This window comes from Streptomyces sp. NPDC057623 (assembly GCF_042800355.1).
GTDB lineage: Bacteria > Actinomycetota > Actinomycetes > Streptomycetales > Streptomycetaceae > Streptomyces.
The window spans coordinates 1-55,006 of record NZ_JBHVGZ010000037.1 but is presented as its reverse complement, the minus strand read 5'-3'; the positions used below and the strand labels follow the sequence as shown (position 1 = coordinate 55,006).

The 55,006-nt window shown below is 71.8% G+C and carries 54 protein-coding genes (1 of these 54 cut by a window edge); 28 read left to right on the top strand and 26 right to left on the bottom strand.

Annotated elements, in window-relative coordinates:
* Positions 1–1,048, top strand: partial view of an LCP family protein gene (locus ACFU95_RS30800; protein ID WP_383833965.1) — the 3' portion only. It extends 407 nt beyond the left edge of the window; the window shows 1,048 of its 1,455 coding nt (coding positions 408–1,455); its start codon lies off the left edge, out of view; the stop codon is at positions 1,046–1,048.
* A gap of 239 nt (positions 1,049–1,287) precedes the next feature.
* On the top strand, positions 1,288–1,650 hold the full coding sequence (locus ACFU95_RS30795; RefSeq protein WP_383833962.1) for a four-helix bundle copper-binding protein: 363 nt from the start codon (positions 1,288–1,290) through the stop codon (positions 1,648–1,650).
* A gap of 62 nt (positions 1,651–1,712) precedes the next feature.
* Here the strand turns inward: ACFU95_RS30795 and ACFU95_RS30790 are convergent, their stop codons facing one another.
* Entirely contained in the window at positions 1,713–2,996 is a 1,284-nt protein-coding gene (locus tag ACFU95_RS30790; protein WP_383833959.1) for an LCP family protein, read from the bottom strand.
* Between the two features lie 119 nt (positions 2,997–3,115).
* On the opposite strand from ACFU95_RS30790, the gene ACFU95_RS30785 reads away from it, so the two are divergent.
* Positions 3,116–3,673, top strand: coding sequence for an acyl-CoA thioesterase (locus ACFU95_RS30785; RefSeq protein WP_383833956.1), 558 nt, complete (start codon positions 3,116–3,118; stop codon positions 3,671–3,673).
* 130 nt (positions 3,674–3,803) lie between these two features.
* On the opposite strand, the gene ACFU95_RS30780 is transcribed toward ACFU95_RS30785, so the two are convergent.
* Positions 3,804–4,961: an acyl-CoA dehydrogenase family protein gene (locus ACFU95_RS30780; RefSeq protein WP_383833953.1), complete on the bottom strand. Its 1,158-nt coding sequence runs from the start codon at positions 4,959–4,961 to the stop codon at positions 3,804–3,806.
* Between the two features lie 190 nt (positions 4,962–5,151).
* Here ACFU95_RS30780 and ACFU95_RS30775 point away from each other — a divergent pair, with 190 nt between their 5' ends.
* The 6 genes from ACFU95_RS30775 (at position 5,152) to ACFU95_RS30750 (ending at position 11,252) form a co-directional block, all read left to right on the top strand.
* Positions 5,152–6,495: a UDP-glucose dehydrogenase family protein gene (locus ACFU95_RS30775; protein ID WP_383833950.1), complete on the top strand. Its 1,344-nt coding sequence runs from the start codon at positions 5,152–5,154 to the stop codon at positions 6,493–6,495.
* 367 nt (positions 6,496–6,862) lie between these two features.
* On the top strand, positions 6,863–7,489 hold the full coding sequence (locus tag ACFU95_RS30770; RefSeq protein ID WP_383833947.1) for a hypothetical protein: 627 nt from the start codon (positions 6,863–6,865) through the stop codon (positions 7,487–7,489).
* The gene (locus tag ACFU95_RS30765) at positions 7,486–8,802 is read left to right on the top strand and encodes a copper resistance CopC/CopD family protein (protein ID WP_383833944.1); all 1,317 of its coding nucleotides are present in this window, start codon (positions 7,486–7,488) and stop codon (positions 8,800–8,802) included. Before ACFU95_RS30770 ends, ACFU95_RS30765 begins: the two co-directional genes overlap by 4 nt.
* A gap of 27 nt (positions 8,803–8,829) precedes the next feature.
* Entirely contained in the window at positions 8,830–9,891 is a 1,062-nt protein-coding gene (locus ACFU95_RS30760; protein WP_383833941.1) for a plastocyanin/azurin family copper-binding protein, read from the top strand.
* A 117-nt stretch (positions 9,892–10,008) separates the two neighbouring features.
* Positions 10,009–10,512 carry a hypothetical protein gene (locus ACFU95_RS30755; RefSeq protein ID WP_383833938.1) on the top strand — a complete coding sequence of 168 codons (504 nt, stop codon included), beginning with the start codon at positions 10,009–10,011 and terminating at the stop codon, positions 10,510–10,512.
* Positions 10,509–11,252 carry a plastocyanin/azurin family copper-binding protein gene (locus ACFU95_RS30750; RefSeq protein ID WP_383833935.1) on the top strand — a complete coding sequence of 248 codons (744 nt, stop codon included), beginning with the start codon at positions 10,509–10,511 and terminating at the stop codon, positions 11,250–11,252. Before ACFU95_RS30755 ends, ACFU95_RS30750 begins: the two co-directional genes overlap by 4 nt.
* A 31-nt stretch (positions 11,253–11,283) precedes the next feature.
* On the opposite strand, the gene ACFU95_RS30745 is transcribed toward ACFU95_RS30750, so the two are convergent.
* Positions 11,284–11,784: a CGNR zinc finger domain-containing protein gene (locus ACFU95_RS30745; protein ID WP_383833932.1), complete on the bottom strand. Its 501-nt coding sequence runs from the start codon at positions 11,782–11,784 to the stop codon at positions 11,284–11,286.
* Positions 11,785–11,919: 135 nt separating this feature from the next.
* On the opposite strand from ACFU95_RS30745, the gene ACFU95_RS30740 reads away from it, so the two are divergent.
* Together ACFU95_RS30740 and ACFU95_RS30735 are read left to right on the top strand one after the other, a co-directional pair.
* Positions 11,920–12,279, top strand: a complete 360-nt coding sequence (locus ACFU95_RS30740) for a VOC family protein (protein WP_383833930.1) — start codon at positions 11,920–11,922, stop codon at positions 12,277–12,279.
* Positions 12,280–12,323: 44 nt separating this feature from the next.
* A complete protein-coding gene (locus tag ACFU95_RS30735; RefSeq protein WP_383833927.1) occupies positions 12,324–12,710 on the top strand; it encodes a VOC family protein in 387 nt (128 codons plus the stop codon).
* A 21-nt stretch (positions 12,711–12,731) separates the two neighbouring features.
* Here ACFU95_RS30735 and ACFU95_RS30730 read toward each other — a convergent pair whose 3' ends face one another.
* Positions 12,732–13,859: a dipeptidase gene (locus ACFU95_RS30730; RefSeq protein ID WP_383833924.1), complete on the bottom strand. Its 1,128-nt coding sequence runs from the start codon at positions 13,857–13,859 to the stop codon at positions 12,732–12,734.
* Positions 13,860–14,007: 148 nt separating this feature from the next.
* A complete protein-coding gene (locus ACFU95_RS30725; RefSeq protein ID WP_383833921.1) occupies positions 14,008–14,367 on the bottom strand; it encodes a MerR family transcriptional regulator in 360 nt (119 codons plus the stop codon).
* Between the two features lie 64 nt (positions 14,368–14,431).
* Between ACFU95_RS30725 and ACFU95_RS30720 the strand changes: the two genes are divergently transcribed.
* The gene (locus tag ACFU95_RS30720) at positions 14,432–15,586 is read left to right on the top strand and encodes an alkene reductase (RefSeq protein ID WP_383833918.1); all 1,155 of its coding nucleotides are present in this window, start codon (positions 14,432–14,434) and stop codon (positions 15,584–15,586) included.
* Here the strand turns inward: ACFU95_RS30720 and ACFU95_RS30715 are convergent.
* From ACFU95_RS30715 to ACFU95_RS30705, 3 genes are read right to left on the bottom strand one after another with little or no spacing between them, the layout of a single operon-like run.
* Positions 15,535–16,719: a dipeptidase gene (locus tag ACFU95_RS30715; protein WP_383834036.1), complete on the bottom strand. Its 1,185-nt coding sequence runs from the start codon at positions 16,717–16,719 to the stop codon at positions 15,535–15,537. The two genes, ACFU95_RS30720 and ACFU95_RS30715, sit on opposite strands and share 52 nt — an antisense overlap.
* 5 nt (positions 16,720–16,724) lie before the next feature.
* Positions 16,725–17,252: a 5-(carboxyamino)imidazole ribonucleotide mutase gene (gene purE, locus ACFU95_RS30710; protein WP_383833915.1), complete on the bottom strand. Its 528-nt coding sequence runs from the start codon at positions 17,250–17,252 to the stop codon at positions 16,725–16,727.
* Positions 17,249–18,388: a 5-(carboxyamino)imidazole ribonucleotide synthase gene (locus ACFU95_RS30705; RefSeq protein WP_383833912.1), complete on the bottom strand. Its 1,140-nt coding sequence runs from the start codon at positions 18,386–18,388 to the stop codon at positions 17,249–17,251. Before ACFU95_RS30705 ends, purE begins: the two co-directional genes overlap by 4 nt.
* 208 nt (positions 18,389–18,596) lie before the next feature.
* On the opposite strand from ACFU95_RS30705, the gene ACFU95_RS30700 reads away from it, so the two are divergent.
* Complete coding sequence (locus ACFU95_RS30700; protein WP_383833909.1) at positions 18,597–19,157, top strand: GtrA family protein; 561 nt, start codon at positions 18,597–18,599, stop codon at positions 19,155–19,157.
* A gap of 87 nt (positions 19,158–19,244) precedes the next feature.
* Here the strand turns inward: ACFU95_RS30700 and ACFU95_RS30695 are convergent, their stop codons facing one another.
* The gene (locus ACFU95_RS30695; protein WP_383833906.1) at positions 19,245–20,516 is read right to left on the bottom strand and encodes an ATP-binding protein; all 1,272 of its coding nucleotides are present in this window, start codon (positions 20,514–20,516) and stop codon (positions 19,245–19,247) included.
* A gap of 61 nt (positions 20,517–20,577) precedes the next feature.
* A complete protein-coding gene (locus tag ACFU95_RS30690) occupies positions 20,578–21,258 on the bottom strand; it encodes a response regulator transcription factor (RefSeq protein WP_062722436.1) in 681 nt (226 codons plus the stop codon).
* 491 nt (positions 21,259–21,749) lie between these two features.
* Between ACFU95_RS30690 and ACFU95_RS30685 the strand changes: the two genes are divergently transcribed.
* Positions 21,750–23,255, top strand: coding sequence for a peptide MFS transporter (locus tag ACFU95_RS30685; protein ID WP_383833903.1), 1,506 nt, complete (start codon positions 21,750–21,752; stop codon positions 23,253–23,255).
* Between the two features lie 96 nt (positions 23,256–23,351).
* Here the strand turns inward: ACFU95_RS30685 and ACFU95_RS30680 are convergent, their stop codons facing one another.
* The 7 genes from ACFU95_RS30680 to ACFU95_RS30650 all read right to left on the bottom strand — a co-directional run bounded on the left by ACFU95_RS30680 (position 23,352) and on the right by ACFU95_RS30650 (position 30,368).
* Positions 23,352–24,659, bottom strand: coding sequence for a hypothetical protein (locus tag ACFU95_RS30680; protein WP_383834033.1), 1,308 nt, complete (start codon positions 24,657–24,659; stop codon positions 23,352–23,354).
* A 62-nt stretch (positions 24,660–24,721) separates the two neighbouring features.
* On the bottom strand, positions 24,722–25,777 hold the full coding sequence (locus tag ACFU95_RS30675) for a hypothetical protein (protein WP_383833900.1): 1,056 nt from the start codon (positions 25,775–25,777) through the stop codon (positions 24,722–24,724).
* Between the two features lie 14 nt (positions 25,778–25,791).
* Entirely contained in the window at positions 25,792–26,628 is an 837-nt protein-coding gene (locus ACFU95_RS30670; protein WP_383833897.1) for a hypothetical protein, read from the bottom strand.
* 29 nt (positions 26,629–26,657) lie between these two features.
* On the bottom strand, positions 26,658–27,344 hold the full coding sequence (locus ACFU95_RS30665) for an LPXTG cell wall anchor domain-containing protein (RefSeq protein WP_383833894.1): 687 nt from the start codon (positions 27,342–27,344) through the stop codon (positions 26,658–26,660).
* Positions 27,345–27,513: 169 nt separating this feature from the next.
* Complete coding sequence (serS, locus tag ACFU95_RS30660) at positions 27,514–28,782, bottom strand: serine--tRNA ligase (RefSeq protein WP_383833890.1); 1,269 nt, start codon at positions 28,780–28,782, stop codon at positions 27,514–27,516.
* A 354-nt stretch (positions 28,783–29,136) separates the two neighbouring features.
* Positions 29,137–29,742 (bottom strand): ATP-binding protein, encoded by a 606-nt coding sequence (locus tag ACFU95_RS30655; RefSeq protein ID WP_383833887.1) that lies wholly within the window; start codon positions 29,740–29,742, stop codon positions 29,137–29,139.
* A gap of 239 nt (positions 29,743–29,981) precedes the next feature.
* The gene (locus tag ACFU95_RS30650) at positions 29,982–30,368 is read right to left on the bottom strand and encodes an STAS domain-containing protein (protein ID WP_383833884.1); all 387 of its coding nucleotides are present in this window, start codon (positions 30,366–30,368) and stop codon (positions 29,982–29,984) included.
* A 239-nt stretch (positions 30,369–30,607) separates the two neighbouring features.
* Between ACFU95_RS30650 and ACFU95_RS30645 the strand changes: the two genes are divergently transcribed.
* Both ACFU95_RS30645 and ACFU95_RS30640 read left to right on the top strand, forming a co-directional pair.
* Complete coding sequence (locus ACFU95_RS30645; protein WP_383833881.1) at positions 30,608–31,561, top strand: RNA polymerase sigma factor SigF; 954 nt, start codon at positions 30,608–30,610, stop codon at positions 31,559–31,561.
* A gap of 261 nt (positions 31,562–31,822) precedes the next feature.
* Positions 31,823–33,391 (top strand): ricin-type beta-trefoil lectin domain protein, encoded by a 1,569-nt coding sequence (locus tag ACFU95_RS30640; protein WP_383833878.1) that lies wholly within the window; start codon positions 31,823–31,825, stop codon positions 33,389–33,391.
* A 24-nt stretch (positions 33,392–33,415) separates the two neighbouring features.
* Here the strand turns inward: ACFU95_RS30640 and hutI are convergent, their stop codons facing one another.
* From hutI to hutU, 4 genes are all read right to left on the bottom strand, one after another.
* A complete protein-coding gene (gene hutI, locus ACFU95_RS30635; RefSeq protein ID WP_383833875.1) occupies positions 33,416–34,747 on the bottom strand; it encodes an imidazolonepropionase in 1,332 nt (443 codons plus the stop codon).
* Complete coding sequence (locus ACFU95_RS30630; protein WP_383833872.1) at positions 34,744–36,093, bottom strand: formimidoylglutamate deiminase; 1,350 nt, start codon at positions 36,091–36,093, stop codon at positions 34,744–34,746. Before ACFU95_RS30630 ends, hutI begins: the two co-directional genes overlap by 4 nt.
* A complete protein-coding gene (locus ACFU95_RS30625; protein WP_383833869.1) occupies positions 36,090–37,298 on the bottom strand; it encodes an allantoate amidohydrolase in 1,209 nt (402 codons plus the stop codon). The genes ACFU95_RS30630 and ACFU95_RS30625 overlap by 4 nt, the downstream gene beginning before the upstream one ends.
* Before the next feature lie 188 nt (positions 37,299–37,486).
* Positions 37,487–39,223, bottom strand: coding sequence for a urocanate hydratase (gene hutU / locus ACFU95_RS30620; RefSeq protein ID WP_383833866.1), 1,737 nt, complete (start codon positions 39,221–39,223; stop codon positions 37,487–37,489).
* A 128-nt stretch (positions 39,224–39,351) separates the two neighbouring features.
* On the opposite strand from hutU, the gene ACFU95_RS30615 reads away from it, so the two are divergent.
* From ACFU95_RS30615 to ACFU95_RS30595, 5 genes are all read left to right on the top strand, one after another.
* On the top strand, positions 39,352–40,776 hold the full coding sequence (locus ACFU95_RS30615) for a diaminopimelate decarboxylase (protein ID WP_383833863.1): 1,425 nt from the start codon (positions 39,352–39,354) through the stop codon (positions 40,774–40,776).
* Positions 40,777–40,958: 182 nt separating this feature from the next.
* Entirely contained in the window at positions 40,959–41,351 is a 393-nt protein-coding gene (locus ACFU95_RS30610; RefSeq protein ID WP_048583153.1) for a hypothetical protein, read from the top strand.
* On the top strand, positions 41,348–42,139 hold the full coding sequence (locus ACFU95_RS30605; protein ID WP_383833860.1) for a transcriptional regulator: 792 nt from the start codon (positions 41,348–41,350) through the stop codon (positions 42,137–42,139). The genes ACFU95_RS30610 and ACFU95_RS30605 overlap by 4 nt, the downstream gene beginning before the upstream one ends.
* A 115-nt stretch (positions 42,140–42,254) precedes the next feature.
* Positions 42,255–42,755 (top strand): roadblock/LC7 domain-containing protein, encoded by a 501-nt coding sequence (locus ACFU95_RS30600; protein WP_383833858.1) that lies wholly within the window; start codon positions 42,255–42,257, stop codon positions 42,753–42,755.
* 14 nt (positions 42,756–42,769) lie between these two features.
* Complete coding sequence (locus tag ACFU95_RS30595) at positions 42,770–43,144, top strand: hypothetical protein (RefSeq protein ID WP_383833855.1); 375 nt, start codon at positions 42,770–42,772, stop codon at positions 43,142–43,144.
* 24 nt (positions 43,145–43,168) lie between these two features.
* On the opposite strand, the gene ACFU95_RS30590 is transcribed toward ACFU95_RS30595, so the two are convergent.
* The 3 genes from ACFU95_RS30590 to ACFU95_RS30580 form a co-directional block, all read right to left on the bottom strand.
* Positions 43,169–43,756 (bottom strand): hypothetical protein, encoded by a 588-nt coding sequence (locus ACFU95_RS30590; protein ID WP_383833852.1) that lies wholly within the window; start codon positions 43,754–43,756, stop codon positions 43,169–43,171.
* A 122-nt stretch (positions 43,757–43,878) separates the two neighbouring features.
* Positions 43,879–44,739, bottom strand: coding sequence for a MurR/RpiR family transcriptional regulator (locus ACFU95_RS30585; RefSeq protein WP_383833849.1), 861 nt, complete (start codon positions 44,737–44,739; stop codon positions 43,879–43,881).
* The gene (locus ACFU95_RS30580; RefSeq protein ID WP_383833845.1) at positions 44,736–46,253 is read right to left on the bottom strand and encodes an aromatic amino acid ammonia-lyase; all 1,518 of its coding nucleotides are present in this window, start codon (positions 46,251–46,253) and stop codon (positions 44,736–44,738) included. Before ACFU95_RS30580 ends, ACFU95_RS30585 begins: the two co-directional genes overlap by 4 nt.
* Positions 46,254–46,394: 141 nt before the next feature.
* Here ACFU95_RS30580 and ACFU95_RS30575 point away from each other — a divergent pair, with 141 nt between their 5' ends.
* From ACFU95_RS30575 to ACFU95_RS30555, 5 genes are all read left to right on the top strand, one after another.
* Positions 46,395–47,429: an ABC transporter ATP-binding protein gene (locus tag ACFU95_RS30575; RefSeq protein WP_383833842.1), complete on the top strand. Its 1,035-nt coding sequence runs from the start codon at positions 46,395–46,397 to the stop codon at positions 47,427–47,429.
* On the top strand, positions 47,426–48,067 hold the full coding sequence (locus ACFU95_RS30570) for an ABC transporter permease (RefSeq protein ID WP_383833839.1): 642 nt from the start codon (positions 47,426–47,428) through the stop codon (positions 48,065–48,067). The genes ACFU95_RS30575 and ACFU95_RS30570 overlap by 4 nt, the downstream gene beginning before the upstream one ends.
* Before the next feature lies 1 nt (position 48,068).
* Entirely contained in the window at positions 48,069–48,731 is a 663-nt protein-coding gene (locus ACFU95_RS30565; protein ID WP_383833836.1) for an ABC transporter permease, read from the top strand.
* A 22-nt stretch (positions 48,732–48,753) separates the two neighbouring features.
* Positions 48,754–49,686 (top strand): ABC transporter substrate-binding protein, encoded by a 933-nt coding sequence (locus ACFU95_RS30560; protein ID WP_383833833.1) that lies wholly within the window; start codon positions 48,754–48,756, stop codon positions 49,684–49,686.
* Between the two features lie 71 nt (positions 49,687–49,757).
* Complete coding sequence (locus ACFU95_RS30555) at positions 49,758–50,198, top strand: hypothetical protein (RefSeq protein WP_383833830.1); 441 nt, start codon at positions 49,758–49,760, stop codon at positions 50,196–50,198.
* Positions 50,199–50,220: 22 nt separating this feature from the next.
* Here the strand turns inward: ACFU95_RS30555 and ACFU95_RS30550 are convergent, their stop codons facing one another.
* Positions 50,221–50,982 carry an SDR family oxidoreductase gene (locus ACFU95_RS30550; RefSeq protein ID WP_383833827.1) on the bottom strand — a complete coding sequence of 254 codons (762 nt, stop codon included), beginning with the start codon at positions 50,980–50,982 and terminating at the stop codon, positions 50,221–50,223.
* Positions 50,983–51,145: 163 nt separating this feature from the next.
* Here ACFU95_RS30550 and ACFU95_RS30545 point away from each other — a divergent pair, with 163 nt between their 5' ends.
* Complete coding sequence (locus ACFU95_RS30545) at positions 51,146–51,976, top strand: helix-turn-helix transcriptional regulator (RefSeq protein ID WP_383833825.1); 831 nt, start codon at positions 51,146–51,148, stop codon at positions 51,974–51,976.
* 355 nt (positions 51,977–52,331) lie between these two features.
* Here ACFU95_RS30545 and ACFU95_RS30540 read toward each other — a convergent pair whose 3' ends face one another.
* The gene (locus ACFU95_RS30540; protein WP_383833823.1) at positions 52,332–53,720 is read right to left on the bottom strand and encodes a cystathionine beta-synthase; all 1,389 of its coding nucleotides are present in this window, start codon (positions 53,718–53,720) and stop codon (positions 52,332–52,334) included.
* Positions 53,721–53,879: 159 nt separating this feature from the next.
* Here ACFU95_RS30540 and ACFU95_RS30535 point away from each other — a divergent pair, with 159 nt between their 5' ends.
* Positions 53,880–54,905 carry an SGNH/GDSL hydrolase family protein gene (locus tag ACFU95_RS30535; RefSeq protein ID WP_383833820.1) on the top strand — a complete coding sequence of 342 codons (1,026 nt, stop codon included), beginning with the start codon at positions 53,880–53,882 and terminating at the stop codon, positions 54,903–54,905.
* Positions 54,906–55,006: the final 101 nt, after the last annotated feature.

Here is a 55,006-nt window from a genome sequence, read left to right as displayed (position 1 = left end):
GCCGCGCGACTCGTACGCCGAGGTGCCCGCCGGTGAGGGGCGCAAGGCCCATCCCATCAAGATCAACGCGGCGTACGCGGAGGGCGGTCCGAACCTCACCGTGCGCACGGTCGAGCACATGACCCACGTCAAGATCGACCACTATCTGGAGGTCGACTTCACCAGCTTCATGAAGACGGTGGACGTGGTCGGCGGCGTGCAGATCTGCACCGCCGAGCCCCTGAAGGACTCCTACACCGGGCTGGACCTGCCGGCCGGCCGGCACCGGCTGATGGGCGGCGAGGCGTTGCAGTACGTCCGCGCGCGGCATGTCGACAGCGACGCCGACCTGGGCCGGGTGCACCGCCAGCAGCGGTTCATGGCGGCGCTGATCGAGCGGGCGACGTCGTCCGGGATCCTGCTGAACCCGATGCGGTTCCGGGACGTGACGCGCTCCGTGCTGGGCTCGGTGCGGGCCGACAAGGGCTTCGGCACGGGCGAGCTGCTCGACCTCGGGCGGGCGATGCGGAACTTCTCGCCGTCGTCGTCGGAGTTCACGACCGTGCCGATCGGGCAGCTCGGCTACACCGTCAAGGGCATCGGCTCCACGGTGAAGTGGGACACCGCCCAGGCCGAACGCCTCTTCCGGGCCCTGCGCGAGGACAAGCCGCTGTCCGCGCACCGGCCGAAGCGCAAGGCGGTCCCGGTGGAGGTCGCCCCGCAGCAGATCCACGTCCAGGTGGAGAACGGCACGAGGGAGAACGACCTGGGCAAGCGCGTCGACGCGGCACTGGCGGCGACCGGGTTCCGCACGACGGAGCGCCCGGTGACCGCGACGGCCCGCGCGGTGAAGCGCACGGTCGTCGCCCACGACCCCGGCTGGGACCGCTCGGCGAAGTCACTGGCGGCCGCGCTGCCGGGCAGCGAACTGCGGCCGGTGAAGGGGCTGGGGCCGACGCTCAAGGTGATCGTGGGGTCGGACTTCAAGAAGGTCCGGAAGGTACGGGCGGAGGACCCGACGCAGGGGCAGTCCATCGTGGTGCGGGGGGACGAGGCGGGGTGCTCGTAGCAGGCACGCCCCGGACCCGAGGCGCCCGAGGCACCGGAGTCGGCTGAATCGCGGAATGGGCGGCGGCCATAACCTCAATGGCCCCCTGCGGCGGCCTCCGACGGAATGCCGGGCACGTTGGCTCGTGCGGCATCTGGTGTGAATTGTTCGTGTCCGCCCGATGGCGCGGCGCGATGGGCGGGCGTAGGACGGAAGGGCACGGGGCCCGCTCCCGGGCTCCCGCACCCCCAGGAGGAGCCATGACCCAGCCCGGAACCATGTCTGCCATGAGCAAGGAGATGCAGGACTGCGTCGACGCGTGCATGACCTGCCACGGCATCTGCGAGGAGACCATGAGCTCCTGCATGCAGATGGGCGGCCAGGCCCAGATGCAGATCATGCGGGCGCTCATGGACTGCGCCGAGACGACCCGCATGTGCGCGGACATGATGATGCGCCGCTCGCCCATGTCGCCCGAGATGTGCGCGATGTGCGCCAAGGCCTGCGAGATGTGCGCCGAGGCGTGTATGTCCATGCCGGACGATCCGCAGATGATGCGTTGCGCCGAGGCGTGTCGCCGCTGCGCGAGCACCTGTCGCGCGATGGCGGGCGCCACGATGTGACGACCGCCTGACGCAGTCGAGGGCACCCGGAACCCGGGTGCCCTCGATGCTCTGGTCGGTGCTCAGTTGCTGGAGACGGTCACCGTCTCGTCGTTCTTCAGCTGCTCCACCAGTGTCTTCACCTTCGCGGTGTCCCACTGGAGGTTGCCGTTCGCGGAGTTGCCCGAGATCGGCATGTTCATCGACTTGCCCTCGCCGCCGCTGACGCCCTTCATCGCCCAGAACATGGACGCCAGGTCCCACAGGCCCATGTCCTTGTCGACGATCAGCGAGTCCAGTCCGGCGCCCATGGTCGGGTACAGCTTGAAGGGGTTGAGGACCGTGCCCGGGGTCGCGACCTGGTTGGCCAGGGCGGACAGGAACTTCTGCTGGTTCTTCGTACGGTCCAGGTCGGAGCCGGCCAGCGCGTACCGGGTGCGGACGAAGGCGAGGGCCTCCTCGCCGTTCAGGGTCTGCTTGCCCTTCTTGAAGTCCGCGCCGGACTTGGAGTCCTTGATGTCCTGCGGGATGTCGATCTCGACGCCGCCGACCGAGTCCACGATGTTCGCGAAGCCCGCGAAGCCGATCTCGACGTAGTGGTCGATGTGCAGCCCGGTGTTGGACTCCACGGTGCGGACCAGCAGTTCGGGGCCGTCCTCGGCGTACGCGGCGTTCAGCTTCACCTGCCGGCCCGTGCCCTGGTACGTCTTGCCGGAATCGGAGCCCACGAACGTCGGTATCTCCACGTTCGAGTCACGCGGCAGCGAGATCAGCGTCGGGCCGTTGCTGCCCGTGTGCAGGATCATCATCGAGTCCGTGCGCTTGCCCTCGGCGGACCCGGTGTGCAGTTCCTTCTTCTCCTCGGCCGACATGCCCTCACGGCTGTCGGAGCCGACGATCAGGTAGTTCGTGCCCTCGCCCGCCTCCGGCCGGTCGATGACCTTGGACAGGTCGACCTCGCGGTTGAGCTTGCCGTCGGCCCAGAAGTAGGTGGCGACGCTCGTCACGACCAGCAGCGTCACGACCGTGATCGAGGTGACCTTGATCCGGCGCCGCCAGTTCGGCGCGGGACGCGGCTCGCGCGTCCCTCTGCCGCCGGGGCCGTCCGGGCCGCCGGAGCCGCCGTAGACCTGCCCGGTGTTGTAGCCGCTGTCGTACCCGTCGTCGTCGCCGTAGCCGCCGTGGCCCTGGCCGTTCACGTACGACGGCTGCTGCGGCACCCCGCCGTAGCCCTGGCCGGGCGGGGCCGCCGGGCCACGGCGGACCTGCCGCATCACGCGCGCGCCCTCGGGCTGTGCGCTCGAGCTGCCGCGTCCGTAGCGGTTGCCGCGATTGTCGTCGGACCATCCACCGGGCCAGTCATTCATGCGCCCCAGTGTGCAGGGCAGGGCCGGGTGCCTTACAAGGTTCGGGGGAAAATAGAGGCACGGCTGTTGCGAAGCCAACACAAAGTCCGCGAATGTCGGGTCGGCATAAGGTGGAGGCCATGACAGACCAGGTCACCGCCGCGCAGTCGGGCACTCCGGAGATCCCGGGCAAGCCGACCTCCGCGTCCCGCACCACCCTCAGCCACATCATGACCCACAACGACACCAACCTTCTGGGGACGGTGCACGGCGGGGTGATCATGAAACTCGTCGACGACGCGGCGGGCGCGGTGGCCGGCCGGCACAGCGGCGGTCCCGCCGTCACCGCGTCCATGGACGAGATGGCCTTCCTGGAGCCGGTCCGCGTCGGCGACCTCGTCCATGTGAAGGCCCAGGTCAACTGGACCGGCCGGACCTCGATGGAGGTCGGCGTACGGGTCCTGGCCGAGCGCTGGAACGAATCGGCCCCGCCCACCCAGGTCGGCTCGGCCTACCTGGTCTTCGCGGCGGTGGACGCCGACGGCAAGCCGCGCCGGGTCCCGCCGGTGATAGCGGAGTCCGAGCGCGACAGGCGACGCAACCAGGAGGCCCAGATCCGCCGGACGCACCGGCTGGCGCGGCGGCGGGCGATCGTGGAGCTGCGGGAGAAGCGGGCGGCGGAGGGGTTCGAGGACTGAGCCCCGGAGACCTCGGGGATCTCGGGGATCTCGGGGAGTACGCCCTCCGACGACGAAGCCCCGGCCCGGCCTGCACGGCCGGACCGGGGCTTTCGCCGATCCGATCACCTTCGTCGCGGCAGGACGCGCGTTACGGCAGGTTCCGCGCCATCACGATCCGCTGGACCTGGTTCGTGCCCTCGTAGATCTGCGTGATCTTGGCGTCGCGCATCATCCGCTCCACCGGGTAGTCACGGGTGTAGCCGTATCCGCCGAGGAGCTGGACGGCGTCCGTGGTGACCTCCATGGCCACGTCCGAGGCGAAGCACTTGGCGGCGGCGCCCAGGTAGGTGAGGTCGGCGTCGACGCGCTGCGAGGCGGCCGCCGCCTGGTACGTCAGGGCGCGGGCGGCCGAGATCTTCATGGACATGTCGGCGAGCATGAACTGGATGCCCTGGAAGTCGGCGATCGCCTTGCCGAACTGCTTGCGCTCCTGGACGTAGCCCTTGGCGTAGTCCAGCGCTCCCTGGGCGATGCCCAGCGCCTGCGCCGCGATGGTGATGCGGGTGTGGTCCAGCGTCTTCATCGCGGTGGCGAAGCCGGTGCCCTCCTCGCCGATCATGCGGTCCGCCGGGATGCGAACGTTGTCCAGGTAGACCTCACGGGTCGGGGAGCCCTTGATGCCGAGCTTCTTCTCGGGGGCGCCGAAGGAGACGCCCTCGTCCGACTTCTCCACGACGAAGGCCGAGATGCCCTTCGAGCGCTTCGTGGGGTCGGTCACCGCCATCACCGTGTAGTACTCGGACTCGCCCGCGTTGGTGATCCAGCGCTTCACGCCGTTCAGGACGTAGTGGTCGCCGTCGCGGACGGCCTTCGTCTTCATGCCGGCCGCGTCCGAACCGGCGTCGGGCTCGGAGAGGCAGTAGGAGAACATGCCGTCGCCCTTGGCGAGCGGGGTCATGTACTTCTTCTTCAGCTCCTCGGAGCCGGAGAGGATCACGGGCAGGGAGCCGAGCTTGTTCACGGCCGGGATGAGGGAGGAGCTCGCGCACACGCGCGCCACTTCCTCGATCACGATCACCGTGGCCAGCGCGTCCGCGCCCGCGCCGCCGTACTCCTCGGGCACGTGCACCGCGTGCAGGTCGCCCGCGACCAGCGCCTTCAGCGCCTCATGCGGGAAGCGGGCTTCCTCGTCCACCGCGGCGGCGTACGGCGCGATCTTCGCCTCGGCCAGCGAGCGGATGGCGTCACGGAGCATGTCGTGCTCCTCGGACGGGCGGTACAGGTCGAAGTCAGCCGATCCGGCCAAGGTCTCTCACGCTCCAAGGACGCTGGGTAGCACATGCGATGCCGACGCTAATTACCGTTAAGTAACTCAAATTTTAGGGGGCGGCTCACGGGAGTGATACGTGAGCTTGGCGACAGCGGGGAGATTGCCCTTCGGACCCTCCGACTATGCTCGGGCGCGCACCTCCCCCATACCCTTTTCTGGAGTCCCCATGGCCCTCAAGATCACCGTGATCGGCACCGGTTACCTCGGCGCGACGCACGCCGCGGCCATGGCCGAGCTCGGCTTCGAGGTGCTGGGGCTGGATGTCGTGCCCGAGAAGATCGAGATGCTGCGGCGCGGCCAGGTCCCGATGTACGAGCCGGGGCTGGAGGAACTGCTGCGCAAGCATGTGGCAGGCATCGAGGGGTCCACCGGGCGGCTGCGGTTCACCATGGACTGGGCCGAGGTCGGCGAGTTCGGCGATGTGCACTTCGTGTGCGTGAACACACCTCAGCGGCACGGCGAGTACGCCTGTGACATGTCGTACGTCGACGCCGCCTTCGCCTCGCTCGCCCCGCACCTGAGGAACGCCGCGCTCGTCGTCGGCAAGTCCACCGTCCCCGTCGGCTCCGCCGACCGCCTCGCCGCCTACCTCGCCGAGCACGCGCCGGCCGGCGAGGACGCCGAGCTGGCCTGGAACCCGGAGTTCCTGCGCGAGGGCTTCGCCGTCGAGGACACGCTGCACCCGGACCGGATCGTGGTCGGCGTGCGCAGCGAGCGCGCCGAGAAGCTGCTGCGCGAGGTGTACGCGACGCCGGTCGCCGACGGCTCCCCCTTCGTCCTCACCGACTTCCCCACCGCCGAGCTGGTGAAGACTTCCGCCAACTCCTTCCTCGCCACCAAGATCTCCTTCATCAACGCGATGGCGGAGGTGTGCGAGGCCGCCGACGGCGACGTGGCCAAGCTCGCGGAGGCCATCGGGTACGACGACCGGATCGGCAGGAAGTTCCTGCGGGCCGGGATCGGGTTCGGCGGCGGCTGCCTGCCCAAGGACATCCGCGCCTTCATGGCCCGGGCCGGTGAGCTGGGCGCCGACCAGGCGCTGACCTTCCTGCGCGAGATCGACTCGATCAACATGCGCCAGCGCGGACAGATGGTGGAGCTCGCCCGGCAGGCGCTGGGCGGCGGCCCCTTCCTGGGCAAGCGCGTCGCCGTGCTCGGCGCCACCTTCAAGCCGGACTCGGACGACGTACGGGACTCGCCCGCGCTGAACGTCGCCGGGCAGATCCACCTCCAGGGCGGCCAGGTCACGGTGTACGACCCCAAGGGCATGGACAACGCCCGCCGCCTCTTCCCGACCCTGGGCTATGCCGACACCGCGATCGACGCGGTGCGGGGCGCCGATGTCGTCCTGCATCTCACGGAATGGCGGGAATTCCGCGAGCTGGACGCGGAAGAACTCGGTGAAGTCGCGGCGGCACGGGTCGTTCTGGACGGGCGTAATGCGCTCGATCCGGCGGTGTGGCGCAAGGCCGGCTGGAGCTATCGGGCAATGGGGCGGCCGACCGCCTGAGAAAAGGCGAGGCCTCCCGGCAGGACAATTGTGCCCGCACGGCCCGTCCCCCTGGGGGCGGGCCCGTTGCCGCCCGTGCCCGGCCCCCACAGTGGGCCACGCAAAGGCATATGCCGATCTCCTCGAAATCCTCACGTGCCTGCGAATTCTATTCGAGTAGCGTGGAGGAAAGGAAATGACCGCACGCGAATTCTCCACAGCTACAATTGCACGGAATAGCAGCGGTCTCACCCGGTCTCACAGCGGGGGTCCCCCCGAAAGAGAGGCACCGCAACAACCGCTTAACTGACGCGTAGTCGCGCGGAATTCGCGTGCCACTCCACTGGTCGGCGTTCATCCGATTGAACAGACCATGCCAGGAGTGACCATGCCCCTGTTCCGCCGGGCCCTGTGGCCGCAGGACCACCGTGACGAACTGGTCGCGGGAGCGCTCGTCGGCGCCGTGGTGGTCGTGCTGGGCTACGCGTCGGGTATCGGCGCCCCCGCCACCGCCTCCGACGCGATCGCCGCCCCGCCGCCCACGGCCACCTCCCCCTCGTCCCCGGGCGAACCCGCCGCACCGCAGGCCCCGGGCGACGACCCGGGTGCGGTCGCGGGAGGCGGGGCAGGAACCGGGGCGCTGCCCGTCACCGGCGTCTACTACCCCGGCGGCACGGGCACGGGTCACGCCGGCCACACCGGCGCCTCCGGCGGCACCGGCGCGAGCCACGCGGGCCACGGCGCCTCCCCGGCCCCCTCCGACTCCGGGCGCCCGTCCTCCCCCTCCCCGTCCGCGCCGGGCACCACCCCGCCCGCCGACTCCGCCGCCACCTGCGAGGACGGTGAGGTCCGCCTCGCCGGACCGCTCCTGACCGGCCTCACCGAGCCCGTCCTCGGTCTCCTCGCCCCCGGCGCCGAGGCCTCCCCGACCCCGCAGGTCTCCCCCTGCGTCGGCCTCGCCCCGCTCCCGTCCCTCCTCGGCGGCATCAGCCCCTCCCCGGAGGCGACGCCATGACCCTGCGCCGCACCCTCGCGCTTCTCGCCCTCACGCCGCTCCTCTACGTCCTCTCGGGCACCGCCCAGGCCTTTGCGCACACCGAGCTGGTCACCTCCAGCCCCGCGAACGGCGCCGAACTGCGGCGGGCTCCCGACCAGCTCATCCTCACCTTCGACGAGCCCGTCGACGTGGCCGAGGTGCGGGTGATGACCCTGGACGGCGACCGGCTTCCGGTGTCCCTCGTGCCGGGGCACAAGGGCACGGCCGTACGGGCCGCCCTCGGGCACCCGGCGGACGGCGACCTCGCCGTCGTCTGGTCGGTCGTCGACGAGGAGGACGGACACGCCTCGTCGGGACGGCTGGACTTCGGCATCGGCGCGCCCGCCGCCCAGGACCGCGGCGACGAGGCCGCGCCCGCCCCGTCCCCCCTGGTGCGCAAGGGCCTCGTCGCCGCCCGCTGGGCCGGCTATCTCGCGCTGGCGCTGTTCGTCGGCGGCCTCGCCTTCGTCACGCTGCTGTGGCCGCGCGGCGCCCACGAGCCGCGGGCCCGGGCGCTGCTGGGACTGGCCTGGACGTGCGGGCTGCTGACGTCGGTGGCGGCCATCGGACTCCAGGGCGCGTACGGCGCACTCGGCGGACTGCGTGACGCCCTGCGCGCCGAGACGTACGCGGACGTCCTGACCACCGAGCCCGGCGTCGTGCTCGCCTCCCGGGTGCTGCTGTGGGTGCTCGCGGCGGTGGTGCTGAGCGCGCTGCTCCAGGGCGGGCCCCGCACCTCGCGCTCCCCCGGCTGGCGGGTCGGCGCGCTCGCCGTCTGCCTCGGGCTGCTGCGGGCGACCGGCATGGCGGGCCACAACTCGGAAGGTAGTGAGCCCACTTGGGGCGCGCTCGCCGACCTGGTGCATCTGCTCGGTGTCTCGCTGTGGATCGGCGGGCTGGTGATGCTCGCGCTGGCGGTGCTGCCGCGGCGCCGGGCCGGGGAGCTCGCGCGGGTCGTGCCGGGCTACTCACGGCTGGCGGCGGTCAGCGTGGCGGGCATCGTCGTGGCCGGGCTGGTGCTGGCGTGGCAGGTCGTGGGGTCGTACGACGCCCTGCTGCACACCTCGTACGGACATCTGCTGCTGCTCAAGACGGGCGTCCTCGGCGTGGTCCTGCTCGTCGCCCTCGCCAGCCGTCAGTGGGTCCGTACCCGCCTCGATCTCGCCGTGCTGCTGCGCGGCGACGCCGCCACCGTGCGGCCTTTCGGTTACTCGGTCGCGGCCGAGACGGGGCTCGTCCTCGTCGTGCTCGCCGTGACGAGTCTGCTGGTCACGACCAATCCTGGCCAGTGAACTCCCAGGAAAATCAAAGGAGTTGTGTTGAAAGAACGTAATGAGAGCGACGCGGCGCCGCGCCGCCGGGCGCCCTCGGGCAACCGGGGTCTGCTGGTCGCCGGACTCGGCGCGGCGCTGACCGCGGTGCTCAGCCTGGGGCTGCTCCAGGCGGCCGCGGGCAGTTCGGCCTCCGGGGCGTCCTCCACGGCGGACGCGGGCGCGGCTCAGGCGCCCGCGGCTGCCGCGGCGGCGGCCCGGCCGGCGGCCGATGCGGCGCCGGACCACCAGGTCGACATCATGAACAACAAGTTCGGCGACGGGAAGCAACTCGTCGTCGAGGTCGGCGAGACGGTCCGCTGGACCAACCACGACAGCGTGCCGCACACGGTCACCACGACCAAGGGCCCGAAGAAGTTCGACTCCGGCACGCTGGAGCAGGGCGACTCGTGGTCGTACACCTTCACCACGACCGGTACGTACGAGTACTACTGCGCGGTGCACCCGGACATGGTGGCGTCTGTGAAGGTCGTCGCCGCGGACGACGGCGGTTCGTCGGGCGGTTCGTCCGGCGGGTCCTCGGGCGGGTCGAGCGGTGGCTCCTCCGGTGGATCCGGCTCCGGTGGCAGCTCGGGCGGTACCTCGGGGGGCAGTACGGGCGGAACGTCCGGCGGCACCTCCGGTGGTTCGACCGGCGGTACGTCGGGCGGCACCTCGGGCGGTACGTCCGGTGGTGGTTCCGGTGACGGCGACGAGCAGTGCACCAGCGTCCAGAACGTGCTGCTGCCGATCCTCCAGCACCTCAACGCGGCCCACCTGGAGCGCTCCCCGGGCCAGCAGGTGCAGGACGCGCTGGCGCTGGACTCGTACGTCAAACTGCACACGGTGTGGATCGAGAGCATCCTCAAGCCCGCCACCGAGGGCGGCGGCACGATCCTCGACAGCACGCTCAGCGTGCTGCTGAACCACGTCAACAAGGCGCACCTGGAGGAGTCGCCCGGGCAGCAGGTCGCCGATCTGCTGAACGTCGACAGCTACGTGCAGATGCACACGGTCTGGGCCGAGCACATGCTCGCCCCCACCGAGGACTTCCTCACCAACAGCTGCTGACACCGCCCGCGCGGAAGACGGACGCCGGTCCGGCCGAGGCTCAGTCGGCCGGACCGGCGCTCCCCCATTGTCCCCATCACCGCCGCCCCGACGGAACCGCTTTCCAAGGAGAACGGGATGACAACCGTCACCCTGCCCATCGACCCGACCCCATCCGGGGCGCCCGGCGCGGCCCCCTGGCTGCCGCTGCCCGGCCGCTACACCGTGGCCCCGGACCGCTCACTCGTCGAACTCACCGCCCTCTGCGGCCCGTCGCCCCTACGCCGCCGTCGCCTCGCCCTCGCCGCCGCCTCGCTCACCGTGCCCGAGACCGACGAACACCCCACCCTCCGCTTCGAGTTCGACGACGCCCACCTCAAGGGCGCCCTCGTCCTCACCCCCGACCACGCCCACGCCCACGCGTCAGCCGGCACCGTCCAGCTGACCGGCGACCTCGGCATCGACGGCACCGGCTTCCCCGTGCTGTTGCGGCTGCGGGTCGTCGAGCGGGCCGACGACCGGCTGCTCGGCGTGGGGGTGGCCCGGCTGCCGTACCGGCTGCTGCGGCGCGCGACCGGCTACAGGTTCGGCCGGCTTCCGGCCACCCGGCTGCGGCTGCTGGTCGCCGGGGAGTTCGCGTGAGGGCGCCCAGGCGAGCGGTCCAGGGGGCCGTGCTCGCCCTGTCCGTCCTGCTCGGGCTGCTGTTCGTGGTGCCGGGTGGCCAGGCCGCGGCGGCGACGTACCGGGTGGCCATGAGCGGGTACGCCTTCAGCCCCGCGACCCTGACCGTCACCGCCGGCTCCACGGTGACCTGGACCAACCAGGACACGGCACCGCACGACGTGAAGACCACGTCCGGCCCGGCCGCGATCCACTCCCCCATGCTGAACAAGGGCGGAAGCTGGAGCTTCACGTTCACCACGCCGGGGACGTACGCCTACTACTGCACCGTCCACCCGAACATGACCGCCCGGATCGTGGTCCAGCCGGCGCCACCGGCGACTTCGGCGGCCGCACCGACGCACGACCACCCGGGGGCCGGGGCGGTATCGGGGAACCAGTCGTCCGGGAACCAGACCTCTGGAAACCAGTCGTCGGGTCATCACGCGACCGTCCCCAGCCGGACGGCGGCTGCGCGCTCACCGGCGTCCTCGGCGGCCCGGTCGACGCCGGCCACCTCGGTCCCGGCGGCCGCGCAGCCGGCCTCGTCGTCACCGACGTCCACACCGGCCTCGATGCCACAGACCCAGGTCACCGCGGCCACGGCCCGCCCGCTGGACCCCTTGCTCGTCCTGACCGGGATCGTCGCGGGCGTCGCGGTGCTGTGCCTGCTGCTGGTGGGCTCGCGGGCGTCGCGGAACCGCGAGGAGGTGGGGGACTAGGACGACGGTCGGCGGCCGACGGTCCGCCCGCTCACCTGGCCCGGTAGCGCCGCATCTTCGCGCGCGCACCGCACACCTGCATCGAGCACCAGCGGCCGCGCCCCGCCGGGCTGCGGTCGTAGTACGCCCAGTGACAGTCGACCGCCTCGCAGGCCTTCAGGCGGGTCCAGGTGCCCTCGACCAGGGCCTGCGCGATCGCCGCCGCCACCCGGGAGAGGAGCGGGCCCGCCGCCGCGGGAGCGAGGGTGGCCGAACCGTCGACGGCGTCGACCGCCAGCACCAGCGGGCTCGCCGCGAGCAGGTCGCCGAGCGGGGTCACCGCGTCGTGCGGCGGATGGCCCGCGTGGGCGAGGAGTGCCACCCGCAGCGACTCCCGCAGCTCCCGCGCGCCGGGTATGTCCTCCTCGGCCAGCCCTAGGCGCGCCCGGCCCTCCGCCGTGTCCAGCGAGTCGGCGCCCGACTCGATGTCCAACGTGTTGACCAGGGACTGGACCAGCTCCAGGCCCCCGGGGGCGGGCGATCTCTCACTCATGGCTGAACGCTATCCCTCACTGTCCGAATCCCCTTGCGACGTTACTGCCAATACGGGAGCATGGGGTAACCACGTTACCTGTTACCGCTTCATATGGGTAACCACCAGGGTAACCAAGACTTCGAGGAGGAAGTCATGGCCATCGCCTCAGTGGGAGCCGTCGTCCTGGACTGTCCCGACCCCCGCGCCCTTGCCGACTTCTACGCGCGCGTGCTCGGCGGCGACATCGTGGACGAGGGAGACTGGCTGGACCTGAAGCTGCCCGGCGGGCCGACGCTGGCGTTCCAGGCCGTCCCCGGATTCGTACCGCCGCAGTGGCCCTCGCCCGAGCACTCGCAGCAGTTCCACCTGGACCTGACCGTCGAGGACCTGGACGTGGCCGAGGAGGAGGTGCTGGCACTGGGGGCGAAGCCGCTGGACGCCGAGGACCGCTCGCGGACCTTCCGGGTTTACGCGGACCCGGCCGGGCACCCGTTCTGCCTGTGCGCCTGCTGATCCGATCCCGCCGGCTGAACACCCCCTGATCCCGGGAGGAACCCATGGCTCCAGCGGCACGACTGCGTTCCGTCGTCATCGACTGCCCCGACCCGCGCGCCCTCGCCCGCTTCTACGCCGGCGTCGGCGGCGGTACGCCCGAGGACGACGACCCCGACTGGGTCGTACTCCGGCTGCCGGACGGGCCGCGGCTGGCCTTCCAGTCGGCGCCCGGCCTCACCCCGCCCGAGTGGCCGCGGGCCGACCGCAACTCCCAGCAGTTCCATCTCGACTTCGACGCCGGGTCCACGTGGGAGGAGGTCGAGGCCGCCCAGGAGAAGGTGCTGGGGCTGGGTGCGCGCTTGGTGCACGCGGAGGACAAGGAGGACTTCCGGGTGTACGCCGACCCGGCGGGGCATCCGTTCTGCCTCTGCCGGATCGGGCAACCGTGATCACACCCTCCTCGGGGCCGGCTATCCGTCCAGCTCGGAGATCTTCATCGTCGACGGCGCCCTGCGGCGCTGTGCCTCCCGCGCCGTGAAGTCGGCCTCGCGCAGGACCCGCTGGACGTTGCCCCAGGTCAGCAGGGCGATATCGGCGTCGGGCCAGCCCCGGCGCAACAGCTCGGCGACGAGGTTCGGGTAGCAGGAGGCGTCGGCGAGGTCCTGGGGGTGGGCGGTCCCGGCGTCGTAGGTGCCGGACAGGCCGACGGACTCGGGGCCCGCGACCGCACGGACGTGGTCGAGATGGTCGGCGACGTCCCGGACGGAGGGGCCGGTCTGCTCGGCCGTGAGCGGCACCATGCACAGGCCCTTGGCGGCGCCCAGCCCGGCGAGCAGCTCGTCGGGGAGGTTGGCGGGGTGCGGGCGCAGGGCGCGGGCGGCGGAGCGGGCGCACAGGACCGGGGCCTTGGAGACCGCGCACGCCCGGCGCACGGTGTCGTAGGAGGCGCCGGAGAGGTCGGCCAGCACGCCGAGCCGGTTCATCTCGCGCAGCACCTCCTCGCCGAACCGGGTCAGCCCCGCCTCACTCGCCCAGGACACCCCGGACAGCGTGAGGGAGCGCAGCCCGAGCCCGTGCAGGGAGCGCAGAATGCCGAGCGAGTCGCCTATCGCGGTGGCCCCGGCGGGGCCGGGCAGGACGGCGATCCGGCCGCTGTGGCGGACGTCGGTGATCGGCCCGGGTGTGCAGGCCAGGCGCAGGCCCTCGGGATGGCCGCCCACGACGGTCTTCACCAGGTCCAGCTGGTCCAGCGTGGCGCCGACGGCCCGGTCCCCGGCCAGCCCCTCGGGCAGGTGCAGCGCCCAGAACAACGCGGCGACGTGGCCTTCGCGCATCCGCGGGACGTCGGTGTCGACGGCGCTCTCGCCGAGCTCCAGGTCGAACCAGGACAGGTGGCGCAGCGCCCACGGGAGCCCGCTGTAGCCGTCGGCGACGGGATGGTCGGCGAGGAGGGCGTGGGCACGGTCCAGGAGGCCGGTGCCGGTGCCCTCACCGGAGTCGGGGACCGGCGGGGGCGTCGTCCCGGGAAGGGGTTCGGGCAGGTCATCGAGCTCGCCGACCTCTGGGCTGGGGTCCAGTTCGTACCTGAGGTCTGCCATGGCGGTCTCCGTACGTGATCGATGTCCTGATCAGCAGTACGGTTCACCGTCGCACGGACCCGGCGGGGCTTCCTGGTGGGTGGCGCGTTCGGGGGTACGCGGCGGCGACCCGCGTGGAACGGCACGTCCGGGGGAACGCGCGCGGGGGTCAGCGCTCCCGCGCCGCCTCGATGACGTCGTCCAGGGTTTCCCGGGAGCGGACCAGGTCGGCGATCATGCGGTCGATGCGGTCGCGCTCGGAGGTGAGGTCCTCGACCAGCCGGGGCGTGGCGATCACGGAGGGGCCGCCGTCGGTGTCCCGCATGCAGGGCAGCAGCTGCGCGATCCGGCTGCTGTGCAGCCCGGCGGCGAACAGTTCCTGGATCCGGATGACCCGGTCGACGGCCGCCTCCGGGTAGTCGCGGTGCCCGCCGGGGGTGCGCTCGGCGCGCAGCAGCCCCTGGGTCTCGTAGTAGCGCAGCGACCGCTCGCTCACACCGGTGCGCCGGGCCAGTTCGCCGATCCGCATGCCGCGACCCCCTCGCCCGTCCGGGCTTGAATCTGACATTGATGTCAGCTTCTACGGTACGGCCATGACGCACACGACAGACGCGGAAGCAGCCGTACACCCCCTGCTCGCCCCGGCCCGCCTGGGCGTCCTGGATCTGCCGAACCACCTCGTGATGGCCCCGCTGACCAGGAACCGGGCGGCGGCGGACGGTACTCCGACGCCGCTCATGGCCACGTACTACGCCCAGCGCGCCTCGGCCGGGCTGATCATCGCCGAGGCCTCCACGCCGAACGCGGCCGGGCAGACGTATCCGAACATCACGGCGATCCACACCCCCTCGCACGTGGCCGGCTGGCGGCGGGTCACGGAGGCCGTGCGGGCGGCAGGCGGCGGGCCGATGTTCCTCCAGCTCCAGCACGGCGGCCGGGTGGGCCATCCCGCCACCAGCGGTGTGACCCCACTCTCGCCCTCGCCGCTGCCGCTCCCGGAGACGATCTTCACGCCGGACGGGCACCGGCCCGCCGTCGTCCCCCGGGAGATGAGCGCCCACGACATCCGCGCCACCGTCGCCGACTTCGCCTCGGCCGCCCGCAACGCCCTCGACGCCGGTTTCGAGGGCGTGGAGGTGCACTCCGCGAACGGTCATCTCCTGCACCAGTTCCTGGCCGGCAACACCAACCGCCGCACCGACGGCCACGGCGGCTCGGTGGCCGGGCGGATCCGGTTCGTGCGGGAGGTGGTCGAGGCGGTGGCCGCCGCGATCGGGCCGCAACGGGTGGGCGTACGGATCTCGCCGCGCGGCACCGTCAACGGCATCGAGGAGACCGACACCGACGTGCTCTACCCGGCGCTCGTCGAGGCGCTGGGCGGGTCGGGGCTCGCGTATCTGCACCTCGTGCACGCCGACCCGGCGGACCCGCTGTTCGGGCGGATCCGCGCCTTGTGGCCGGGGACCCTGATGGCCAACCCCCTGCTCCCGGAGCTGACCGCGCAGGCGATCGGCACGGCGTCGGCGCGGCTGCTCGCCCAAGGGGCCGACCTGATCGCACTGGGCCGCCCCTTCCTGGCCAACCCCGACCTGGTGCGGCGGCTGGCGCTCGGGGCGCCGCTCAACCCGGTGCGGGACCGGTATCTGATGTACACGGGCGGGGCGACCGGCTACACCGACTACCCCGCCCTCGACGATCAGCCGTCCAGCTCCTCGATCGTCGCGTTGGACGGTCCCCGCGTCGCCTGAAGATCGCGGGCCACGTCCTCCGCGGCCCCCAGCACCCGTACGGCGTTCTGCCAGGTCAGCTTGGCCAGGTCCGTCCTCGACCAGCCGCGGTCCAGCAGCTCGGCGAGCAGGTTGGGGTAGCCGGAGACGTCGTCCAGGCCGTCGGGCGTGAAGGCCGTGCCGTCGTAGTCGCCGCCGATGCCGAGGTGGTCGACGCCGGCGACCTCGCGCATGTGGTCCAGGTGGTCCGCGACCGTGGACACCGTGGCGACCGGGCGCGGGTTGGTCTCCTCGAAGGCGCGGTGCACCTTCATCGCCTCGGTGGTCGTGTCGAGGTGGTGGAAGCCGTGCGCGCGCATGTTCTCGTCCGCCGCGACCGTCCAGTCGACGGCCGCCTGGAGCACGAACTTCGGCACGAACGTCACCATCGCGACGCCGCCGTTGCCCGGAACGCGTTCCAGGACGTCGTCGGGGATGTTGCGCGGGTGGTCGCACACCGTGCGCGAGGAGGAGTGGGAGAAGATCACGGGTGCCGACGAGGCGTCCAGGGCGTCGCGCATCGTCGTCGCCGCCACGTGCGAGAGGTCGACGAGCATGCCCGCGCGGTTCATCTCCCGCACGACCTCGCGGCCGAAGGCGGACAGACCGCCCACCCCGGGGTCGTCCGTCGCCGAGTCGGCCCACGCGATGTTGTCGTTGTGGGTGAGGGTCATGTAGCGGACCCCGAGCGCGTACAACGCCCGCAGTGTGGCGAGGGAGTCGGCGATGGAGTGGCCGCCCTCCGCCCCGATCAGGGAGGCGATACGGCCCTCCGCACGCGCCGCCTCCATGTCCGCCGCCGTCAGCGCGGGGCGCAGGTCGGCCGGGTAGCGCGCCAGCAACTGCCGTACGCAGTCGATCTGTTCGAGGGTGGCGCTGACCGCCTTGTCGCCGGCGTAGTCCGAGCGGACGTACACCGACCAGTACTGCGCGCCGACGCCGCCCTCCCGCAGGCGCGGGATGTCGGTGTGCAGGTGGGCGCCCTGGTGGGTGGCGAGGTCGCGGGCTTCCAGGTCGTAGCGGACCTGTGTGCGCAGGGCCCATGGGAGGTCGTTGTGACCGTCGACGACCGGGAACTCGCGCAGGAGTTCCCGGGCTGCCTCCAGGGAGGTCATCGTCGTCACTTCCCCGAGCCGAAGCCGAAGCCGCTCGCGCCGTCCACCTTGGCGCGCAGCCGCTTGCCCTTCTCGGTGGCCTGGTCGTTCAGCTCCTGCTGGAAGTCGCGCATCCGCTGGAGCAGGTCCTCGTCGTGGACGGCGAGGATGCGGGCGGCGAGCAGACCGGCGTTGCGCGCGCCGGCGACGGAGACGGTGGCCACCGGGACGCCGGCCGGCATCTGCACGATGGAGAGCAGGGAGTCCATGCCGTCCAGGTACTTCAGGGGGACCGGGACGCCGATCACCGGCAACGGCGTGACCGAGGCGAGCATGCCCGGGAGGTGGGCGGCGCCGCCGGCCCCGGCGATGATCGCCTTCAGGCCGCGCTCGGCCGCCTGCTCGCCGTACGTGACCATCTCGCGGGGCATACGGTGCGCGGAGACGACGTCGACCTCGTACTCGATCTCGAACTCGTCCAGGGCCTGCGCGGCGGCCTCCATGACGGGCCAGTCGGAGTCCGACCCCATGACGATGCCAACAACGGGGCTCATTCGGTGATCGTGCCTCTCAGGTAGCCGGCTGCGTGACGGGCGCGCTCCAGCACGTCGTCGAGGTCGTCGCCGTAGGTGTTGACATGACCGACCTTGCGGCCGGGCTTCACGTCCTTGCCGTACATGTGGATCTTGAGCTGGGGGTCGCGTGCCATGCAGTGCAGGTACGCGGAGTACATGTCCGGGTAGTCACCGCCGAGGACGTTGACCATGACCGTCCACCTGGCGCGCGGGCGCGGGTCGCCGAGGGGGAGGTCGAGGACGGCCCGGACGTGGTTGGCGAACTGGGACGTGATCGCCCCGTCCTGGGTCCAGTGGCCCGAGTTGTGCGGGCGCATCGCCAGCTCGTTGACGAGGATGCGGCCGTCGCGGGTCTGGAACAGCTCCACGGCGAGGTGGCCGACGACGTCCAGTTCCCTGGCGATCGTCAGGGCGAGTTCCTCGGCCTTGAGCGCGAGGGTCTGGTCCAGGTCGGGGGCCGGGGCGATCACCGTGTCACAGACGCCGCCCACCTGCTGGGACTCCACCACGGGGTAGGCGACCGCCTGGCCGTGCGGGGAGCGGACGACGTTCGCCGCGAGTTCGCGGACGTAGTCGACCTTCTCCTCGGCGAGGACCGGGACGCCGGCGCGGAACGGCTCCGCGGCCTCCTCGGGTGAGTCGACGACCCAGACGCCCTTGCCGTCGTAGCCGCCGCGGACGGTCTTGAGGACGACGGGGAAGCCGTCGCCCTCGGCCGCGAAGGCGGCCACGTCCTGTGGATCGGTCACGATGCGGTGCCGGGGACAGGGCACCCCGATCGCGTCGAGCCTCGCTCGCATCACCCCCTTGTCCTGGGCGTGCACGAGCGCGTCGGGGCCGGGGCGCACGGGGATGCCGTCCGCCTCCAGAGCCCTGAGGTGCTCGGTGGGTACATGTTCGTGATCGAAAGTGATCACATCGCAGCCCCTCGCGAACTCGCGGAGCGTGTCGAGGTCGCGATAGTCGCCGATGACGACATCGCTGACGACCTGCGCCGCGGAATCCTGAGGGGTGTCACTGAGGAGCTTGAACCTGATGCCCAACGGGATGCCCGACTCGTGTGTCATACGAGCGAGCTGGCCCCCGCCGACCATGCCGACTACCGGGAACGTCACGCCCCCAGGGTATCGGCCACGCCGCGGCGGCCGGTTTCCGTCCGTCGCCGCCTTGGTTCCATACCGCTTCGTAGGGCCTCTTACCGGAGTTTTCCCGGTCTCTTTCCGGCCTATGAGCTTGCCCACAGGCAATCGTCGAGGGGGGTGGTTAGCATGGCTGAGTTGACGAAACCGACCGACAAACCGATCGACAGGAGCCTTCACGACCATGGGACGTGGTTCCTCGGGGCTTCAATCGGCGCCTCCTCCGGCACCTCGCAGTGCCGTCCGGCAGCGCTTCGACCAGTTGGTGCGTGAGGTCGCCAAGTTCGGCGCGGTGGGTGGAGCGGGGCTCCTGGTCAATCTCCTCGTGTTCAACCTGGTACGGCATGTGACCGACCTCCAGGTGGTGCGGGCGAGTGTCATCGCGACCGTGGTCGCGATCATCTTCAACTACCTCGGGTTCCGGTACTTCACGTACCGGGATCGCGACAAGAGCCGCCGCACCAAGGAACTGGGACTGTTCCTGCTGTTCAGCGTGGTCGGCCTGGTGATCGAGAACGGCGTGCTGTACGCGGCGACGTACGGCTTCGGCTGGGACAGCCCGTTGCAGAGCAACATCTTCAAGTTCCTCGGCATCGGTGTCGCGACGCTGTTCCGGTTCTGGTCGTACCGGACGTGGGTGTTCAGGGCGCTGCCCGCGAAGGAGCCTTCGGCGGGCGGCGCGGAATCGTTCCTGGAGCGGGGGCGGCGGGACCAGAAGACGCGGGTTCGGCAGCGCGTGGGCTGACGCCCCCTGGACCCCCGCTTCGGCCCGAAGGGCCTCGTCCTCGAACTCCCCCGGAGGGGGCCCTCAGACGGGCTGCAGAGGCCCGGGCTACCTGACCGTCTGCCCCGACTCCTGGCTCAGCTTCGGCGGGGGTGTGCGGGAGAGGAACAGTGCCAGGACCGGGGGCTTGGTCTGGAGCATTTCCAGGCGGCCGCCGTCCGCTTCCGCGAGGTCGCGGGCGACCGCGAGGCCGATGCCGGTGGAGTTGCGGCCGCTGATGGCGCGCTCGAAGATGCGGGCGCCCAGGTCGGCCGGGATGCCGGGGCCCTCGTCCGTGACCTCGATGACCGCCTGGTTGCCGGTGACGCGGGTGCGCAGGGCCACGGTGCCGCCGCCGTGCATGAGGGAGTTCTCGATGAGGGCGGCGAGGACCTGGGCGACCGCGCCGGGGGTGCCCACGGCCTCCAGGTGGCGCTTGCCCGAGCTGACGATCGCGCGCCCCACACCCCGGTACGCGGGGCGCCACTCCGCCAGCTGCTGCTGGATGACCTCGTCGAGGTCGAAGGTGACGGCCGAGCCGTTGCGGGGGTCGCGGGAGTTGGTGAGGAGGCGTTCGACCACGTCCGTGAGGCGCTCCACCTGCGTCAGGGCGATCGTCGCCTCCTCCTTCACCGTGTCGGGATCGTCGGTGAGGGTGATCTCCTCCAGGCGCATGGAGAGCGCCGTGAGCGGGGTGCGGAGCTGGTGGGAGGCGTCCGCGGCCAGGCGGCGTTCCGCGGTCAGCATGCGGGCGATCCGCTCGGCGGAGGAATCGAGGACGTCCGCCACCCGGTCCAGCTCATGGACGCCGTACCGCTTGTGCCGCGGGCGCGGGTCGCCCGAACCGAGGCGTTCCGCCGTCTCCGCCAGGTCGGTGAGGGGGGAGGCGAGACGGTTCGCCTGGCGCACCGCCAGCAGGACCGCCGCGATCACCGCCAGCAACGCCACCGCCGCGATGATCAGCAGCGTCCGGCCGACCTCGCGCGTGACCGACGAGCGCGGCTCCTGCACGGTGACCGTCTCGCCCTCCTCGCCCGTCTCCTCGGCGCTGATGACGTCACCGGTGGGCTTGGTGCCCACCTCGATCAGTGACTTGCCCGGGATCCGGATCTCGGCGTAACGATCCCCCTGGATCTGGTCGCGCAGGACCGCGGCGTCCACGGTCTCCTCACCGAGCAGGCGGCTGTCCACGATGCTGGCCAGCCGCACCGCCTCGGTGTCCACCCGCTCCTGGGCGGTACTGGTGATCGTCCGTGTCTCGACGATGACCAGTGACACGCCGAAGACGGCGATCACGACGAGAACGACGGCGAGGGTGGACTGAATCAGTCGGCGGCGCATTGTCCTGTTATCTGTCTGTGCGGCTCACGTACCTGTGCGGGCGTGACGCTCGGCGGTTCGCTCAGCTCTTCTCGAAGCGGAAGCCGACGCCCCGCACGGTCGCGATGTAGCGGGGGTTCGCCGCGTCGTCGCCCAACTTCTTGCGCAACCAGGAGATGTGCATGTCGAGCGTCTTGGTCGACGACCACCAGGTCGTGTCCCAGACCTCGCGCATCAGCTGGTCCCGGGTGACGACCCGTCCCGCGTCGCGCACGAGCACCCGCAGCAGGTCGAACTCCTTGGCGGTGAGCTGGAGTTCCTCGTCGCCCATCCACGCGCGGTGCGACTCGACGTCGATCCGCACCCCGTGCGTGGCAGGCGGCTGCTGCGGCTCGGCGGCGCCGCGCCGCAGCAGGGCCCGGACCCGCGCGAGCAGTTCGGCGAGCCGGAACGGCTTGGTGACGTAGTCGTCGGCGCCGGCGTCCAGGCCGACGACGGTGTCCACCTCGTCGGCGCGCGCGGTCAGGATGAGGATCGGCACGGCCGTGTGGCCCTCGGCGCGCAGCCGACGGGCGACCTCGAGGCCGTCCATGCCGGGCAGACCGAGGTCCAGTACGACCAGGTCGATCCCGCCCTGATTTCCGGCGTCGAGCGCGGAGGGGCCGTCCTCCCGCACCTCGACCTCGTACCCTTCCCGGCGCAGTGCGCGGGCCAGCGGCTCCGAAATGGACGCGTCGTCCTCGGCGAGCAGTACACGGGTCATGAGCTGATGGTAGTCCGCCCATGACAAGAGCCGGGGTGTGATCGGGCCCCTTGATTCTTACTCGCTTTTGGTGAGCCTCTTACCTGAGCCTGCTGTGGTACAGACCTATGCCCGTGAGGTGCGATCCTGTAAAGGACCTTGGAAAGGGCGCATGCGGTTCCCTCGACACCTGTGATCCCGGTCTCAAGTCCTTCCATATCAGGCGGTGTCGTGACGTATGGTGAATCTACGCCTGTAGCACTGCGGCGACCTTCGGCGGCACTTGACGCTGAGGGTCTCTTTTATGTGCGGACTGAAAAGGAATGACCTGTGGCCGGGCCCCCGATGGCGGGGGCGTGGATCCCGGCGGTCGCCGTCTTCCGCTTCGCGATCCGAAGCGGAACTCCCCCTCGGGCGTGGGGCGGGCGGCCGTACCCGCCGGTGCCGGCCGCCCCCCACCGGGCGCGTGACCGTTCTACGTCGATGCGCGTCCCGACCAGCAAGGATCGACCATGGCGTCCAGCCTGACGAAGGACTCGGCCCGCCCGGGCACCCCCGGATCCGAGAAGACCTTCTTCGGCCACCCCCGCGGACTGGCCACTCTCTTCATGACCGAGATGTGGGAGAGGTTCTCCTACTACGGCATGAAGGCCCTGCTCCCGCTGTACCTGGTGGCCGACGACGGCCTCCACCTCGACGGCCCGACCGCCATCACCATCGCCTCGGTGTACGTGTCGCTGGTGTACCTGCTCACCCTCCCCGGCGGCTGGGTCGCCGACCGCTTCCTCGGTCCCCGTAAGACGGTCGCCCTGGCCGGCCTGGTCATCATGCTCGGCCACCTGACCCTGGCGCTGCCGTCGGCCGGCGTCTTCTACCTGGGCCTCGCCCTCGTGGCGATCGGCTCGGGTCTGCTGAAGGCCAACATCTCCACGATGGTCGGCCACCTCTACGACGGCCCGAACGACCCGCGCCGCGACGGTGCCTTCACCGTCTTCTACATCGGCATCAACACCGGCGCCTTCGCCGCGCCGCTGATCATCGGCACCGTCGGCGAGAAGGTCAACTGGCACTTCGGCTTCGCGCTGGCCGCGCTCGGCATGGCGCTCGGCCTGGTCCAGTTCCTGCTCGGCACCCGCCACCTGAGCGAGCGCAGCAGCATCGTCCCGACCCCGATGGACGCCGACGAGAAGCGCGGCACCCTGCGCAAGGGCCTGCTGTGGCTGACCGCCGCCGTGGTCTTCTACTCCGTCGTCGGCTTCTCCGGCCACTTCACGGAGAACTGGGCCACGATCCCGCTCACGCTGCTCGGCCTGGTCGTGCCGATCTGGGTCATCGCCCGCATCAAGCGCGACAAGGACCTGAGCTCCGTCGAGCAGTCGAGGATGTCGGCGTACATCTACTTCTTCGTCGCGGCGGCCGTCTTCTGGATGATCTACGACCAGAACGCCACCACGCTGTCGATCTTCGCCGATTCCAAGGCCGACAACACCGTCTTCGGCTGGGAGTTCCCGGTCTCCTGGTACCAGTCGGTCAACCCGGTCCTGATCATGGCCATCGCGCCGGTGTTCGCCTGGCTCTGGGTGTGGCTGAACCGGCGTGGCAAGGAGCCGAGCACGGTCGTGAAGTTCGCGTCCGGTCTCTTCCTGGTCGGTGCGTCCTTCTTCGTGTTCCTCATCCCGCTGTCGATCGCCGAGGACGGTCAGAAGGCCGCGGCGATGTGGATCGTGGCGATCTACTTCGTGCAGACGCTCGGTGAGCTGACGCTGTCCCCGGTGGGTCTGTCGGTCACGTCGAAGATGGCTCCGGCGAAGTACGCCTCCCAGATGATGGGTGTCTGGTTCCTCGCGGTCAGCGCGGGCGACTCCGTCACCGGTCTGCTGTCCAACCCGGCCGTCGGCGGGGTGAACCTCGACCAGAAGGGCTTCGTCGCGATAGAGGCCGTCCTCGCCGTCGTCGCCGGTTTCGCGGTGTGGATGTACCGCAAGAAGGTCAAGGCGCTCATGGGCGACGTCCACTAGGCGACCTCCAGCGAGCACTGTGCCGCCAAAGGCCGTCGCACCCACGCGGGTGCGACGGCCTTCGTGCGTGGTGGACCAGGTCGCGAGCGGGTCCGGCTAGCGCGCCCTGCGTCCCGGCATGAACGTGAACACCGCACCGCCCAGCAACAGCGCCGTCCCCGCCACCAGCCCCAGCGCCTTCAGCGCGCCCTGGTCCTCCGCGCCCGTCGCCGCCAGGCCGCCGTCCGTCGACGAGCCCCCTGCCGAGCCCCCCGCCGAACCGCCGGTCGAGCCGCCGCCGGACGCGCCGCTCGCCTGCTCGGTCGTGTCGAGGGTCAGGGAGACCTCCGTCCTGGCCGGTGTGCACGTCGTCGTCGTGCCCAGGGCCTCGATCGTCAGGACGCCCGGGGAGAGGGTCGACTCGCCGCTCGCGCCCGGCTTGTAGGTGCCCTTGAGGTCGGGGATCTCGATCGGGTCGCCGGACTTGATGGCCTCGGAGTTGGCCGGGCCCTCGACATGGACCGTGCCCTTGTCGGCGCCGCCCAGGGCGACCTCCATCGACGGCTTGACCGAGTCCTCGGGGATGTCGGCGGGGCTGTCCATCACCGACTTCTTGAACTGGACCGTCAGGTCGAAGCTCCCGCCGTTCTTCGTGGCGTCGATCTGGACCGGCGAGGTGGCCTCCTTGTCGCCGATCGGCGTCTTGCACTCGTAGGGGACCTGGACCTCCTTGCCCGTGAAGTCGGTCTGGCCGCCCCCGCCCCCGGTTCCGCCACCGGTGCTCGTCCCGCCGTCGTCCCCGCCCGTCTCGCTCGCACTCGGCGTCGGTTCACCCGTGGGCTCCGTCGGGTCGGCCGTGGGCTCCGTCGGATCGGTGGTCGGCTCGCCTCCCGTCGTACCGCCCGAACTCCCGCCCGCGGCCGTCACCTTGATGGTCGCCGCCGGCTTCACCGTCTCCTTCGGCGAGCACTTGGTGTCCGTGGAGATCGGCTTGTTGACGTTGATGTTGTACGCGCCCGGCGTCAACGACACCTCGCCCGGTGCCGTCAGCTTCACTTTGCCCTTCATGTCCGACAGCTTCATGTCGCCGCCCTTGGGGATGGGCGGGTTCTCCCGGGGCCCCTGCATGGCCACGTCCGACGTCTGCGCGCCGGCCGCCTTCAGGGTTCCCGACGGCTGGATCGTGTTCTCGCCCAGGTCGAGGATGTCGGGGTTCTTGGACGCCGCCTGGACGAACTTCCAGACGATCTCCACCTCGTCGCCGACCTTCGCCTCCGCCGGCGCGGTGATCTCCACCTTGGTCGTGCCCTGGACCGGCGGCAGCCCGGAGATGGCGGGCGGGATGCACTCGGTCGCGTACGCCACCTCGGCCGCCTGCGCGGGCGCGGCGGCCACGCCGAGCAGCACACCGGCGCCGCCCAGCATCAGGGCGGCGCCCGCCGCGGTCGCTCTGCGGGGACGTGCCGGTCTGACTCTCCTTGGCTTGCTCACGGGGGTCCCTTCCTGGTGGGGGTGGTAGGGCTCGTAGGGCTGTCGTCGTGCGGTGCGGAGAGCCGGCCGGCCGTGCCCGGGTCGTTGTCCGGGGTGAACCACGGCAGGGCCGAGGAGGAGGGGAGGGCGTGCCTCGCCTCTTCCCGGGGCCTGAGCCCCGGGAGGCGCAGGGCCGCTTCGGGCAGCCGGAGCCCGCGTCGGCGGGCCGTCTGCCGCGGCCGTACCCGGTCCACCACCGCCATTCCGACGCGGAACACCGCCGCCGGTACGACCAGACAGACCAGGATCCAGAACAGCGTCACGCCCCAGGGCCGGGCCACGCCCCAGGGCTGTTCGGCCATCACCTTGCCGCCGTACTTCAGCGAGACGGTGTAGTCGCCGTGCGCGCCGGCGGCGAGCTCCACGGGCAGCTCGATCCGTGCCTTGCGGCCCGGCTGGATCGTGCCGCGCCACTGCTGTTCCTCCCACTGCGGCGCGAACACTCCGTGCGAGGTGCCGACCTGGAAGAGCGGGTTCTTCACGGCTGAGGTGCCGACATTGCCGACCGTGAAGACCAGCGTGCGCGCCGGCGGGGCGCCGAACCAGGTGAGCAGGCCAGCGGAGCCGTCCAGCCGGGTGTCCGTGAGGACCGACAGGCGGCCACCCGCCGGCTCCGCGGGCAGCGGCTCGACCGCGTGTCCGGCCACCTGGAAGATCGCGTCGGCCTCGGCCTTCGCCCCGGTCACCGTCGCCACGTGCACCACGCACGGGCACGGCACGGGCGGCTCGGCCACCGGCAGCTTCCTGCTGAAGCGGCCCTCGGCGTCCGTCGTCACGGCCCTGCCGTCCGCGTTGGCACAGGAGTTGGTGCCGCCGCGGACGCCGGTCGAGGGCACGGACCGGCCGCAGATGAGGATCATCAGCAGGGCATGCGCCCGCCAGCCACTGCCGGTCACGGTGATCGAACCGCCCGTGCCCGCCTGGGAACTGGAGAGCTTCACGGCGGGCGGATCGGCGGCCGTGGCGGGGATCGGCGCCAGCAACAGCGCCAGCACGGCCACCAGCACAGCCATTCGCACCCTGCCGTTCACGTCCTCGCCCCCGTCAACTCGGCTTGCTCATAGGGTGGTTGTGCCGCTCCGGCGGTCTCGCCGCCGCATGGCCCACGGCACCTTCGATGCCGTACGACGAAGAAGGCGCCCACCGCCGCCAGCGCCCCCGCGCTCCCCGTCACCGCGTCCCACGGCACGAACCGCGCCGCAGCCACCGCCGTGTCGCTCGCCCCGCCCGCCGCCGTCACCGTCAGCCGCACCTCGACCGCGTCGAGCGCCGGCCGGTCGGGCCAGGGCTCGTCGAGCTTCGTCCGGCTGCCCGGGGGCAGGTCGACGGTGAGGGTGCGCGGCGCCCGGTCGAGGACACGGCCCAGGACGCCGTCGGCGTGGACGGCCAGCTTCGGAGTGAGAGGCGTCGTACCGCGGTTGACCAGCTCGTACTCGATACGGCCCCCGCTCACCCGCACCTGCTCGACGGTCAGCGCCGACAGTTCCGGGACCGTGACCCGGAGCTGGACCCGCACCCGCCGTTCATCCCCGTCCGTGTCACGGGCCACGATCTCGACGGTGCGGTCGGCGGCCGGGACGGTCACCGTGAAGGGAACGTCGGCGCGGGTGCGGGCCGGGACGCGCACGGTGCCGTCCGCGAACCTGACACCGGTGGCGCGCAGTCGGACCGTGACCGGCGTGCCGCTCCGGTTGGTCTCGGACACCGAGTCCTCAAGGAGCGTCCCCGCCGGACCCTCGCCGTAGAAGGACGGTCGTCCGCCGCCCAGGGGCGCGAGGGACCACCGCTCGGCGGCCGTCGCGGCAGGCGGCACCGCGAGCAGGAGCAACAGGGACAGGCACAGGACACGGACGGCTGACGACATCGGCGGCTCCAGCGTGCTGTACGAAACGGTCAGCGGCGTGCTGCCTGGCTCCGCCGCGTCAGCCACAGCGCACCCGCCGCGCCCGCGAGCAGCACCGTGCCGCCGAGGGTGCCCAGGGCGATCGCCGAGTCCTCGGGGCCGGTCTGCGGGAGCTCGGCCCCTGAGCCGGAGCCGCCCTGGGCCCCGCCGCCGCCCCCGCCGCCGCCCGCGCCCGTCACGTCGAGGGTCAGGGACGGTCCGGGGCTGTTGGTGGGCGTGCAGGTGGTCGTGGTGCCGAGCGCCTTGATGGTGAGCACGCCCGCCGTGAAGGTGACCTTGCCGGTCTTCTTCGGGGTGTACGTGCCCGTCAAGTCGTTGATCTTGATGGGGGTGTTGGCGGGAATCGCCTCCTGGTTGGCCGGGCCGGTCACCGCCAGGGTGCCGCTGTCGGCGCCGCCCAGCTTGATGGTGGCGCTCGGGTTCATCGCGCCCTTGCCCAGTTCGACGGGGCTGGACGAGACGCCCTTCTGCCACGACATGGTGACCTTGTAGCCGCTGCCGCTCCTGACGCCCTTGATGTCGATGGGCGAGACGGCGCTCTTGTCCCCGATGGGCGTCTTGCAGGCGTAGTTGACGTCGACGACTTCGGCCCGGGCCACGGGGGCGGCCATCAGCACCGCCGAGCCGGCCAGGGCCGCGGCGGTCGCGAGCGCGGCGGTTCGCTTCTGCTTCGACACGGTCCCCTCATTCCTGACGGAATTCCTGACGGCATATCAGATCGGCCGTCAAGGTACGCCCGGGGCCTTGAGGAAGGAAGACACGGGGCACGCCGGAGTTGTGGCGATCCGGCGTGCACCTGACGAGGCTCGGGTGGAGGGGGTGACCCCAGGTAACCCAGGCGGTGGCTCAGGGACGGGCCGGGCGCAGCACGTCGGGCAGCCCCCACCGCCGCAGCACCTCGGGCACGGCCACCGTCCCGTCCGCCCGCTGGTGCTGCTCCAGAATCGCGGGCAGCAGCCGACTGGTGGCGAGGCCCGAGGCGTTCAGGGTGTGGACGTACACCGCCCTGCCGCCGCCGGCCGGGCGGTACCGGATGCCGCCGCGCCGGGCCTGGTAGTCACGGGCGTTCGACACCGAGCTGACCTCGGCGTACGCGCCCAGGCTGGGCAGCCAGACCTCCACGTCGTAGGTCTTGGCCTGCGCGGGGCTGATGTCCCCGGCGGCGAGTTTGGTGACCCGGTGGTGCAGGCCGAGCTCCGCGACCAGTTCCTCGGCCCGCGCCAGGAGTTCGAGCTGCGCGGCGTCCGAGTCCTCGGGCCGGGCGAACTGGAACAGCTCGACCTTGTTGAACTGGTGGCCCCGCAGCGTCCCGCGGTCGGCCGTCCGGTGACTGCCGCTCTCCCTGCGGTAACAGGGCGTGTAGGCGACGTACCGGCGCGGCAGTTCCCGCTCGTCGAGCGTCTCGCCGCGATGGAGGTTGACCAGGGCGGTCTCGGCGGTGGGCAGCAGGAAGTGCTCGTCGACCCGGAAGACCTCGTCGGCGAACTTGGGGAACTGCCCGGCCGTGTACCCGGCCTCGTACGTCAGCAGATGCGGCGGCAGCACGAACTCGTACCCCGCGCGGCGGTGCGCGTCGAGGAAGTGGTTGAGCAGCGCCCACTCCAGCGCGGCGCCATCGCCCCGGTAGATCCAGTAGCCGTTGCCCGCGAGGGCCGCGCCCCGCTTGTGGTCGACGAGGCCGAGGTCCTGGGTGAGCTCCACATGGTCCCTGGCCGGGAACCCGAGGGCGGGCGGGGCCCCCACGACCCGTACGACCTCGTTGTTCTCCTTGCCTCCGGCCGCCACGTCGTCGTCCGGGAGGTTGGGCAGGGCGTCGAGGAACTCCTGGTGCGGGCCGGCCAGTTCGGCGAGGCGGGTCTCCGCGTCGCCGAGTTCGCCGGTCAGGGTCCTGGCGGTGGTCTGGAGGCCGTCGGCCGCGGCGCCCTCCCGGCGCCGTACGGCGATCTCCGCCGAGATGCGCCGCCGCTCACCGCGCAGCCGCTCCACGGCCGTGCGGGCCTCGCGGAAGGCGGCGTCCAGGGCGAGGAAGCCGGGGATGTCGGGGTCGACGGCGCGCTTGCGCAGGGCGTCGCGGACCTGGTCGGGACAGTTTCGGATGAGGGTGACGTCGAGCATCGTGCGCGCTCCGTCCGGTCGGCCGGTGCGGCACACGCCGCCCCGGGGGTGATCCCTCGGGGCGTGGGCGAGAGGGTGCTCGCGGTGCCACCACGCCTTCACCGTCGTACGCCGACTGCGTGGCCGTACGACGGACTCGTTCGGGCCCGGTGACGGGGGCCGGCCGGCGGGGCATTTCCTCCCCGCACTCGGGAGTGGATTCACCCCGGTCGCGAGGCCGCCTTCACAGCGAGGGGCGGCTCTCTCGGCTCGCGGACCCGGGCTACTTGTCTCCGTCAGCGCGTTGCAGGGAGGGTAGAACGGCACCTCGGCACCGCGGAAACGAATTTCCTCCCGTACGGCCGGACGGGCGCCCTAGGCCGGTGCGCCCAGCTCCGCCCACACGGTCTTGCCCGCGACCCCGGGCGTGCGCATGACGCCCCAGTCCAGGCAGAGCCGCTGCACGATGAACATGCCGTGACCGCCGGGGCGGCCCGCGCGGTGCGGGGTGCGGGGGGCCGGCTGGCCCGTGCCCTTGTCGGAGACCTCGATCCGGATCACCTTGTTGTCGCAGGCGATCCACAGCTCGTCCGGTCCCTCGGCGTGCAGACACGCGTTGGTGACCAGCTCCGAGACGACGAGCAGCACGTCCTCGGCCGCGGCGCGCTGGTCGGCGGTGGCGGCGGGCAGCCAGCCCCACGCGTACAGCGCCTGGCGGGCGAAGTCACGGGCGAGCGGGACGACCCCGCTCTGGTCACCGAAGTCCAGCCGACGGACCTGACGCCCCGCGGCGGCCTGGACGGACGCCTCGGCCGCCTCGGGCCGCAAGGGCGGCACGGCGCCCCCGTCGGGCCTTCCTCCAGCCGCCGGGGCACCCTCGTCGGAGCCCCCCGTGGCCGGCACGTCCCCCTCGGACACCCCGGAAGCGCCGCTGGGCTCAGGGCCGCGGTCGCCCGGCGAGAAAGGCCGGGTGGTGCTCATCAGCGCTTCACCTCACCGATTCACCAGTTCAACGTTCACACGATTCAGAAGTCAGTACGCAGAGTCAGTACGCCAGTACACAATCCTTGCCCGATACGTCGGTCACAGGCCCCCGACCCCCGGTGGCCGACATCACAGCCGACAGGTTTCAGGATGTCTCCTGCCCGACCGGGCCGAGGGAACACCCCTGTATTCGGCACGAATGATGTGACGTCTGATGCAGGGCCGGACGCGAGGGGTCAACCCGACCCGTCGGCCTCGTCGGCCAGGGCGTCGTCGAGCGAGTCATGGACGGTGAAGACCGCCTCGGCCCCCGTGATCTCGAACACGCGTGCGACCACAGGCAGCATGCCCGCGAGATGCACCCCGCCACCGACGGCCTCCGCCTTCAGCCGGGCCCCGAGCAGCACGTTCAGCCCCGTGGAGTCACAGAACTCGAGCCGCGAGCAGTCGACGACGAGCCGACCGAAGCCCTTCCCGAGGCAGTCCTCCAGTGGCTCACGCAACAAATCGGCGGTGTGGTGATCCAACTCACCCGCCGGGGTCACGACGGCACTGGAGCCCTCTTCCCGCACCTCGACCAGAAGTCGGCCAGACTGTGCGCTGCCGACCGTCCCGCGGTCCATGCCGTGCCTCACTCCCGACGTCGTGGCTGCTGACTGACGCTCTCGAACACTACGCCTTCCCTGCGCCCCCCAACACCCGAACATCCACCCAGAATCGGACATTTCGGACCAGAGCGCACTTGCGGTGGGCTCACGAAAGCGGGTAGGGCTAGTAGAGACACGTAACCGACTCGGCCGGCTTTGGAGGCGCCGCACACCGCAGTGCACGCACAGGCTTCGGCAGCCATATGCCGAGAACGATGGAGGACATCATGTCACCCCGGCTCGACGCATCGCATACCCAGAGCGCGACGTCGGCACCCCCACCGGAACATCTGGATCCCATCGAGCTGAACAGCGACGGACGTTCCGAACCCGGCTTCGGTCAGGAGTTCGGGCAGGACGACGCGCTCGCCGGGCTTCCGGACATCCCCCCTTTCGACGAGGTGGGGCCGGTGGACGCGCGGGCCCTCTCCAAGACCCTCTTCGAGCGGCTGGAGTCGCTGGAGGAAGGGACCCACGAGTACTCGTACGTCCGTAACACGCTCGTCGAACTCAACCTCGCGCTGGTCAAGTTCGCCGCCTCCCGCTTCCGCTCGCGCAGCGAGCCGATGGAGGACATCATCCAGGTCGGCACCATCGGCCTGATCAAGGCGATCGACCGCTTCGAGCTCAGCCGCGGAGTCGAGTTCCCCACCTTCGCGATGCCTACCATCATCGGCGAGATCAAGCGCTTCTTCCGCGACACGTCGTGGTCGGTACGGGTGCCGCGCCGCCTCCAGGAACTCCGGCTCGACCTGGCCAAGGCCGGTGACGAGCTGGCCCAGAAGCTGGACCGCGCCCCGACGGTGGCGGAACTGGCGGAGCGTCTCGGGCTGACCAGGGACGAGGTCGTCGAGGGCATGGCGGCGTCGAACGCGTACACCGCCTCGTCGCTGGACGCCCAGCCCGAGGAGGACGATGCCGAGGGCGCGCTGGCCGACCGGATCGGCTACGAGGACCACGGGATCGAAGGCATCGAGTACGTCGAGTCCTTGAAGCCCCTCATCGCCGAACTCCCGCCGCGGGACCGGAAGATCCTCTCCCTGAGATTCGTCGCGGGCCTGACCCAGTCGGAGATCGGCGAGGAACTCGGCATCTCGCAGATGCATGTGTCCCGGCTGTTGTCGCGGACGTTGATCCGGCTCCGCAAGGGGCTGACGGTCGAGGAGTGACCACCTGAGGATCGGCGCCTCCCGCGCGCTGACCTGCGCTGTGCCCGGTGCCCCGCCGAACATGTCGGCCGGACACCGGGCACAGTGCGTTCAGAGCGCGGTGCACACGGCTGGTCCGCGACTCGTGCGCGGCTCGCACACGGCTCACGGGTTACCCACAGAAACCCTTTCCCCATGGCCACCCTTCCTCCACTATGAGCCGTCATACTCGCCGGTAGGCCAGGTCTCCGGCGGGTCGCACGGCTGCGAGGAGGCAGGCGGATGGCTCGGGCCGACGACGGTGGGGACCGTGACCGTGGGATCCACACGGGTGCGTCCGACGCACGGCTCACCGAACTGCTGCGCGCCGACACGGCCACCGCGTATCCGGCGCTCCAGGAGCTCCGCGCCCGCCATCACGCGGCCGTCCTCGCCTACGCCCGCCTGTGCACCCCGAACGACGCCACGGCACGGCAGTTGGCGGCGCGGGCCTTCGCCCTCGCGGCCCGCCGGACGGCACGCGGCATCGACCCCGGGCTGCCCTGGCGGCACCACCTCCTGCTGCTCGTCCAGAACGCCGCGGGCCCCTCCGGCGCGGTCCCGCCCATGCTCACGGCGTTCCAGTCCCTGCCGTCCCGCAGCCAGGGCCTGATCTGGTACGGGGTCGTGGAGCAGGAGTCGGTGGACCGGACGGCCGCTCTCCTCGGCCTCACCCGCGAGGACGTCACCTACGGCACGGACCCGGCGCTCCAGCAGCTGGCCCGGTCCTGTCTACGAGCCCGCCTCGCCGCCTCCGAGGACCCCGACTGCGCCGACTTCGGCCGGCTCATCGAGGAGTCCGTACGGCCGGACAGCCCCCGCGACAGCGCCGACCTGCACGCCCACATGGCGCACTGCCCGCACTGCACGACCGCGCACGAGGAACTGTCGGCCCTGCGGGATGCTCCCCGCACGGCGCTGGCGGAGGGGCTGCTGCCGTGGGGCGGGACGGCGTACGCGGCGGGCGGCGCGGGAGAGCGGCAGGTCGCCACCGGCCTTCCGGCGAAGGGGGGTTGGCCGAGGCGCGGGCGGCCGCAGCGCGGATGGCCGGAGTGGAGACGGCCGGAGCGTGGAGCGCCACGATGGCCGCAGGACGGCCGCCGGGTCGTGCTGGTGTCGGCGGCGACCGTCGTGGCGTTGCTGCCGCTGGTGGCGTTCCTGGTGGCGCAGGGCGGATCCTCGGCGCGGGATCCGGTGGGTTCGGCCGGCACTGCGGTGAGCGTGCCGCCGGTGGCCGTGACCGTGTCGGCCACGGTGTCGGCGACTCCGTCGACGTCATCGCCCTCGCCGTCCTCCTCACCGTCCCCCTCACCCTCACGGAGCTCCAAGTCGCCGTCCCCGACGAAGAGTCCGACGCCCACGAAGACGGCCCGCCCGAAGCCGACCCCCTCCCCCACGCATCCGCCGACCGGCGCCTACGCCCAGGTCGTGAACGTCTCCTCGGGGCTCTGCCTGGACGTGGGCGGCGCCTTCTTCAACGGCACCGACGTCGTCACGTCCCCCTGCGGTTCGTCCCGCACCCAGCGCTGGCGGGTCGACACGGACCGCGGCGTCCTCCAGTCGGCCGCCGACCCCGACTTCTGCCTGGACAGCCGGGGTTCGACGGACCGGGGCGTCGGGGTCTGGACGTGCGACTCGGTCTACGGGTCCAACGGGCGGAACCTGAGGTTCGTGGTGGACGACGACGGGGCGATCCGGCCGGCCATCGCCCTGGAACGGGCGGTGACTCCGGACGGCGGCGCCGGGGACCGGCTGTCGCTGGAGCCGGTGAGCGGGGGTGCGGGGCAGCGCTGGAAGGCGGGCGCGGCGTAGCCCGGCCTGGCATCCCCGCGGGGCTCAGACCTCGCGCACACCCCGCCGCCACACCTCGCTGACCAGCGGTACACCCGGCCGGTAGGCCAGGTGCACATGGCTCGGTGCGTCGAGGACGAGCAGGTCCGCGCGGGCGCCCGGGGTGAGGCGGCCGATGTCGTCGCGGCGGAGGGCCGCCGCGCCACCCGCCGTGGCCGACCAGACCGCCTCGTCCGGGGTCATCCCCATGTCCCGTACCGCGAGGGCGACGCAGAAGGGCACGGAGGAGGTGAAGGACGAGCCCGGGTTGCAGTCGGTGGAGAGGGCGACGGTGGCCCCGGCGTCGAGAAGGCGGCGGGCGTTCGGCCACTCGGCGCGGGTGGAGAACTCGGCCCCGGGGAGGAGGGTGGCGACGGTGTCGCTGTTCGCGAGCGCGTCCACGTCGTCGTCCGTCAGGTGGGTGCAGTGGTCGGCGGAGGCGGCGTCGAGTTCGACGGCGAGTTGGACGCCGGGGCCGTAGGAGAGTTGGTTGGCGTGGACGCGGGGGTGCAGGCCCCTGGCCTTGCCCGCGGTGAGGATCGCGCGGGCCTGGTCGCCGTCGAAGGCGCCCTTCTCGCAGAAGACGTCGATCCAACGGGCGTACGGGGCACAGGCGTCGAGCATCTCGCCGGTGACGAGGGCGACGTACGACGCCGGGTCGTCGGCGTGGTCCGGGGAGACGATGTGGGCGCCGAGGTAGGTGACCTCGTCGGTGTGGGCGGCGGCGATGCGCAGGGCGCGGGCCTCGTCCTCGACGGTGAGGCCGTAGCCGGACTTGGTCTCGAAGGTGGTGGTGCCCTGGTGCAGCGCCTCGCGGAGGTAACGGGTGAGGTTGGCCTCCAGTTCCTCGTCGCTCGCCGCCCGCGTGGCCGCGACGGTCGTCCGGATGCCGCCCGCGCTGTACTGGCGCCCCGACATACGGGCGTTGAACTCCTGCGTGCGGTCGCCCGCGAAGACGAGGTGGGAGTGGGAGTCGACGAAGCCGGGGATGACCGCCCGGCCTCCCGCGTCGACCCGGTTGTCAGTGGCGGGTGCTTTGCTTTGATCACCGGTCCACACGACGCGGTCGCCTTCGATGGCGACGGCCGCGTCCTGGATCAGTCCGAGGGGGGATCCTCCCCCACTCTCGAATTTGCTCGAGCGGGGGGACCCCCCTCCCAGGGAGGGGTTGTTGGTGACCAGGGCAGCGATGTTGGTGATGAGCGTGCTTGCGGTGCTCGCGGAGTGGGCGGGGCTGACGGTCGTCGCGTTGCTCATGGCGTCCTTGGTGGCCTGGTCGGCGGTGGGGTCGGATTCGGGGGCGCGGGCGGGCCGCGCGGGCGGGCGGCCCGCCGTCATCCGCGCAGGGCTTCGACGGCGTCCGCGAGGGCTCTCGGCACATCCGGTACGAGGGCGTGGACCCCGTCCCGCACGACGTGCCGACCACCCACGACCGTATGCGACACGTCTGCTGCCGACGCGGCGAATACGGCCGTCTCGGCCCCGAGCCGCGCAAGCGGCCCTGCCGTCCTGACCGAGTCGAGCGCGATCGTCGTGAAGTCGGCGAGCGCACCCGGCTCCAGGGTGCCCGCGCCGTCCCAGCCGAGGGCCGCGTGGCCGTCGGCCGAGGCCGCCCGCAGGAGGGCCGCCGCCGTCCAGTGACCTCGGGTACGGGTGCGCAGGCGCTCGTTCAGCTCCATCGCGCGAGCCTCTTCGAGCAGGTCGATCACGGCGTGGCTGTCGGAGCCGAGGCAGAGCGGGGAGCCGGCCTTCTGGAGGGCGACGGCGGGTCCGATGCCGTCCGCCAGGTCCCGCTCGGTCGTCGGGCACATGCAGGTGCCGGTGCCGCTGCCGCCGATGAGGGCGATGTCCTCCTCGGTGAGGTGGGTGTTGTGGACGCCGGTGGTACGTCGCCCGAGGACTCCGTGCTCGGCGAGGAGCTGGGTGGGCGTGCACCCGTGGGCTTCCCGGCAGGCGTCGTTCTCGGCGGTCTGCTCGGACAGGTGTACATGGAGCGGGGCCCGCCGCTCCTCGGCCCACCGCGCCACGGTCGCCAACTGGTCGGCGGGCACGGCCCGTACGGAGTGGATCGCCGCCCCGATCCGTGCGTGATCCCGGTCCTTGAGAACTGAACAGCGTTCGGCCCAGGCGTCCGCGCTGCCGTCGCAGAAGCGGAGCTGGTGCCGGTCGGGGGCCTGTCCGAAGCCGGAGGAGAGATAGGCGGTGTCGAGGAGGGTGATGCGGATGCCGGCGTCGGCGGCGGCCTCGATGAGGGCCTCGCCCATCGCGTTGGGGTCGGCGTAGGGGGTGCCGCCGGGGGCGTGGTGCACGTAGTGGAACTCACCGACGCTCGTGACCCCGGCCAGCGCCATCTCCGCGTACACCGCGCGGGCCAGATCGCGGTAGGTCTCCGGGGTCAGCCGGTCGGCCGTGGCGTACATGACCTCGCGCCAGGTCCAGAAGGTGCCGGAGCCGACCTGGACGGTGGAGCGCAGGGCGCGGTGGAAGGCGTGGCTGTGCGCGTTCGCCAGGCCGGGGAGCGTCAGGCCGCGCAGGACCTCGGCGCCGGACGGCGGGGTCGGGACGTCGGTCCGGACGGCGGTGACGCGGCCGTCCTGGACGTCCAGGGCCACGCCCGGCTCGACGTGGGTGCCGAGCCAGGCGTGCTCCAGCCAGTACGTACGGGTCCGCTGGGTGGGCGTCACGTGCAGGCCAGTCCTTCCAGTACGTCGGCGAGGGCGGTCACTCCGGCCACGCAGTCGTCCTCGGCGGCGAACTCGGCCGGGGAGTGCGAGACGCCCGTGGGGTTGCGTACGAACAGCATGGCGGTCGGGATGGTCCCGGACAGGATTCCGGCGTCGTGTCCCGCGCCGGTGCCCAGGACGGGGACCTTGAGCTCGGGTTCCCGCTCCTGGCCGAGGATGCGGGCGAGTTCGTCGCGCAGGGCGTGGTCGAACTCCACGACGGGCGTGAAGGACTCCCGGACGATGTCGAGGTCGATGCCGTGGGCCGCCGCGTACTCCCGGGCCGCCTTCTCGATGCCGCCGACCACGCGGTCCAGGCTTGCCTGGTCCTCGGCGCGGGAGTCGAGCCAGCCGCGTACCAGGGAGGGGATGGCGTTGACGCCGTTGGGCTCGACGGCGATCTTGCCGAAGGTGGCGACGGCGCCGGCGAGTTCGGCCTCCCGGCGGGCGGCGAGCACGGTCTCGGCGTACGACAGCATGGGGTCGCGCCGGTCCACGAGCCGTGTGGTGCCCGCGTGGTTGGCCTCGCCCCGGAAGTCGAACCGCCACCGGCCGTGCGGCCAGATGGCGCTGGCGATGCCGACCCGGTCGCCGGACAGGTCGAGGGCGCGGCCCTGCTCGACGTGCAGTTCGACGAAGGCACCGATGCGGGCGAGCCGTTCCGGATCGGCACCGATGGCCTCGGGGTCGTACCCCGCGGTCTCCATGGCCCGGGGCAGGCTGACCCCGGCCCCGTCGGTCAGCCGGTGGGCGCCCTCGACCGTGAGCTGCCCGGCGGTGAGCCGCGATCCGACACAGGCGAGCCCGAACCGGGCACCCTCCTCGTCGCCGAAGTTGACGATCGCGAGGGGCTTGGCGAAGTCGACGCCCCGGCCGCGCAGTTCGTCGAGGGCGGCGAAGGAGGACACGACGCCCAGGGGGCCGTCGAAGGCGCCGCCGTCCGGCACGGAGTCCAGATGCGACCCGGTGACGACGGCGTCCCCGGCGGCGGGGTCTCCGAGCCAGGCCCACTGGTTCCCGTTCCGGTCGACCTCGTAGGCGAGCCCGCGCCCCTCGGCCTGCTCCCTGAACCAGGCCCGGCATTCGAGGTCGGCGCCGGTCCAGGCGAAGCGCCGGTAGCCGTGGGAGTCGGGGTGCCGGCCGATGGGCCGCAGCTCACGCCACATGGAGTGGAAGGAGTTGCCGCCGGCCAGTGGCCCGCCAGGCTGTGGGTGGTCGTTCCGCTGTGCGATGGGGGTCCCCCCGCTCGAACGAAGTTGAGAGTGGGGGAGGGTGGGCACAGCCGAACCCGCACCCGGCGACGAGGCCGCAGCCCCTGCCTGGCGGTTGCCGCCCCGCTCATCTCCCGGAAGGGTCACGCGTCGTCACCCTCGCGCATCGGAACCCGCACGCCCCGCTCGTCGGCGACGGACTCCGCGATGTCGTACCCGGCGTCGACGTGCCGGATGACGCCCATGCCGGGGTCGTTCGTCAGCACCCGGCGGATCTTCTCGCCGCCGAGCTTGGTGCCGTCGGCCACCGTCACCTGTCCGGCGTGGATGGACCGCCCCATGCCGACGCCACCGCCGTGGTGCAGGGAGACCCAGGAGGCGCCCGAGGCCACGTTCACCATGGCGTTCAGCAGCGGCCAGTCGGCGATCGCGTCGGAGCCGTCCAGCATGGACTCGGTCTCACGGTAGGGAGAGGCCACCGAGCCGCAGTCCAGATGGTCGCGGCCGATCGCCAGCGGCGCGGCCAGTTCACCGCTGGCCACCATGTCGTTGAAGCGCTCACCGGCCTTGTCCCGCTCGCCGTAGCCGAGCCAGCAGATGCGCGCGGGCAGGCCCTGGAAGTGGACGCGCTCGCCGGCCATCTTGATCCAGCGGTGCAGGGACTCGTTCTCCGGGAAGAGCTCCAGGATCGCCTTGTCGGTCTTGGCGATGTCGGCGGGGTCGCCGGACAGGGCGGCCCAGCGGAAGGGGCCCTTGCCCTCGCAGAACAGCGGGCGGATGTAGGCCGGCACGAAGCCGGGGAAGGCGAACGCGCGGTCGTATCCGGCGAGTTGGGCCTCGCCGCGGATCGAGTTGCCGTAGTCGAAGACCTCGGCGCCGGCGTCCATGAAGCCGACCATGGCCTCGACGTGCCGGGCCATCGACTCGCGGGCCTTGGTGGTGAAGCCCGCCGGGTCCTTGGCGGCGGCGTCCGCCATGTCGTCGAAGTCGACGCCCAGCGGAAGGTAGGCCAGTGGGTCGTGGGCCGAGGTCTGGTCGGTGACGATGTCGATGGGGGCGCCCATCGCGAGGAGCTGCGGAACCAGCTCGGCCGCGTTACCGAGGACGCCGATGGAGAGGGGGCGGCGGGCGTCACGGGCCTCGGTGGCCAGCTGGAGGGCGTGGTCGAGCGAGTCGGCCTTCACGTCCAGGTAGCGGTGCTCGATGCGCCGCTCGATGGCGCGTGGGTCGCAGTCGACGCAGATCGCGACGCCGTCGTTCATGGTCACGGCGAGCGGCTGGGCGCCGCCCATGCCGCCGAGACCGGCGGTGAGGGTGATCGTCCCGGCGAGGGTGCCGTCGACCCCTTTACCCATTGAATGCAGCTTCGCGGCGACGGCGGCGAAGGTCTCGTAGGTGCCCTGGAGGATGCCCTGGGTGCCGATGTAGATCCAGGAGCCGGCCGTCATCTGGCCGTACATGGTCAGGCCGAGGGCCTCCAGGCGGCGGAACTCCTCCCAGTTGGCCCAGTCGCCGACGAGGTTGGAGTTGGCGATGAGGACGCGCGGGGCCCACTCGTGGGTCTGCATGACGCCGACGGGGCGGCCGGACTGGACGAGCATCGTCTCGTCCTGCTTGAGGGTCCGCAGCGTGCGCACCATCGCGTCGAAGGAGCGCCAGTCGCGGGCGGCCTTGCCGGTGCCGCCGTAGACGACGAGCTTGTCGGGGTGCTCGGCGACCTCGGGGTCGAGGTTGTTCTGCAGCATCCGCAGGGCGGCTTCCTGCTGCCATCCCAGGGCACTCAGTTCCGTACCGCGCGGCGCTCGGACTCCACCAGGGGGCGGCCCGTAGGGCCTCGTTTGAGGGTGGTGGTGGGAGACGGGCGGGCGGGGTCCTGACATGGTCTGCCTCCCAGCGGACTGTGACTGCGAACTGTTGAGGTGGATATTCACATCCTGGCGCCCTGAATAGAACTAGTCAATACATTCGCGGGCCAGCGCGGTCGCGTCCCGGATGTTTGGCTGGATGCATGGGCTCGGACGACGGCGTGACGGGGGATGTTGTGGACAACACGGTGGACAACGGATTCGGGACACCGGCACATGACGCGGACCGGGTGGCCCGGCGGGACGACGCGGTGCGCGCGGCCGTGGAGCAGGGGCTGCTCGGGCCCGGCTCCCCCATCGTCGGCCTGCTCGACGCCACCGGGATCCGGGAGTCGGCGGCGGCGCTGCGGGCGGCGTTCGACGCGGTGGTGGCGCCGGGCACGCCCGTGCTGCACGCCTTCGCGGTGAAGGCGACCCCGCTGGTGCCGGTGCTGCGGCTGCTGCGCGAGGAGGGCATCGGCGCCGAGGTGGCCAGCCCGGGTGAGCTGGCGCTGGCGCGGGCGGCGGGGCTGCGCCCGGAGATGACGGTGCTGGACTCGCCCGCCAAGACGCCGGCCGAACTGCGGGAGGCGCTGGCGCTGGACATCGCCGTCAACGCGGACAACCCGCAGGAGCTGGACCGTATCGACGCCCTGATGAAGTCCGCCACCAGCCGCTCCCCTCTCGGGATTCGGGTGAACCCACAGGTCGGCGGGGGTTCCATCGAGGCGACGTCCACGGCCACGGCGACGTCGAAGTTCGGGGTGGCACTGCGCGACGAAGGCGCGCGGGAGTGGGTCGTACGGGCATACCGGGACCGTCCGTGGCTGACCCGGCTGCATGCGCACACGGGCTCGCAGGGCATCCCGCTGTCCCTGATGGCACAGGGGGTCGCGGCGGTGTACGCGCTCGCCGAGGAGATCAACACGCGGATCGGCCGACGGCAGATCACCACGCTCGACATCGGCGGCGGGCTGCCGGTGAACTTCGCGTCGGACGCGACCACGCCGACGTACGCGCAGTACGCGCGGCTGCTCGGCGAGGCGGTGCCGGGCCTGTTCGACGGGCGCTACGGGCTGGTCACCGAGTTCGGCCGCTCGCTCCTCGCCAAGCACGGGACGGTGGTGGCGCGGGTCGAGTACGCGAAGAGCGCGGGCGGGCGCCCGGTGGCGGTCACCCACGCGGGCGTGCAGGTCGCCACGCGGACGGTGTACGCGCCGGGGAGCTGGCCGCTGCGGATCGCCGCGTACGACGGCAAGGGGCGCCCGAAGGAGGGGCCGGCCGTGGTGCAGGACGTGGCCGGACCGGCCTGCTTCTCGGGTGACCTGCTGGCCGAGGGGGCCGCGCTGCCGTTGCTGGAGCAGGGGGACTTCGCGGCGGCGCTGGACACGGGGGCGTACTACTTCGCACACCACTACGCGTACAACTCCCTCGCCCGGCCCGCCATCCACGGCTTCGCGCCGGACGGGTCCGGGGGCATCGCCTTCGCCACCGTGCGCGAGGCGCAGTCGCTCGACGAGATCGTGGCCGAATCGGGAGGGGCGCACGCGGCCTCGCTCACCACCTTGTCCGCGTCGAAGCGCCGTTGACGCAGGCCGACATGGAGCAGTAGTCCATACGCGATCAAGTCACGTGAAAACGGGGTCAGTCGACCCACCCTAGTCACTCGGCGCATGTTCCACTGGAAAATGCCCGAACGCTCACTCGCCGCACACACGTTGCGTAGTTTGGCGGTCACTCAGCCGGACCCCGAGGCGGGAGGGGAGCGACGGTGCCCGGAATCGACGAGTGTTTGCTGGAGACGATGCGGCTGCCCGGTGCGCGGGGCGCCGCGCTGGTCGACTGGACGAGCGGACTGGCCCTGGGCACGGTGGGCGACCCGCCGGGCGGTGACCACGAGACGGCGGCCGCCGAGGCGGCCGAGCTGGCCCGGCTGGCCGCCGAGCAGCACGCGTTCGGGCCCACGGACGGCACGGACACCGGGGATCCGCCCGTCGAGGACGTGATCCTCAGCAACCGGGACAGCTACCACGTGCTGCGGTTCGTGCCGACGTCCTTCGACAGCAGCGTGTTCCTGTACCTGTGGCTGGCCCGCGCGGACGGCAACCTCGCGCTGGCCCGCATCCGGCTCGGCGAGATGGCCGAACGGCTGGTGCTGGGATGACCGTGGTCGACAGCCCCCCGCCGCCGCGTCTGCCGGTCCGGGACCGGGCTACGGCCCATCAGCGGGCCGGGGGCGGGGTCTCACCGATGCTGACCCGGCTCGCGGAGGAGCGGGCCACCGGCGTCCTGGACCGCGAGCACGGCACGCTCCATCTCGCCGAGGGCCGGGTGGTGCACGCCGAGAGCCCGCTCGCCCCCGGCCTGGACGTGCTCCTCACCGGCCACGGCATCCTCGACGCCGGGGCCTGGCGGGATGCCGAGGACAGCGGCGACCGGGGGCGGCTGCTGGCGCACGGCGTCACACCGGGCGCGCTGGAGCTGGCGCAGGTGAGCGCCCTGTACGACGCCGCGTACTTCGCCCTCGCCCCCAGCAGCACACCCGGCCGCTTCCGCTACGGCACCGCGCACTGGCTCGCCTCCGTGCATCCCGTGCCGGTGGCCGCCCTGGAGCGCGAGACACTGCGCCGCCGTGCCCTGCTGCTCCACATCTGGCCCGACCCGGCGACGGACGGCGCGCCTCTGATCCGCGCCGACCCGGTCGCCGCCCCCGCGGTGCCGCCCCGGCAGGCCGCCGTACTGGAACGGGTGGACGGCGTACGGCGGGCCACGGACATCGCGCGGGAGCTGGGCAGGCCGACGTTCCACACGCTGGTGCACCTACGGCGGCTGGCCGCAGCGGGGCTCGTGTCCCCGCAGCCACCGCCGCCCGTCCAGGACGTTCCGCCCGAGGCGGCCGATCCCTATGTCGCGCTGCTGAAGAGGGTCAGGGATGCGCTGGAGGCCCTTTGACCGCAAACCCATCGAAGACCGCGGACCCGACGAGGACCGCAGGCCCGTCAAGGACCGTGAGCCGGCCGGGGTGCCTCGCCCGCCGCAGCGGTCCCGTGCCGAGAGGAGAAAACTGATGGCGGCCGAGGCCCCGATACTCGACGAGTTCCGTCGGCTCAGAGCCCGAGTGCCCCAGCTGACCGGAGCGCTCGCGGCCGGCGTGGACGGTCTCGTCCTCGCCCACGACACCCCCGGCGTCGAGCCCGACGGCCTCGCCGCGCTCACCGCCGCCGCACTCGGCGTCGCGGTGCGCGTGACGGACGCGACCGGCCGGGGCGACTTCCGCGAGCTGCTGGTGCGCGGGACGGACGGCTATGTGGCGACGTACGCGGCGGGACGCACCGCCGTACTGACGCTGCTCGCCACGGACCGCGTCAACGTCGGCCGGCTGCATCTGGAGGGCCGCCGCGCCGGTGCCCGCATCGGCGAGCTCGTCGACGCGAACGCGGCGCCGCCCAGGCGGAGTCCTGCCAAGAGCTCCGCCAAGGAGCCAGCCAAACCCATGCCCACCCGCACGAGAACCGCGCGTTCGGCACGCACCAGCACCGCCAACGCGCGCACCACCACCGACAGTTGAGAGGAAATCACGTCATGGCCAACACCGAGACCACCCTGAAGGAATGCCTCGCCGCGATCGAGGGGGCGACCGGGGCCGCGCTCGTCGACTACACCAGCGGGATGGCGCTCGGCACGCTGGGCGGCAGCAAGAGCTTCGACCTCAATGTCGCCGCCGCCGGCAACACCGACGTCGTCCGCGCCAAGATGCGCACGATGGAGCACCTCGGCCTCAAGGGCGGCATCGAGGACATCCTGATCACCCTCAGCGACCAGTACCACCTGATCCGGCTGATCGCCGGGCGCGGGGGCAACGGCCTCTTCCTGTATCTGGTCCTCGACGCCAAGCGGGCCAACCTGGCGATGGCCAGGCACCAGTTGAAGAAGATCGAGGAGGACCTGGAGGTCTGACCCGCACCGGCCGGAAGGGCTGAGCTACACCAGCGCCGCGGTGCGGCGGCGGCTCCCGCCCGGGGCCGCGTCGCCCGCGGCGAGGCCCGTACTGCGATAGGCCCTGACCGCCTTGCCCGCGGGCCGGCCGCCTCGTCCGTCGAGCCAGTCGACCCGCACCCACAGCAGGGCGTCCGCGGCCCGCTCCCGCCGGCCGAGCCACGCCGCCTTGAGCCACAGCCCCGCCCCGCACCCCGCCAGCAGCGCCCCGCCCGCCGCGGGCACGGCGAACGCGCTGCCCAGTGCGGCGAGGAAGGCGAGCAGCAGCCACCAGCGGTGACCCCGGCGCCAGTTGCGGACGGCGACCGCGCGGTCCTGGAGCACGTCGTGCTGGCCGGCGCGGGCGGCCGAACCGCTCAGGGCGGTGTACCGCTTGCGGCCGGCGTACGCGACCACAGCCGTCGTGACGATGAAGAGCGCCGCCCCGGCCAGCACTCCGATCCGGCGTCCCGTCAGCCCCGGCGCCAGCACCCCGATGCCCGCCGCGAACACCCCGAGCCACCACAACGGCGCCGCCCCGGCCCGTACGACGACGGCCACCCGGGCCAGCCCCTGCCCACCTCCGCGTGCCACGTCCGGCCTCCCCTCTCGCGTCTGTCCAGATGCTGTGCGCGCACGCTAGCCATCGAACGTGAGACGAGCCTTAAGAAGGCCCTCGGCTCTCGCCACGGCAGAAGCACAGGGCTCCTGCCGGGTCACTCGACGAACAGCCCCCGCGTGGCCGCCCGCGCGTCGAACTCCTCCAGCCGTGCCTGCGCGTCCGGCAGGTCGTCGCACATCGCCTCCAGCAGGACCCGGCCCAGCAGCATCGGAGCGCAGGCCGTGTCGAAGGCGAGGCCCGTGCCGACGGCCGCGGGCAGCAGCAGGTCGGAGACCTTGGCGACCGGCGCGAACGCGGAGTCGGCCACTGTCACCACCGTCAGCCCGGCCTCCTTGGCGTACGCCAGGGTGTCCACGACCTCACGCGGATGCCGGGGCAGCGCGAAGCAGAGCAGGGCCGTCGCGCCGGCCCGGACGGCGGCGTCGATACGGTCGTGGATCATCGTGCCGCCCTCGTGCAGCAGCCGTACGTCCGGGTGGACCTTGGCGGCGAAGTACGCGAAGCCGTACGCCTGGGAGGCGGCGGCGCGCAGCCCCAGCACCGGCAGCGGGCGCGAGGCCGAGAGCAGCCGGCCCGCCTTCCGCACCGGGCGGGGGTCGGCCAGCACCTCCGCCAGGTGCCTGAGGTTCTCGATCTCGGCCTCGACCGCCTGCTGGTACTCGTTGTACGAGCCGGCGTCGGCCGCCTGCTCCACGGGCGCGACCTCACGCAGGTGCTTGCGCAGCGCCGGGTAGCCGTCGAAGCCGAGGGCGACGGCGAAACGGGTCACGGAGGGCTGGCTGACCCCGGCCAGCTCGGCCAGCTCCACGCTGGACAGGAAGGGCACGTCGGCGGCCCGCCGCACCATGCTGTGCGCGATGCGCCGCTGGGTCGGGGTGAGCCGGTGCCCCTCGAAGAGCGCCTGAAGTCGCGCGGCGGGACTGTCCGTCCCGCTCGTGTTCCTGTCCGCGCTCATACCGCGCTCCCCCTCCAGATGTCCGTGAACCGGTCCAGCAGTGCGGCCGCAGCCGTCACGTCGTCGGTGAGCGGCCGGTCGGCCAGGTCGTCGTCGAGCACCGACTCGGCCAGCGCCAGCGCCCGGCCCACCGGGAGCTCCGGGTCGGGTCGGAGGTCGCGCAGGCGCAACGCCCGTACGGCGGCGACGAGTTCACAGCCGACGACCAGACGGTACGCGCCGCACGCCCGCAGTGTCTGCCGTGCGGCGAGCGAGGCGAAGCTGGCCTGCTCCTCCACGCCCCGGGAGAGTACAGCGTGGCCGAGCGAGGCGGGGGCGGAGAAGGCCCGCAGATCACCGAGGGCGGCCGCGGCGGCGTACTCCAGGATCATCACGCCGGACGAGGCGGGCTCGGGGTCGGCGAGGAAGGGCTTGAGGCGGGTGTAGGCGGGCTCGTTCAGGGTCGACAGACGGGAGGTCGACAGCCGGGCCACCTGGGTCAGCGCCAGCCGGAAGTGGTCCAGGGCGAGGGCGAGTTGGGCCTGGTAGAAGCCGCCGTGATGGTAGGCGGCCATGTCCTCGGGGGAGATGAGGGGGTTCTCGGCGGCGGCGTTGATCTCCACCGCGAGCACCTCCTCCAGGGCGTCGGCGGCGTCGTGCGCCGGGCCGTGGATCTGGGGCAGACAGCGGAAGCCGTACGGGTCCTGGATGCGGCCCAGCGGCGGGGTGGGCCGGTCCTCGGCGCCGATCAGCTCCCGCATCCGGCGGGCGACCTCGGTGCTGCCCCGGTGCGGCCGGGCGGTGTGCACGGGGGCGGCGTACGCCTCGTGGGAGCCGTCGACGGCGAGCAGCGAGAGGGCGCCGACGACCTGGGTGGCGGCGACGAGTCCGCGCAGTTCGTGCAGGGCGAGGGCGGCCTGGCCGAGGGTGAGGGCGTTGCTGCTGATGAACGCGAGCGCGTCGTTGTTGTCGAGCGGCTGCGCCTCGGGGGCGCCGGAGCCGCGCCACGGATGCTCCCCGGCCAGCGCGAGGCCGGCCTGCGCCAGCGCCGCGAGGTCGCCGGTGCCGACCGAGCCGAACTCGTTCACGACCGGATGGGCGCCGCTCTCCAGCGCCTCGCACATCGCGGTGATGACGGTGGGGCGCAGGCCAGCGCCGCCGGCCAGCAGCTGGTTGGCCCGTACGGCGAGCATGGCCCGCACCTGCCGGGCGGGCAGTTCCTCCCCGATGGCGCCCGCGTGGCTGCGCAGCAGGCGCAAGCCGTGCTCGGCGGCGGTGTCGGTGGGCACGTCCTCGTTCCGGTTGGCGCCCACGCCGGTGGAGCGGCCGTAGACGCGGCCGGTCGCGGCGATGAGGCGGGCGGCGTCCCAGGACTCCTCGGCGCGCTTCATGGCGTCGGTCGCGGGGACCGGCCGCGCGGTTCCCTGGGCGAGGCGTACGACGTCCTCGACGCCGAGCCCGATCCCGTCGAGGACGACCAGGCCGGTATGCCCAGGAGACACCACACCCGGACTGTCCACGATACGAGACGACATCAAGCCCAAACTCCCCTCAACCCGGACATTCGATCTTGCCCTTCGGTCATCCGTTACTTCGGATTTACACCAACCCGTTGACAACCTATTCAGCTACCAAGAACTCTGCATGACGTTATACAGCCGGGCAAGGGACATCTCATGATCCAGTTCGACGCGGTCCACAAGCGCTTCCCCAACGGCACGACAGCAGTCCACGATCTCTCCCTGGACATGCCGGAGGGCGGCGTGACCGTCCTGGTCGGATCCTCCGGTTGCGGCAAGACGACCACCCTCAGGATGATCAACCGGATGGTGGAGCCGACCTCCGGCACCATCCGGGTCGGCGGCAAGGACGTCACCCGACAGGACGCCGCCGAGCTGCGCCGCTCCATCGGGTACGTCATCCAGCAGGCGGGCCTGTTCCCGCACCGCACGGTGCTCGACAACATCGCCACCGTGCCGCTGCTGCTGGGCTGGAGCCGCCGCAGGGCGCGCACCCGGGCGGCGGAGCTGCTGGAGACGGTCGGCCTGACGGCCGACGCCGGCAGGCGTTACCCGCACCAGCTCTCCGGCGGCCAGCAGCAGCGCGTGGGCGTCGCCCGCGCACTCGCCGCCGACCCGCCCGTGCTGCTGATGGACGAGCCGTTCGGCGCGGTCGACCCCGTCGTGCGCACCCAGCTCCAGGACGAACTGCTGCGCCTGCAGAAGGAGCTGAGCAAGACCATCGTCTTCGTCACGCACGACGTCGACGAGGCCGTACGGCTGGGCGACCAGATCGCGATCTTCCGCACCGGCGGCCACCTGGTCCAGTGCGCGTCCCCCGCCGAACTCCTCGCCCGCCCCGCCGACGACTTCGTGGCCGACTTCCTCGGCGCCGAGCGCGGTCTGAAGCTGCTGAGCCTGCGGACCCTCGCGGACCTCCCGCAGGGCCCGGCGCCGGAGGGTGGCGCCTGGAGCCTGGTGCTCGACGAGGCGAACAAGCCCGTGCACTGGGCGTCGCAGGACACCGAGATCCCCCTGCGACCGCTCAAGGACGGCGACTCCCTGCTCGCGGCGCTCAACGAGTCCATCGCCTCCCCCACCGGCCTGATCGCCCGCGTCGACGCGGCCGGCGTCCTCACCGGCGTCACCTCCCGCGACGCCATCCACGAGCACGCGGGCCAGGCGCACTCGGAAGCCCGGGTGGCGGCATGACCGTCGACTGGTCGTGGATAGGCGACCACACCGACGACCTCACCACCCTGACGATCTCCCACCTCCAGGCCGCGCTCACCGCCGTCTTCCTGGGTGTGCTGATCTCGCTGCCGCTCGCGGTGATCGCCCACCGGATCCGCCCCCTGCGCGGCTTCCTGCTGGGCCTGTCGAACGTCCTGTTCACGATCCCGTCGATCGCGATCTTCGTGCTCCTGCTCCCGGTGTCCGGCCTCACCCGCACCACGACGGTGATCGGCCTGACCGTCTACACCCTGGTCGTCCTGCTGCGGAACACCGTCGAGGGCCTCGACTCGGTCCCCGTGAAGGTGAAGGAGGCAGCGAAAGCCATGGGCACGCGCCCCCTGCGCACGCTCCTCACCGTCGAGTTCCCGCTCGCGCTCCCCGTGATCATGGCCGGCGTCCGGATCGCGACCGTCATGTCCATCTCCCTGGTCTCGGTCGCGACCTACATCGGCGACGGCGGCCTCGGCCAGCTCTTCACCGACGGCTTCCAGCGCAACTTTCCGACCCCGGTGATCGTCGGAGTGGTCCTCACCCTCCTGCTGGCCGTGGTCGCGGACGCGGCGCTGGTCGCCCTCCAGTACGTCCTGACCCCCTGGCGGAGGCGGCGAGCCTGACATGTACGAACTCTTCAAGAACCTCGGCGTCTGGCTGGTCGGCGGCGAACAGTGGGCCGGCCCGGACGGCATCGGCCACCGCCTGGCCGAACACCTCCAGTACTCCCTGCTCGCCACCCTCATCGCGGCGGCGATCGGTCTCCCGCTCGGCCTGCTGATCGGCCACACCGGCAAGGGCGCCTTCCTCGCGATCAACCTCGCCTCCTTCGGGCGCGCCCTGCCGACCGTCGGCCTGGTCGTGCTGGTCTTCCTGGCCGGCGGACTGTCCATGCTCCCGGTCTACGTCGCCCTCGTCGCCCTCGCGGTCCCGGCGATCGTCACCAACACCTACGCGGGGATGACGGCCGTCGACCCGGACGTGAAGGACGCGGCACGCGGCCAGGGCATGCGCGGCCACCAGGTCCTCTTCCAGGTGGAACTCCCCCTCGCCCTCCCTCTGATCATGACGGGCCTGCGCCTGGCGCTGATCCAGGTCGTGGCCACCGCCACCATCGCCGCGTACGTCTCCTTCGGCGGCCTGGGCCGCTATGTCTTCGACGGCCTCGCCCAGCGCGACCTCGTGCAGGTGCTGGGGGGCGCGGTGCTGGTCGCCGTCGTCGCCGTGGTCCTCGACCTGGCCCTGTCCGGCCTCCAGCGCTTCCTCTTCCGCCACCGCACCGCCTAGGGGCCTCTCGATGAACCTCCCGATGAACCGACGCGCACTTCTCGGCGGCCTCTTCGCCGCCGCCTCCGTCCCCGCCCTCGCCGCCTGCTCCGGCGGCATCACCTCCCTCGACGGCGAGGGGACCTCCTCCGGTGGCGGCGGCTCCAGCAAGGGCGGCATCACCATCGGCACCGCCAACTTCACGGAGAACCAGGTGCTCGGGTACCTCTACGCCGCCGTCCTGGACGCGGCCGGCGTGAAGGTGAACGTCCGCCCCAACCTCGGCACCCGCGAGATCCTCATCCCCGCCCTCAAGGGCGGCGACATCGACCTGCTCCCCGAGTACCAGGGCGCCCTGCTGCACTACGTCGCCCCCAAGGCGAGGGCCACGGAGGAGGGCGAGATGCAGAACGCCCTCACCATCGCCCTCCCGAACGGCCTCCAGGTGCTGCCGTACGGCATGGCCGAGGACTCGGACGCCTTCGTCGTCACCCGGGAGACGGCCCGGAAGTACGGCCTGACCTCCCTCGCCGACCTGAGGAAGCAGAACGGCAAGCTGGTCATCGGCGCGGCGCCGGAGGTGAAGAAGCGGGAGGTCGGGGCCGTCGGCCTCAAGGACGTCTACGGCGTGGAGTTCAAGGAGTTCAAGTCCCTCGACTCCTCCGGTCCCCTGGTCAAGGGCGCCCTGAAGAAGGGCGACGTGGACGTGGCCAACCTGTTCACCACGGACACCGACATCCAGGCCAACGACTGGGTCGTCCTGACCGACCCCGAGAACCTCATCCCCGGCCAGCACGTCGTCCCCCTCATCGCCGACCGCAAGGCCGACTCCACGGTCCGCAAGGCCCTCGCCCGCCTCGGCAACACCCTGACCACCGCCCAGCTGACCGAGCTGAACCGACAGGTGGACAAGGACAAGAAGGACCCGCAGGACGTGGCGGACGCGTACGCGAAGGAACACGGGCTGGTGAAGTGACGGCACACCCCCCGGCGAACTGGGGGGCTAACCCCAGTGCGGTCGTATCCCCCGCTGCCTACCTTGGGGGTATGACCGGAATGGACGCGCGGGACACCGAGCTCAAGAAGGAACTCAACGCCACCTTGCAGGCCCGCAGGGAGCTGGGCGACGAGTACGAGTCCGCGCTGGTCGACTCGTTCATGGAAAAGGTCGACCAGCGCATCGACGGGGCGGTCGAGCGCCGGCTGCGGCGGCAGCTGGCCGAGCAGCAGATGGTGGCGGCCCGGGGCGCGCGCTCGCCCAAGCCGACGGACTCCTTCGGCGAGCGCTTCGGCTTCGGCATCGTCACGCTGGTCGTGGCGATCCCGCTGTCCGGGATCGGCGGCGGCGTGGCCGGCCTCTCCGGTCTGCTGGTCACCTGGGTCGGCATCGTCGGCGTGAACGTCGTCCAGGCGGTGCGCACCAACCCCGGCTTTTTCCGGGGCTGGCGCCGCAGGTCGGGCAAGGACGAGGCCCGCTGGGAGGACTGAGCCTCCCGGCGGGCCGGCGGGCTCACGCCTGCCGGGTGGGCATGGCCATGATCTGCCGCAGGTTCACATGCCGGGGCCGGCTCACCGCGTACGCCACCACATCGGCGAGTTCCTCTGCCGTCAGCGTGCCCACGGCTTCGAGCATGCCGTCGACCTGCCCCGACACCTCCGCGTTGGCGGTGTGCAGCCGCAGCTCGCTCTCCACGAACCCCGGCTCCACGTTGGTCACCCGCACGTCTCGCGGCCCGAACTCGGTGCGCAGGCACTGGGAGAGATGCGTGACCGCGGCCTTGGTCGCCCCGTACACCGCGTAGTTGGGGAAGGCGAGATGCGCGCCGACGGACGAGATGTCGACCAGGTCGGCCGTGCGGCCCTCGCCGGCCGCCGCCACCAGATCGCCGGTGAACGCCCGGATGACGCGCAGCACCCCGGTCACATTGGTGTCGATCATCCGCTGCCACTCGTCGAGCCGCCCCGCCTCGACGGGGTTGCCGAGCATGACGCCCGCGTTGTTGACGACGAGGTCGACGGGCCCGTACGCCTCGTGGATCCGTTCCACGGCGGCGGCCACGGACGCGTCGTCGGTGACATCCGCGACGACGGCCAGGGCCGCACCGCCGTCCGCCGTGATCTTCGCGGCGATCTCGTCCAGCCGCTGTCCGCGCCGGGCCAGCAGCGCGACCCGCGCGCCCCGCTCGGCGAGCAGCACGGCGACGGCCTCGCCGATCCCGCTCGCCGCTCCGGTCACGACGGCGGTACGTCCGGTCAGGTTCTCGTACGACATGGGGCTCCTCCGGGTTCCTCGCGAGGTGGCCACCGGGGCGTCTCCCCGGTGCCTCGCCACACCCCTCACCCTCGGTCGCCTTGCCCGCCCCACCCAGGGCTGCGCTGTTCCTGTGTCTGGCAGTACCAGGCTCCCGGCTCGCCGCGCGTCTAGGCTCGAACCCATGGACGGGGACCTGGGAGACTTCCTGCGCTCGCGCCGCGGCCGGATCCGGCCGGAGGAGGTGGGCCTGCCCTCGTACGGGCGGCGCCGCGTCCCCGGGCTGCGCCGGGAAGAGGTGGCGCAGCTGGCCGGGGTGAGCGTCGACTACTACGTCCATCTGGAGCAGGGGCGGGGACAGCGCGTCTCCGACTCCGTACTGGACGCGATCGCGCGGGTCCTGCGGCTGGACGAGACGGAGCACGCCTATCTGCGGACGGTGGCCCGGCCTCGCGACCGGGGCACCGGCCGCCCGGACACGGCTCGCGTCCGGCCGGGCGTGCAGACCCTGCTGGACAGCATGGACCGCACGCCCGCCTTCGTCATGGGCCCCCGCATGGACGTCCTCGCCTGGAACGCCCTCGCCGACGCGGTGAGCGACTACGGCCGTACGGCTCCCGCCGACCGCAACATCCCGCGGCACGTCTTCCTCGACGCCGCTTCCCGGGTCCGCTACCCGGACTGGCCCGCGATCGCCGCGCAGGCCGTCGCCCACCTCCGCCTGAACGCCGGCCACCGCCCGGACGACCGCAAGCTGGGTGACCTCGTCGGTGAACTGTCCGTCCGGAGCGAGGACTTCTGCCGACTGTGGGCGGACCACCGGGTCGAGGCCTGCATGTCCGGCACGAAACGCGTCCAGCACCCGCTCGCGGGCCTGCTGACCCTCCCGTACGAGACCATGACCATCCAGACGGAACCGGACCAGACGATGGTGGTGTACACGCCGCAACCGGGCTCGGAGACGGCGGAGAGGCTTGCGCTGCTGGGGAGTTGGGCCGCCGCGGAGGCGGGCTGAGGCCGCCGCGACCTCCACCGGCCCGCGGCAGAGCTATGCGCGGGGACCGCCGCACCCCCGTTGCCGGGGGGCGGGACGACGGCGGTCCCCGCGAGGGACGTTGACCGGGTCAGGCCGGGTCTCACGTCCGGGCGTCCATGGAGGTCCGGGAGCCGCTCCGGAGGTCCTTGGACGTTCGGCGCCGGCTCGGGCGGGGAGCCGCTCCCGCCCCTGCCGACACCCACCAATGTGCCGGACGCGTGTTAAGCGGGTGCTGCGTGAACGTGACGCGCTCGTACCAGTTCCGCGACGGTCCGAGCGGCCCCGGTCACCGCAAGTTCGCCGCGGACACGCCCCGTTCACCGCAGGTTCGCCGCTACTTCCCACCCTTGGCCAGGAACGCCAGCAGGTCCTGCCGGCTGACCACACCGGTCGGCTTGCCCTCGACGAGGACGATCGCGGCGTCCGCCGTGCCCAGCACGGACATCAGGTCCCCGACCGGCTCACCGGAGCCGACCTGCGGCAGCGGAGCCGACATGTGCTTCTCCAGCGGGTCCTCCAGCGAGGCCCGCTTGGTGAACAGCGCGTCGAGCAGTTCCCGTTCGACGACGGAGCCGACGACCTCGGCCGCCATGACGTCCGGGTGCCCGGCGCCCGGCTTCACGATCGGCATCTGCGAGACGCCGTACTCGCGCAGCACCTCGATGGCCTGACCGACCGTCTCGTCCGGGTGCATGTGGACGAGGGAGGGGATGGCGCCGTGCTCCTTGTCGTTGAGGACGTCACCGACGCGCGCGTTGGGGCCCTCGTCCTCCAGGAAGCCGTAGTCGGCCATCCACTCGTCGTTGAAGATCTTGCTGAGGTAGCCACGCCCGCTGTCGGGGAGCAGTACGACGACGACGTCGTCCGGACCGAGCCGCTCGGCGACCTCCAGGGCGGCGACGACGGCCATGCCGCACGAACCACCCACCAGCAGCCCCTCCTCCTTCGCGAGCCGCCGGGTCATCTGGAAGGAGTCCTTGTCGGACACGGCGACGATCTCGTCGGCGACGGTCCGGTCATAGGCGGTGGGCCAGAAGTCCTCACCCACACCCTCGACGAGATACGGCCGCCCGGACCCGCCGGAGTACACGGAGCCCTCGGGGTCGGCGCCGACGACCCGCACCTTGCCGTCGCTGACGTCCTTCAGGTAGCGGCCGGTACCGGAGATGGTCCCGCCGGTCCCCACGCCCGCCACGAAGTGGGTGATCTTCCCCTCCGTCTGCTCCCACAGCTCGGGGCCGGTGGAGTGGTAGTGGGAGAGGGGGTTGTTGGGGTTGGAGTACTGGTCGGGCTTCCACGCGCCGGGCGTCTCGCGTACGAGGCGGTCGGAGACGTTGTAGTAGGAGTCCGGGTGCTCGGGATCGACGGCGGTCGGGCAGACGACGACCTCGGCCCCGTAGGCCCGCAGCACGTTGATCTTGTCGGTGCTCACCTTGTCGGGGCACACGAAGATGCACTTGTACCCCTTCTGCTGGGCCACGATGGCGAGCCCGACACCGGTGTTGCCGCTGGTCGGTTCGACGATCGTGCCACCGGGCTTGAGCGCACCGCTCTCCTCGGCGGCCTCGATCATGCGCAGGGCGATGCGGTCCTTCACGGAGCCGCCCGGGTTGAAGTACTCCACCTTGGCCAGGACGGTCGCCCGGATGCCCTGGGTCACGTTGTTGAGCCTCAGCAGCGGGGTGTTGCCGACGAGGCTGATCATCGAGTCGTGGAAATGCACCGTTGTCTCCGGATGCTGCAAAAGAAGTGGTCTTAGTGGTTCCGCCAGCCTATGGCCTGCACGGGGCCCATGACGGTCGTTCACTCCTCGTTGGGATTGGGCCACGGTCCGTGCGGGGCAAGCAGTGGATGTACGGCTATGAGGAGGTGGCGGCGACGGATGACGAGCATGTCGAGGGCGAGGGTGGCCCGGCGGATCGCGGCGGGCGCTGCGTACGGCGGCGGTGGGATCGGTCTGGCCGGGGCGGCGGCCGTCGGTCTGCTCCTCGCCGAGGTGCGGCTGGCCCGGCGCCACGTCGGCAACGGCACGAGCAACCACGTCCCGAACGCCGACGGCCGGTACGGCCGGTTGTACGCCACTCCCGGCGTGCAGGCGCTGCGGCTGACGCTGCTGGGTGACTCGACGGCCGCGGGCCAGGGCGTGCACCGGGCGGGGCAGACACCGGGGGCGCTGCTGGCGTCGGGGTTGGCGGCGGTGGCGGAACGCCAGGTGGAGTTCCGTAACGTGGCGCTGCCGGGCGCCCGCTCGGACGACCTGGACCGCCAGGTGGCCCTGGTCCTGGCGGACCCCGCCCTGGCGCCCGACGTCTGCGTGATCATGATCGGCGCGAACGACGTCACGAACCGCATGCCGGCGACGCGCTCGGTGCGCCACCTGTCCTCGGCGGTGCGGCGGCTGCGCACGGCCGGCGCGGAGGTGGTGGTCGGCACCTGCCCCGACCTGGGCACGATCGAGCCGGTCCAGCAGCCGCTGCGCTGGCTGGCCCGGCGCGCTTCCCGTCAGCTGGCGGCCGCCCAGACGATCGGCGCCGTCGAGCAGGGCGGCCGCACGGTGTCGCTGGGCGACCTGCTGGGACCGGAGTTCGCGGCCAACCCGCGCGAGCTCTTCGGTCCCGACCACTACCACCCCTCGGCGGAGGGCTACGCCACGGCGGCGATGGCGGTCCTGCCGACGGTCTGCGCGGCCCTCGGCCTGTGGCCGGCGGAGGAGGAGCGCCCCGACGTCACCCGTCGCGAGGGGTTCCTGCCGGTGGCCCGTGCCGCGGCCGAGGCCGCGTCGGAGGCGGGCACGGAGGTCACGGCCGCGATGCCGACGGGCCCGAAGGGCCCCTGGGCCCTTCTGAAGCGCCGGCGCCGCCGCCGCGTCCCGGAACCGGACCGCACCCCGGTGACGCCGTCCCCCTGACCAAGGGAGTTCCTCGCCCCCGCCGCCCCTACCCGTCCCATCCTTCTGGGGCTCCGCCCCAGACCCCGCTCCTCAAACGCCGAAGGGGCTCTGGGCATTTC

What these genes read in the sequence shown, in the direction of transcription:
- ACFU95_RS30795 (WP_383833962.1), top strand. Translation starts at nt 1,288, where the DNA reads ATGACCCAGCCCGGAACCATGTCTGCCATGAGCAAGGAGATGCAGGAC.
- ACFU95_RS30790 (WP_383833959.1), bottom strand. Translation starts at nt 2,996, where the DNA reads ATGAATGACTGGCCCGGTGGATGGTCCGACGACAATCGCGGCAACCGC.
- ACFU95_RS30785 (WP_383833956.1), top strand. Translation starts at nt 3,116, where the DNA reads ATGACAGACCAGGTCACCGCCGCGCAGTCGGGCACTCCGGAGATCCCG.
- ACFU95_RS30775 (WP_383833950.1), top strand. Translation starts at nt 5,152, where the DNA reads ATGGCCCTCAAGATCACCGTGATCGGCACCGGTTACCTCGGCGCGACG.
- ACFU95_RS30770 (WP_383833947.1), top strand. Translation starts at nt 6,863, where the DNA reads ATGCCCCTGTTCCGCCGGGCCCTGTGGCCGCAGGACCACCGTGACGAA.
- ACFU95_RS30765 (WP_383833944.1), top strand. Translation starts at nt 7,486, where the DNA reads ATGACCCTGCGCCGCACCCTCGCGCTTCTCGCCCTCACGCCGCTCCTC.
- ACFU95_RS30755 (WP_383833938.1), top strand. Translation starts at nt 10,009, where the DNA reads ATGACAACCGTCACCCTGCCCATCGACCCGACCCCATCCGGGGCGCCC.
- ACFU95_RS30745 (WP_383833932.1), bottom strand. Translation starts at nt 11,784, where the DNA reads ATGAGTGAGAGATCGCCCGCCCCCGGGGGCCTGGAGCTGGTCCAGTCC.
- ACFU95_RS30740 (WP_383833930.1), top strand. Translation starts at nt 11,920, where the DNA reads ATGGCCATCGCCTCAGTGGGAGCCGTCGTCCTGGACTGTCCCGACCCC.
- ACFU95_RS30735 (WP_383833927.1), top strand. Translation starts at nt 12,324, where the DNA reads ATGGCTCCAGCGGCACGACTGCGTTCCGTCGTCATCGACTGCCCCGAC.
- ACFU95_RS30730 (WP_383833924.1), bottom strand. Translation starts at nt 13,859, where the DNA reads ATGGCAGACCTCAGGTACGAACTGGACCCCAGCCCAGAGGTCGGCGAG.
- ACFU95_RS30725 (WP_383833921.1), bottom strand. Translation starts at nt 14,367, where the DNA reads ATGCGGATCGGCGAACTGGCCCGGCGCACCGGTGTGAGCGAGCGGTCG.
- ACFU95_RS30720 (WP_383833918.1), top strand. Translation starts at nt 14,432, where the DNA reads ATGACGCACACGACAGACGCGGAAGCAGCCGTACACCCCCTGCTCGCC.
- ACFU95_RS30715 (WP_383834036.1), bottom strand. Translation starts at nt 16,719, where the DNA reads ATGACCTCCCTGGAGGCAGCCCGGGAACTCCTGCGCGAGTTCCCGGTC.
- purE (WP_383833915.1), bottom strand. Translation starts at nt 17,252, where the DNA reads ATGAGCCCCGTTGTTGGCATCGTCATGGGGTCGGACTCCGACTGGCCC.
- ACFU95_RS30700 (WP_383833909.1), top strand. Translation starts at nt 18,597, where the DNA reads ATGGGACGTGGTTCCTCGGGGCTTCAATCGGCGCCTCCTCCGGCACCT.
- ACFU95_RS30695 (WP_383833906.1), bottom strand. Translation starts at nt 20,516, where the DNA reads ATGCGCCGCCGACTGATTCAGTCCACCCTCGCCGTCGTTCTCGTCGTG.
- ACFU95_RS30690 (WP_062722436.1), bottom strand. Translation starts at nt 21,258, where the DNA reads ATGACCCGTGTACTGCTCGCCGAGGACGACGCGTCCATTTCGGAGCCG.
- ACFU95_RS30685 (WP_383833903.1), top strand. Translation starts at nt 21,750, where the DNA reads ATGGCGTCCAGCCTGACGAAGGACTCGGCCCGCCCGGGCACCCCCGGA.
- ACFU95_RS30680 (WP_383834033.1), bottom strand. Translation starts at nt 24,659, where the DNA reads ATGCTGGGCGGCGCCGGTGTGCTGCTCGGCGTGGCCGCCGCGCCCGCG.
- ACFU95_RS30675 (WP_383833900.1), bottom strand. Translation starts at nt 25,777, where the DNA reads ATGGCTGTGCTGGTGGCCGTGCTGGCGCTGTTGCTGGCGCCGATCCCC.
- ACFU95_RS30670 (WP_383833897.1), bottom strand. Translation starts at nt 26,628, where the DNA reads ATGTCGTCAGCCGTCCGTGTCCTGTGCCTGTCCCTGTTGCTCCTGCTC.
- serS (WP_383833890.1), bottom strand. Translation starts at nt 28,782, where the DNA reads ATGCTCGACGTCACCCTCATCCGAAACTGTCCCGACCAGGTCCGCGAC.
- ACFU95_RS30655 (WP_383833887.1), bottom strand. Translation starts at nt 29,742, where the DNA reads ATGAGCACCACCCGGCCTTTCTCGCCGGGCGACCGCGGCCCTGAGCCC.
- ACFU95_RS30650 (WP_383833884.1), bottom strand. Translation starts at nt 30,368, where the DNA reads ATGGACCGCGGGACGGTCGGCAGCGCACAGTCTGGCCGACTTCTGGTC.
- ACFU95_RS30645 (WP_383833881.1), top strand. Translation starts at nt 30,608, where the DNA reads ATGGAGGACATCATGTCACCCCGGCTCGACGCATCGCATACCCAGAGC.
- ACFU95_RS30640 (WP_383833878.1), top strand. Translation starts at nt 31,823, where the DNA reads ATGGCTCGGGCCGACGACGGTGGGGACCGTGACCGTGGGATCCACACG.
- hutI (WP_383833875.1), bottom strand. Translation starts at nt 34,747, where the DNA reads ATGACGGCGGGCCGCCCGCCCGCGCGGCCCGCCCGCGCCCCCGAATCC.
- ACFU95_RS30625 (WP_383833869.1), bottom strand. Translation starts at nt 37,298, where the DNA reads ATGTGGCGTGAGCTGCGGCCCATCGGCCGGCACCCCGACTCCCACGGC.
- hutU (WP_383833866.1), bottom strand. Translation starts at nt 39,223, where the DNA reads ATGTCAGGACCCCGCCCGCCCGTCTCCCACCACCACCCTCAAACGAGG.
- ACFU95_RS30615 (WP_383833863.1), top strand. Translation starts at nt 39,352, where the DNA reads ATGGGCTCGGACGACGGCGTGACGGGGGATGTTGTGGACAACACGGTG.
- ACFU95_RS30605 (WP_383833860.1), top strand. Translation starts at nt 41,348, where the DNA reads ATGACCGTGGTCGACAGCCCCCCGCCGCCGCGTCTGCCGGTCCGGGAC.
- ACFU95_RS30600 (WP_383833858.1), top strand. Translation starts at nt 42,255, where the DNA reads ATGGCGGCCGAGGCCCCGATACTCGACGAGTTCCGTCGGCTCAGAGCC.
- ACFU95_RS30595 (WP_383833855.1), top strand. Translation starts at nt 42,770, where the DNA reads ATGGCCAACACCGAGACCACCCTGAAGGAATGCCTCGCCGCGATCGAG.
- ACFU95_RS30585 (WP_383833849.1), bottom strand. Translation starts at nt 44,739, where the DNA reads ATGAGCGCGGACAGGAACACGAGCGGGACGGACAGTCCCGCCGCGCGA.
- ACFU95_RS30580 (WP_383833845.1), bottom strand. Translation starts at nt 46,253, where the DNA reads ATGTCGTCTCGTATCGTGGACAGTCCGGGTGTGGTGTCTCCTGGGCAT.
- ACFU95_RS30575 (WP_383833842.1), top strand. Translation starts at nt 46,395, where the DNA reads ATGATCCAGTTCGACGCGGTCCACAAGCGCTTCCCCAACGGCACGACA.
- ACFU95_RS30570 (WP_383833839.1), top strand. Translation starts at nt 47,426, where the DNA reads ATGACCGTCGACTGGTCGTGGATAGGCGACCACACCGACGACCTCACC.
- ACFU95_RS30565 (WP_383833836.1), top strand. Translation starts at nt 48,069, where the DNA reads ATGTACGAACTCTTCAAGAACCTCGGCGTCTGGCTGGTCGGCGGCGAA.
- ACFU95_RS30560 (WP_383833833.1), top strand. Translation starts at nt 48,754, where the DNA reads ATGAACCGACGCGCACTTCTCGGCGGCCTCTTCGCCGCCGCCTCCGTC.
- ACFU95_RS30555 (WP_383833830.1), top strand. Translation starts at nt 49,758, where the DNA reads ATGACCGGAATGGACGCGCGGGACACCGAGCTCAAGAAGGAACTCAAC.
- ACFU95_RS30550 (WP_383833827.1), bottom strand. Translation starts at nt 50,982, where the DNA reads ATGTCGTACGAGAACCTGACCGGACGTACCGCCGTCGTGACCGGAGCG.
- ACFU95_RS30545 (WP_383833825.1), top strand. Translation starts at nt 51,146, where the DNA reads ATGGACGGGGACCTGGGAGACTTCCTGCGCTCGCGCCGCGGCCGGATC.
- ACFU95_RS30535 (WP_383833820.1), top strand. Translation starts at nt 53,880, where the DNA reads ATGACGAGCATGTCGAGGGCGAGGGTGGCCCGGCGGATCGCGGCGGGC.